The organism is Microcoleus sp. Z1_B2 (assembly GCF_036700325.1).
In the GTDB taxonomy this organism is placed as follows: domain Bacteria; phylum Cyanobacteriota; class Cyanobacteriia; order Cyanobacteriales; family Microcoleaceae; genus Microcoleus.
Genome location: NZ_JAUBOQ010000015.1, coordinates 49,977 through 107,647, shown reverse-complemented (window position 1 = coordinate 107,647; position 57,671 = coordinate 49,977). Strand labels below are relative to the sequence as shown.

Here is a 57,671-nt window from a genome sequence, read left to right as displayed (position 1 = left end):
GACTCTTTCGCTAAATCTTCCGCCTGCTGCACTAAACTCGCAAAAGATTGACTACCGTCCGAATCTAGGGTAAGGTAGCGCTCTTTTGTTTCAGCCAAACCTATTGATATACTTGCTGTTAAACTGATAATTGCTAGAATGACAGCCGACAATAAGCGTAGGTACAAATTCATTATGTTTGAAACTAAATACTAACACTTGTCAATAATAGTTAATAAAATTTAACATACTGTTAAGCTTAAATTAAAATAATATTTTGTGTTATCAGAATGCGCCAAAAATGCAGGCTTTAGGGGGAAAGTTTCGTAAAAATACAACTTGTATGGGCGGGTTAAACCCGAAATCTGTTTAGGAATCAAAGAATATTGATAAACCCGCGCCGCCTTAATCTTCTCTCTTCCTGACATCCGTTACATCCGTTACACAATCCGTTGCCGAACCTTCCTTATGAAACTAACAAAATGTGCGATCGCCCTCGGTAGCAACTTAGGCGACTCCCTAGCCACACTCTCTAGCGCGATCGTAACCCTAAACAACACCCCAGGAATAGCAGTAAAATCCCATTCAAGCTGGTATCAAACCGCCCCCGTCGGGCCGCCCCAACCCGATTACATCAATGCCTGTGCCATCCTAGAAGTTGCACTAGAACCCGAACAATTACTAGCAAAATTATTAGAAATTGAAATAAAATTTAATCGAATTCGCCGAGAAAAATGGGGGCCAAGAACCCTCGACCTAGATTTGCTGCTGTACGACAATTTAATCCTAGAAACTCCCACACTGACTCTACCTCATCCCCGGATGACCGAAAGAGCTTTTGTATTAGTACCTTTAGCAGAAATTGCCCCGGATTGGGTGCATCCGGTGACGAAAAGTGCGATCGTCCAACTCCTGCAAACCGCAGACTGTTCGGGAGTGCAAAAATTGTAACTGTAAAAAGTGAGTACAATTCACCGATCGTACCAGTTTCAAAAAAAATGCAACCGTAGCTAAGCTGCCAACTGTGATAGTCATCAGTCATTCCCAATCTAAAATCTAAAATCTAAAATCTAAAATCGTATTAGATCGCCTATGATGTCTTAAATCGGTGCACCCTAACATTATTCGCTTGTCGCTTATGTCGATCGGTCAAGAACTACCCCAACTCCTCAAACAACGCCTATTTTACCAAGGGCGCAAATTCAACTTTGACGTAGCCACCCTCCGTCTTCCCAACGGTTCCGAAGGCGAGTGGGAATGTATTCGCCACCCAGGCGGAGCACTTGCAGTTCCCGTCACACCCGAAGGTAAACTCGTCTTGGTACGCCAATATCGCTTTGCCACAAAAGGGCGAATTTTAGAATTTCCCGCAGGTACAGTAGAAATCAATGAAAATCCCGCCGAAACTATCAAACGAGAAATCGAAGAAGAAACCGGATATCGCGCCGGAAAATGGCAGAAATTAGGGCAATTTTTTCTCGCCCCCGGTTATTCCGACGAAATCATTTATGCTTTCTTAGCCCAAGATTTGGAAAAACTGGAACAGCCGCCAGCACAAGATGATGACGAAGACATTGAAACAGTTCTATTCACCCCTGAAGAATTAGAAAAAGCTATCTTAGCTGGGGAACCCATTGATGCAAAATCTATTTCTAGCTTTTTCTTGGCACGTCCCTTTTTGATGTAAATCTGACTGACGGAAAAACCCGGTTTCTTATAAAAATCGTGCGTCCAACCGATAAATATTAACTTAGAAACCGGGTTTTTGAACCCGCTTGTGTCCAGAACTGTAAAATCTAAAATCTAAAATCTAAAATCTAAAATCGAATGTCTGATATATCCAATCTAATTTTATTTTGGCACCGCCGCGACTTGCGTATTTCTGACAACATCGGACTGGCAGCAGCGCGCCAGCAAAGCCCGAAAGTAGTCGGAATTTTTTGTCTCGATCGCAATATCCTAAATCGCGATGACGTAGCCCCAGCCAGAGTCACCTACATGATCGGCTGCTTGCAAAAACTCTCCTCGCGTTACAGGGAAGCAGGCAGCCAATTGCTGATAATTCAAGATGACCCGATCCTAGGAATACCGAGATTAGCAACAGCTATAAATGCCCAAGCAGTATTTTGGAACTGGGATGTAGAACCCTACGCCAAACAGCGCGATCTGGCCGTCTCAAACGCCCTCCAACAAGCAGGAATTCAAGTTCAAAATTTCTGGGATCAACTCCTGCACGCCCCAGATGAAATTCGCAGCGCTACAGGGACTCCCTACACAGTTTATACACCATTTTGGAAAAAATGGAACAGTCAACGAAAAGCCCAACCAGTAGAGACACTGCCGATAACTTATCTGGAATTAATGACCGGATTAACCGCCGAAGAACAAGCAATCGCCAACCAAGCAGGTGCAAGGGAAACAGTGCCAACTGCCTCTAGTTTAGGATTTATTTGGGAAAACCCATTAGTAATAGAACCAGGAGAAGATGCAGCGCAAAAAAAATTAGAAGAATTTTGCGATCGGGCAATTTACAAATATCAAGGACAGCGCAATTTTCCCGCCATTAACGGCACATCCAAACTCAGCGCAGCCCTCAAATTTGGTGCAATTGGCATCCGCACTGTTTGGCAAGCTACCCAAATAGTAATGGACACTTGCAGCAGCGAAGAAGCGTCTACAAGCATCCGTACTTGGCAACAGGAAATAGCGTGGCGAGAATTTTACCAACACGCCATGTATAACTTCCCAGAATTAGCAGACGGCCCCTACCGTCAAGCATTCAAAGACTTTCCTTGGGAGAACAATGAAAAACTCTTTCAAGCTTGGTGTAAAGGCAAAACAGGCTATCCTATTATCGATGCAGCAATGCGGCAGTTAAATCAGACAGGTTGGATGCACAATCGCTGTCGCATGATAGTCGCCAGTTTCCTCACCAAAGATTTAATTATTAACTGGCAGTGGGGTGAAAAATACTTCATGCAAAAATTGATAGATGCCGACCTTTCTGCTAATAACGGCGGCTGGCAGTGGAGTGCATCTAGCGGCATGGACCCGAAACCTTTGCGAATATTTAATCCGGCGAGTCAAGCTCAGAAATTCGACCCGGAAGGGGAATATATTCGGCACTGGGTTCCCGAATTGCGTCGCGTTGATACTAAATTTTTGCTAACAGGAAATATTTCGTCTTTAGAACGCCGACTTCTTCATTATCCCTCTCCGATCGTAGATCACAACGAGCAGCAGCGCAAGTTTAAGGAACTGTACACGCAGCAAAAAATTTAAACATCACACCCAGAACCCCGACTTTTTGAAGAAGTCGGGTTTCTAGCTGCCCTTATTACACCTACCTAATTAATATGTGATATCATGTTCTGTTAATTCCCCTTAAAAAAATTGTTTGTAGTAAGGACTTGAGTCCTTGTTGACTCTATTCGAGGACTCAAGTCCTCACTACGAACTATTGATGGCTATATGAACGGAGAATTTTTCATGATTCAAACCATAATCAAATCTATAACATTTGAAGACTTTTTAGAATGGTATCCAGATGGAAAAGGACGTTTCGAGCTACGCAATGGAGTAATAGTTGAGATGAACCCAAATGGAGACCATGAGGAAGTTACAGGTTTTCTGCTTCGTAAAATTAACGTAGAAATTGACCGTTTAAATCTTCCTTATGTAACACCTTCAACTTATTTTGTCAGACCTCCCGAAACGACCACGGGCTACCAGCCGGATATTATAGTCTTAGACAAACCAGCCTTAATGTCAGAGCCACTCTGGAAAAAATCATCAGTTATTTCTCAAGGTAGCTCTGTTAAGCTTGTTGTCGAAGTAGTTAGCACTAACTGGCAAGATGATTACCTGGTAAAAGTGGCTGAGTATGAAAGATTGGGTATCCCGGAATACTGGGTTGTTGACTATGCTGCCTTGGGTGGTCGGCGGTTCATCGGCAATCCCAAACAACCTACTGTCTCGATTTACCAGTTGGTAGAGGGGGAATACCAGGTTAGCCAGTTCCGAGAGGGCGATACGATTATTTCGTCTGCCTTCGGGGAACTTAATCTGACTGTTGAGCAGGTTTTTAGCTCTATAATTTAAATAAATCGGAGGTTGAAATGGTAACGCTGCAATTAAGGCAAATCATTGTACCACCTGGACAGAGAGTGCTGTTAAATGATGTCAACTGGCAGGAATTTGAAGCAATTTTAGAAGAGTTGGGAGAACACCGTGGCTCTAGAATAGCTTACAGTCAAGGAACTTTGGAGATTAGGATGCCACTACCAGAACATGAATTCAATAAGGAAATCATTGGCGATATGGTGAAAATATTACTCGAAAAACTTGAAATCGATCGAGAATGTTTTGGTTCGACGACTTTTCAGCGAAAAAGTATGTTACAAGGAATTGAACCTGACAATTGCTTTTACATTCAGAATTATGCTCTAATGATTGGCAAAAAGCGGATAGACTTAACTATCGATCCGCCGCCTGACTTAGCTATTGAAGTGGATATAACTTCCAAAACTCAACTCGATGCTTACGAAGCTTTGGGAGTACCTGAAATATGGCGCTATGAAAATAAAAAGCTTCAGATTAATGTGCTTCAAGATGGGAAATATGTTGAATCGGAAATTAGTCCGACTTTTCCAAATCTGCCAATTATTGAAGCTATTTCTCAATATTGCGAACAAAGCCAAACAGTGGGCACGAGTCAAACTCTCAGATTGTTTCGCAAGTGGGTTAGAGACCAAATACAAAATTGATATGAAATCGGTCTTCCACGGACTTGCTGTAAGGAATCCGGCTTATTTACGATCGCCAAAAAGCAATTTTCTCACAGCAAGCGTCCTAATTCCGTTTTATTTTTAATTTCGCTTTTGGGAAATAGAGAGAGAGTAAGGGTGTTGACCTTGAGCTCGATCGCCCACAAAAATAACATAAGTCCCCTTGTCCCCATAACCGGAAAATTCTACATTCCCCGCAGCAGCATTCGCCGGCAGCACGCAGAAACGCCCCCTCGGCCCTTGAATCATCAAACTCGGAGCTCCAGCGGTTTGTACTGCAATCCGCCAGTAAGGCAAATCCTGCGTTACTTCAATGACGTGGTTCGGCCCTTGGGAGACAAAACCGCAGTCGCCACTATTGTTCGGGCCGCCGGAAACTCCAGAAACTCCCAGCGGTTCGGGAAATCCCGGAGCAATTTGTAGCGGTTGGCTCCGAAGGGCACCCGCATCCGCTAAAATCATTGCCAAGGCTACGGTCACGATCGAGCTAAACCACAGTTTGCCGCGATCGCCCGGATAATTTATCTTCATGTTTCCTCACACAATGGCATTTGGTTATAGTTCTTTGACGGTAGGGGATAATGGCAGTTCCAAACACATTAATCTAAAATAACTTCCGAATTTTTTTATGAATCCTCAAAATAACTTCAATTGGCAGCAAGCGTTCGGAGAACTAAAAGCTAAAGTAGAACGATCGCGACTCATCACACAAAATCCAGACAGCTATCAAGCCGTCGGAACCTTCTACAATCAATTACTGGACAAGTTTCAAAGACTCCCCAAACCTGGGCAGGTGGCAGCCTTTGCCGTCGGAGCGATAATTGTCCTGACAGTCTTCAATAGCGTCGTACAGCTAATTTCAGCGCTGATGACTCTTGCCGTTCTCGGAGTGCTAATCTACATAGCGTATAAATTGGCAATTTCCCCCCAGTCCTCAAATACTAACGACAAATAATAGGAATTTCTAAATATGGCTAACCCCACCGCGCCCAGCGGCATCAATCAACCCGATCCGTCTTGGCAAACACAATCCAAGCAAATGCCACTGCTGGTTCGCAGGTGCGGCGCTTGGGCTGTGGAAATTTCGTTAATTGCGGCCAGCGCCCTCGTTCCCTTCAGTATCGGGGCATTAGTCAACCAGGAATCTCAAACCGTACCGCTCAATTCCTCAGTAGCAGCAGCATCCGAAACCGTCGCCCGTACCTTGGGCATACCCGTGCGCGATCGCAGCCCCAGAGTAGCACCCCTAACTAATCTATTCTGGTCGGGGGCGCTGCTGGCACCGGCAGTTTTAGCGGGGTGGCAACTGTTTTTGCTCGCCAGAACCGGTCAAACTATCCCCAAACGCTGGTTCGGCGTCAAAGTTGTCACAGCGTCGGGTACTCCTCCGGGTTTTGGGCAAGTGCTAATTCGCGAAAGTTTGGGGCGCTGGGGAGTGCCTCTGGGCGTCGCTTACGGCATTTGGCGCTTGACGGGAGCGTTTCCTGATTTGCTGATTTTAGGGGGGCTCAGCGGCTTGGCAGTGCTCGCAGACGGGGCTTTTGCATGGCGCTACAAACGGCAAACGGGACACGATCGCCTCGCCAATACTTTGGTCGTCAACGCTCGATCCCATCAACTGTCTGCCAATCCTGTCAAGACTCAAGATTGGACTGAGGAAGACGCGCAGATTGCGGCTTTGGTTGTGACTCCACCAAGCGGCCTGAAAGTAAATGCCAGTTTGTGGAATTGGATGCGCCAACACCCAGGCACAACTTTAGTAATAGTTACCGTCGGCAGCGCGGGATTGATTTTAACTTTGTTTGTCGGCACTCTCATCTACACTCAAAGTCAAGCAAATATGCGGGATTCCCGGCAGCGGAACGACGAATTATTTGTGGCTTTAGTCAGCAAATTGTCTCCCACATCGGCTAGCGGGGCATCGGGCAGGCGATCGGCAATTTTGGCTTTGGGGGCGGTGGAAGACTCCCGCGCCCTACCCCTGCTATCGGATTTGCTAGCTCAAGAAGACAACCGGGCCATGCTGGACGCGATCCAGCAAGCTTTAGTCAGTAGCGGGCCGAAAGCTTTGCCTGACTTGCAGCGGTTGAACCAAGCCCTCAGCAACGACCTCGATTCCCTGCGGTTTGACGGCAAGGCCCCGGAACGCGAGTTAGCGGCCGCCCGCCAGCGAACAGTACAAAGGGCGATCGGCAAAATTCTCACAGTGTATAGCAGCCAACTCAACGGTGTCGATCTCAGCCGCACGGATTTAGCTCAAAGTCCTGCCGGCCCATCTCAGTTTACTTTAGTTTTAAACAAAGTTGACTTGTCGGGAATTAAGTTGAGAAATGCCAATTTAACCAATGCCAGCTTGCAGGGATCTCGCTTTTACGGCACCGGCGAAGACAGGCGTCCGGGTACATTTGACGATTGGATTTCTGACTTGAGCGGCGCTAATTTGGAAGGAGTAAATTTGACCGGGGCGTCTTTGAACAGTGCTGTAATGAACGGGACTAATTTTGTGCGCGCTGTCATGAACAAAGCTAATTTGTCAAACGGCAATTTGAATTCAGCTAATTTCAGCAGTGCTATTTTAATTGGAGCCAATTTACAGGAAGCAATGTTAAAAAATGCCCGTTTTACCGGAGCCGATATAGGAAGCGCGAATTTGTCGCGAGCGGATTTGTCCGGTGCACGTTTGGGCAAAGTTAAGGCTCAAGGCGCTCAGTTGTCCTTGACAAATTTGTCTAAATCGGAATGGCAAGGTGCTGATTTATCCGGTGCTGATTTGAGCGGCGCAAACTTACAAAATGCCAATTTGACTTCGACTAAACTCGCCAACGTGAATTTAAAAGATGCTCGGTTGCAAGATGCCAATTTTCGGAATGCAGAGGTGAGTTCGGTTGATTTTCGGGGCGCGAATTTAGCGGGAGCGGATTTTAAAGGCGCGGTGTTTCTGGGGAAAGCAGCTTCGGAGCAATTTATTCAAAATCCCACGACTGGTAGTAAATCAGGTAGATTCCTAGGAGTTGATTTTGCGGAGGCTAAGAATTTAGATAAAAGTCAAATTGCTTACATTTGTTTGCAGGGGGGGATTCATCCAAAGTGCCCGCAGAAGAAGTAAGGATTTGTTGTTAGCGAGTAGGCTAATACAGTTGAGCATTTAAATTGTATATTCACGGCGGGTGGGACACCCCAAAAAAGTTTGATTATTTTTTGACATACAATTTAAATGCCACAACAGCTTAGTCAACAATCAATAATCATGAGGAGTGCAACCGGGATTGAGATTATGCAATAGCATCCGAAGTGACAAGAGTCTCGAATTGCGCCAATAGCATTGCCTCACCACTATTGGGAGTTCCAAAAATTTTAGGTAACTGGCCTGTTTGGGCGAGAACTTGTCTCACTTCTTGGTTAGATACATCGGCTAGATTTTTGTTATTTAGAATGGCATTAACCGCAGCGATACCCACACCTTGACCAACTGCAGCGTTGAATTCAACTATTCTGCCGACAGAACAGGCTAACCCTTCAAATCCCGAACACGGACTGACTACTGCCAAGTTAGGAACGTTTTTAATTAATGCGTGGCGGATGCCAATATTAAAGATAGGCTGTTTAAAACTCAGACTTTTAAACCATCCTAGACTGTTTGCTTTCTCGCCAATACCCTGGATGCCTCCCCGTACATCAAAATGATAGCTAAATGTTGCCAGGGCTTCATTAGCAGGTACGCCACCTAACAGCATTTGTGCGCCAGTTAAAGGTTCTACAACTCCCGTCACATTGCCAGCGTGTCTGATATAAAGTTCTGAGGCATAAGTAACAGAAGTAGCCCCCAAACTCCTCAGCCAAGTTGTAATAAATAACATCTCTCTTTGCATATTAGCCGTGGGTTTGCTCCCGCTTCTAGCTAAGGCTTCGGCTTCGCTGGCTGTGACTGCAAATAAAAGCGCATTCCACGAAAGTCGGTCATTTGGAAGTATTGCTATATTTCCCTCATCTAAAATTATGCCAGTTTCAGAAAAAGATAGTTTTCTTCCTCTAAATGAGTGGTAAGCTACAGACAGAGCCGGCGCGCGAACATCGATGTAATCGTTACCCGCCCACAGAGTTTTGAGATTGCCTTGAGTGTCCCTCATTTCCCGCCGCAGCTCTTCTGCTAGTTTGGCATCCTTGCCTGCGGCGTACAGCAAAAATTTTTGACTCTCTGCATCGGCCAGGTTGGTAAAGCGTTTTAGATAAATATAATCGAATTCTTTCAGTGCTCTTGCACTGAGTCCTTGGGTTTCAAAAACGAGGGTGACTGGAAGTTCTGAATTAGGCAGACCAAATGTTTCAAATCCCTTCAGCTTTCTCACACCGGCAGCTTGAGCTAATTCGGCATTGACAGTGGCATCAATAAATTGCTTGCCGGCATAAACTACGCCTTGAGAGGTGGTTATACTGACAATTTTTTGACCTTCTTTACTGACTGATTTAATTTCTACTTTGCTCAGGAGATCGGCCCCAGCTTTTACCAGCATTTCTTTCAGGGCTGCACTGGCTTTGCGGGGGTCAAGTGCAATTGCGGTGACACCGGATTTTTGTAAGAATTCTTTATAGATTGTCGCTGGTGAACCAAAGGTATCTAACTTTAAAGATTTTTGAAGTTCTTCACTAATCTGACTTCTATCTAAATAAGCAAGACCGCCTCTTACCAAATGCCCGCCAATTCCTTCTTGCAAGCTTCCTTTAGACATCAGTAGAATTCGCGGATAACGCTTTGTTCGGCGAAGATATTCTCTGGAGGCAGAGATAACAGCTAGAACTCCTGGAACTTCATCACCAAAACAGATGATATCGTAAGAACGCAGATTCATGACCATTATTTAATAACCTCTGTTGATTTTCATGTTTTCGAGCTGCATCTCAATGTTTGCCGTCCAACTTTCTGTTTTTCCCAAATCTAGCTAGATACTTCCTGATTTTTGCGATAATATTCACACATTTCTGGAGGCAGAAACCGGGTTTTTTCCAGAAAATCCTCCTTTGAGGACGATCGATCGGGCGTTGCAAAACCCGGTTTGTGAGCGTCTAGAGTACAACACTGAGGTACTCTTGATTGCCATCAGCCCAGATTATCAGGATCTATCCCCAACTCCCGCAATCGCTGAGCCAGTCGATCGGCGCGCTGGGATTCCTGTTGGGCGCGCTGCGCTGATTCTTTCACCTGTTCTTCAGGTGTCAGATAACGTTTTCCATCGGCATCATACCAATACAACCACTCTCTTGTCACCCCAGAATAACTTCCCCTTTCACAACCAATCCCCAAACCAATTTCAGGCATCCAAACTGGATGTTCTGGCTGTAACTCGTACTTCCCATTGACTAACTTGTGTACTTCCAAATGAGGTTTACGGCGGCGGCGGGAAGAATAAATGACGTAATAAAGTACGCCTAAAGCTTGATAAGTGTCTAATTTTGTGCTGTATTCCTTGCGATAAGTTGGGGAAACAACTTCCAGCACAAAAGTAGGCAGAACATTTTCATCCCACAGCACGTAACTGGGGCGCAATTCTTCGTCGTAAAATCGTTCTACTCCTAAACTTAAGAAAGCATCGGGGACAATGGGCGGTTCGTCAGGGTGATGATAAATACCCATATCTATGCCAAAAAACCAGTCCATGCGTTCTGCCCAAAGTATGAGCAATATTGCTTTTAACAACCCTGGTATTAGTTCTTGCAGTTCGTTATCCACAGGAGTTTCATCTGAGTCTGGTAGTTCATCGGCTGAGGGCCAGTGCCTCGGAAATTTGTAATCTAACATGGCGGCTTTCCTCAAAACTCACTAATATTATACCGTTGATTTGTTGGGCAATAGTATTTATGGAACGAACCGCGAAGACGCGAAGGAAGAGAAGATGAGAGGTAATTTTGACTTAGGAACGCGAATTAAATAACTTACAATTTTAATTGTGATTGTGGGATGGGTGTCCCGCCCGTCCACTCATGACGGGCTATAAGAGCCCATCCCACTTTCAAGAGTGGAAGTTATTTAATTCTCATTCCTTAGTTAATCTGAAGTAATTTTTGTAAAAGATTTGCTGAGACTTACGCGATCGACTAAACTATGTGTAACCAGTCGGTTCTAATGGGGAGCAGCCGTTAGAGGAAACGGGGAAAGTTCGGTGCAAGTCCGGCGCTGTCCCGCAACTGTAATGAGAGTTTTGTCGCTTTCTGAGTCAGGATGCCCGCCGATGTGTTAGTTTACATAGTCTCATCTGCGAGGTTCAGCGTGAAGGCCAGAAATCGGAAATTGGTCAGCTTGGGATTGATGGCTGGCTTGAGTTGTTATATTGTCCTGGGTTCGGCAACGCCCGCCGCAGCTATGCACATTTCGGAAGGTTTTTTGCCGGTGCAATGGGCGGCGTTTTGGTGGATGGTGGCGTTGCCTTTTTTTGCAGTAGGTTTGCGATCGATTACTCGTATTACAAAAGAACACCCGGAACTTAAATTATTGCTTGCTTTGGCGGGTGCGTTTACTTTTGTGCTTTCTGCTTTAAAAATTCCCTCGGTAACGGGCAGTTGTTCTCACCCGACGGGTACCGGTTTGGGTGCAATTTTGTTCGGCCCTTCGGTGATGGCTGTACTGGGGGCTTTAGTTCTGCTGTTTCAAACGTTACTGTTAGCTCACGGCGGGCTGACAACGCTGGGAGCGAATATGTTTTCGATGGCGATCGTCGGCCCTTTCGCTGCCTATTTTATCTATCAATTGCTGATGCGAACTGGCAGGCAACGGGCGGCAATTTTTTGTGCGGCGGCTTTAGCAAATTTACTGGCTTATGTGACGACTTCGATTCAATTAGCGTTAGCTTTTCCGGCAGCAATTGGCGGTTTTATGGCTTCGTTTCTCAAGTTGGCTGGCATCTTTGCTATCACTCAAGTACCCCTGGCGATTAGTGAAGGATTGCTGACTCTATTGGTCTGGAATTGGCTGCATTCTTACGGGAAGCCGGAGTTGGAAACTTTGAAATTATTGAGACAGGAGTCATAAGCCGTGAGTCAAAAAAACACAAGAAATCAGCAAGCTACTTCACAACAAAATTGGATGTTGGTAATTGCTGTTATCGCGCTTGCCGTTATTCCCCTAGTTTTTGTCCGGGGTGAATACGGCGGATCGGATGGGGAAGCACAGAAAGCGATTGCGGAAATTCAACCTGACTATCAACCTTGGTTTAACCATTTTTTTGAGCCTGCTAGCGGAGAAATTGAAAGTTTGCTGTTTGCGACTCAAGCGGCGCTGGGGGCTGGCGTAATTGGATATGCGATCGGGCTGTACAAGGGGCGATCGCAGCGACAAAAATCTGATGATGAATAGCCGTCAGAATGAACCATCAGATTGATAGTCTGGCTTATACAAATCGCTTGCGGGGGTTGCCGCCATCTCACAAGTTATCCTTTGCGATCGCCCTTTTAATTCTGTCTCTCGTTTCTGGGGCGATCGTCCAATTGTCGATCAGCTTTTGGTTAACCGTCTGGATCGTCATCTATGCGGGTATTCCGGCGAAACTGTATTTGCGGTTGCTGTCGCTACCGTTGATGTTTTTGCTGACAAGTTTGCCTGCTTTGGCGCTGGGTGCGGTTGAGTTAAGTCAAATTCAGGAAATTCAGTGGGATATTTGGCAAGGTTGGGGCATTAGCATCGGCACTTTTTATCTGTATGTGAGCCGCACTGGAATATACCAAGTGAGCTTGCTGTTTGCCCGCGCCTTCGCATCGACAAGTTGTATGTATTTCATTCTCTTGACGGTTCCATTTACCGAAATCTTGCAGATTCTCAGACAATTACGCTGTCCAGAGTTAGTCACAGAACTGCTATTACTAATGTATCGGTTTATTTTTAGCTTATTGGCGATCGCCCATGAACTTTGGATAGCACAAAACTCGCGCTGTGGCTACCGCACTTGGAAGCGGGGAATGCAGAGTTTAAGCATTTTAATCGGGCAATTGCTTCAGCGAACTTTGGAAAACTACCGTCAAGTTTCGTTGAGTTTAGCGTCGCGCGGCTTTAATGGAGAATTGCGCGTTTGGAATTCTTACCCTTATAAACCTTCGCGAAGATATACATTTGAAGCCGTGTTTGGTTGCACGGTTTTAACTTTGTTAAGCGCGGTACTTCAACGCTAAATTTATTGTTATTCCTGGACGAATGGGGGTCAGAAACCGGGTTTTTTGACCTAATCTGCGATCTAACGCGTCTTTTCGTAAAAAACCCGGTTTCTTTGGTCGGAGTGGGTAAGTCCTGCATGATATTCACGATTAGTGCCGGTGACGGTGGCGGTGGTTAATATCAACGGGAGTTACGCATCACAATCAAAGAAACCGGGTTTTTACAGAATCTGCGGGTTGTAACTGAGATATTGCAGCATTCTCAATAATCTTTTTATGAACAGGCTTTCCGGCTTGTTCCACAAGAAAATTTATCTCTTGTGGAACAGGCCGGAAAGCCTGTTAAGCGAGAATGGTGCAAGATGTGAGTTGTAACCAAGTATTCTCGCAAAAAACCCGGTTTCTGAACACCCGCGCCTCCAGGAATATTGTTGATAATTCTCCTATTCTCGTTAGTTTAGCGGGCCGGATTTGAATAAGGGCGATCGCACTTCTTGCAACAGCTATTACAAATACAGCGGATTCCAGGTTTATAAAGTACACCCCAGAAACCGGGTTTCTTGTGGATTTCTCGCCAGAAACCGGTTTGATTCAAGAAACCCGGTTTCTCTGTACTTCACTTACCTGGAAAGTGCTGTATGACTTTTATGAACTTAATTAATGAATTATATGAATTGACGTGAACATTAGTTGAATGAATAATTACAGTATCAAAATAAATAGAAAAAATTCTGTATCAAGATACTAACAAAAACAACAGCCCGCCCCCCATTATTTTTATTATTGCCATCGGCTTAATTTGGTTGGGCGCCTACAAGTTCCTTCCCGGTTTATTGAATGCCAAAAATTAAAATAGACCTACATCTACATCTACATCGGCAACGATCGCACCCGGAGCGCCAGACGAGCTTTGCCAATAATCTATCAGGATTTGGCAGCTACATCTTTCGGACAGTACCCAATATTAGCTTAATGGCAGCTCCCTTAGCAGAATATGGAGTGAAAACAGCAGCCAAAACTAATATTGCGGTTTGTTATGATTCCCAAGCACCGGATAACATATCATTTAAAGATGAATTTGTGGCATCTCTTACTGCTGCTGGTGGCAAATTAGTTCCCACTGTTTGCGACTTTTATTTACCCTCTTTTAATCCCGAAAGTGCGATCGCCGATGCTGTCAGCAAAGGTGCACAAGGATTGATGGTAGCGCCCCACATCGATCGCATTGACCGTGCCATTTCTCTGGCTCGCATCAATCGAGGCAAATTGCCACTCTACGGCAGCACTACGCTCTACACCTTTCAAACTTTAAAAGACGGACAAAAAGACGTTGACGGGATTGTTTTGCCCGTTCCCTGGCATCCTGAAACTAATCCCGGTAGCCGTTTCCCAGAAAATGCCCGCCAGCGTTGGGGAGGCATTGTGAATTGGCGAACAGCAACGAGTTTTGACGCGACTCAAGCTGTCATCGCTGGCTTGCGGCAAAGCAATACGCGGGAAGGGTTGCAACAAGCACTCAGAAATCGGAGTTTTTCAACAGCAGGATCGAGCGAGGATGTGAAGTTTTTGCCCACGGGCGATCGGGCTGGGAAGCCGATTTTAGTGCAAGTTAAACAAGGAGGAAGCACTGGCTATAACTTTGTCCCGCTGCGGTAAGTTTGTTAAGTAATATCATGTCCAGTCGATTGACCATGATTCCTGTAGGGGCGGGTTCACCAACAATATTTGCCAAAAACCGACAATCTCAAAAACCCGCCCCAGCTTATGTATTATGCGCGATCGATCGGACATAATATAAGTTTCCTAAGTGCGATCGGACTCATATTTTGCATCATTTTTATTAATAAAGGGCTAGTTTGTGGGGTGGGGGCGGGTTTATTTAACCTGTCTGCACCATGAGAAAGCTTTTGGCGAACCCGCCCCTACAGGCTTTTTCTTTTTCTCAGACTATTCGTGGGAATGCGTAGCCGAAGCTGCGGTATCCAAATAATATCGAAATAAAGATAACAAATCATCCCTATAATTAAGGATTTTTAAGATAAACTGAAATGAGTAGATTAAAGGAGAGCGTTGTGTATGATCGCGCAAGTTGAAACCAAAACCTACACCGCTGAGGAATATCTAGAATTAGAAATCAATTCTCTGGATCGGCATGAATTTATCAATGGGGAGATTGTTCTGATGGCTGGCGGCACACCGGATCACAATGAAATTACCACTAATTTAGTTGTTGCGCTGAAACTGGCGTTAAAAGGGAAACCATATCGGACTTTTAGTTCGGATCAGCGGCTTTGGGTTCCGCAGCTTAATAATTATACTTACCCGGATGTGATGGTGGTAGCGCGCCCGATCGAGATGCAATCTGGACGGACGGATACAATTACTAATCCGCTGCTAATTGCTGAGGTGCTGTCTAAAGGTACCAAAGCTTATGATCGCGATGAAAAGTTTGCTGCTTATCGCAGTATTCCTAGTTTTCAGGAGTATTTATTAATCGACCAATATCGGCTACAGGTGGAGCAATATTCTAAAACTGATGCGAATAAGTGGATTTTTTCGGAATATAGCTGTATGGGCGATCGGCTGAGTTTAACATCTGTTGCTGTGGAGATTTCGCTGGCTGATTTGTATGAAAATATTGAGTTTGGTTAATAGGCACACGGCTTTTTTTGTCAAATATCCCAAATAGTGGTAATATCCCCGTATATCGATCGGCTCTGATGAAAAACACACATCAGACGTAAGGGGGAAAGTTCGGTGCGAATCCGGCGCTGTCCCGCAACTGTAATGAGAGCATTGCATCTCTGAGTCAGGATGCCCGCCGATTTGTTTACAATCATGTTTTTCATCTGCGAGGTATGGATGATGGTGAGTTCAATATTTTTACAAATAATCTGCTGTTGTGCTCCGTTTCCCGATCGACAATAACGAAATTTTAGGCAGCGGGAAACTAAAAAAATGCGAATCGAAGATAGTGTTTGGCAGGGTAGTTTTGGCTACTGGCAAAACTTGTTTATTCATCAGAATATTTTGTCGATCGGACATACCGCTTGGAATGGCTTTTTGCATCAAGGACGAGGCTTGGTTGCTTGCAAAATCAATACTCCCATTAACGGCTATGTGAATTGGAGCGTAGATACTATCAAGTACGATCTGGAATTTATTTCCGACTTGGAGGCAACCGTTTATTTGCAACAACTAGAAATCGAGCAAAATACTGTTTCAAATCTGCTCCAAATCATTGATAGCTACGAACCCAAGGAAGCAATTATATTTTTGTCGATCGCCCACGGTCACATTGATATCAATTTGTTGCAAAAGTTGGCAATTTCTCCGGTTGAGTGCTATGAACAGGTATGCAAGCGCTGGGAAGAATTTCAACTCAGCCCTAAATCCTAAAACTTACTAAATTTTCCCAATGTCGCAGCCAAAATCTATCGAAATTTCTAAAGTAACTCGCTACCAAAATGCAGCGCTTAATTACTATTTGGGCTTGACAGATTCGCCCTACCTTCACTACGGCTATTGGGAAACCCTACCTGTGCCCGCTGACGAACTCACGATCGCACGATTGCGCGTCGCTCAGCAAGCTTATACTGTAAAACTGTTAGATGCAATCCCCAAAGGCACTCATACGATACTCGATGTGGGCTGCGGGATTGGCGGAAATGCGGCTTATTTGCTCGATCGAGGTTTTGCAGTCGAAGGGGTCGCACCCGATCCTTTCCAACAACAGCGCTTTCTTAAGTGTACGCGCGATCGGGCAATCTTCCACCTCACGAGGTTTGAAGACTTCAAAGCAACCCATTTCTACGATCTTATTCTCTTTAGCGAAAGTAGCCAGTATATGTCGGCTGTTGATATTGCTAACGGTGCCGCCAAAATCCTCAATCCCGGCGGTTACGTTTTGCTGGCTGATATGCTGCGATCTGATGCTAATTATCAAGAGGGAATGTTCTCTAATTGTCATGTTGTTACGGAACTTCATGCAGCATTAAAGCAAGCTGGATTCACTTTAGTAAAAACTGAGGATATTTCCGCCCATATTTTGCCAACAATCGATTTGTATGTCGATACTTTCCGCCGATATGGACTAAATACAATGATTTATGTTGCAGATTTGATTGCGATTACAGTTCCCCCCGTCCACAAATTCCTGCGCTGGATATTTCGTCGCTGGTTCAAGAAGCTGGTGGTTGAAGGATTGGAGGCAAGTCAACTTTTTGAGCAACATCTCTGTTATGAAATGCAACTTTGGCAGTTGGCAAAATCTGATCGAGACTGACACAAATTTAGCAATTATAAATCATTTGTGAATTTCTTACTCTCTCCCCTTGATAAGGGGAGGGTTGGGGTGGGGTAAAAAGTTTACGACTCCTGCAAGGATTGCTATACAATTGAAATCGGTAATTGGTAATTGGTAATTGGAGGCATAGCCTCCGGGTATGTATTCCCAGGCAGAGCCTGGAAGGCTATAAAAAATAACAAATAACAAAAAATAAAAAATAACAAATATGTCTGAATGGATTCTCGAATTCGATCGCACTTCCTACTCCTATCCCTGCGGTTCGCGAGTGGCAATTCAGGGTTTAAATCTCAAAGTTCCCGCTGGGAAACGGTGCGGGCTGATCGGTCAAAATGGCTGTGGCAAAACCACATTTTTTCTGTTAGCAAATGGCTTATATCAACCGCAACAGGGAATGATTCGCTGGCACGGTGAACCCTTGCGCTACGATCGCAAATCTTTGATGCAACTGCGCCAACAAATCGGACTCGTCTTTCAAAATCCCGAACATCAATTAGTAGCTTCGACGGTAGAAGAAGATATTTCCTATGGATTGTACAATTTAGGCTTGAGAGAATCCGAAATTGCTCAACAGGTGCAGCAGGCGATCGAGCAATTCGATCTAAGCGAACTCGCCCGCGAACCAATTCACAATCTCAGTTTGGGCCAGAAAAAGCGGGTTTCCATCGCCGATATCATGATTCTCAAGCCCAAACTGCTGCTGTTAGATGAACCTACCGCCTATCTCGATCCGCGTCACACCCGACAACTGATCGGTTTACTTCAACAAATTCACAGCGCCGGAACCACTATCCTTTTAGCAAGTCACGACCTCGATTTCATCTACCGCTGGGCTGATTGGGTGTTTGTAATGGATCGAGGAAAATTGATTTTAGAAGGAACACCGGAAACCGTTTTTGCTCAGCGGGATGTCTTGGAACAATTGCAGCTTGGCGTACCGCTGGCGATCGAGCTAATCGAGCAAATAAGGGCGATGTTTCCAACAGACGATCGCTCAAAAATCCCCGTTTTCGAGCAATGGCAACAACAAATTTTACAAGCACGTCGGCTGCTTTAACGGGACTTAGACAATTGATAATTGGGGTTGCTGATTCACGGTATGAATCACCTTTGATCGGAATTTACAAAACTCACCCTCAAGCGGGCTTATAGCAATTGCGGAATCTTGAATTCATACCTGTATCCAGCAAATATTGTTAAATTCACGGCTCAAGAGTTCGCATTGTTCAAAAGAAGTAAAGGCGATCGCGTCAAGGCTTCTCCGAGCTTGAGCTTGCAGTTCAGAGTCGTTTGATGGCATGAGAACAAGAAGGCTGATTGCACAGAAATGATGTTCCCACAAATTCTCTGCAATCAGCGATAGTAATTAATGCGAGATAGAAATTCCGCCAGAAATAAAGGCAGCAGGGAAGCTGTCTGTTGGCTGATTACAAAGTTGCAAAGCTTGTTCTTTTGAAGTATCTAAAAAACGAATGCTGTCAGGACTTGAATCTCTGATTGCAATAAATACCCATCTTCCTTTCCCAGTTACTTGTGAAGACCCGCTAACAATAGGCCCTGCAATAGTAACGATCGGTGTTCTGTTACTCCCCAGAAGAAAGCTCTTTACGCACTGGGCTTGAATACCCATCTGAAGACCATCTTGTTCTCCCCTATATTGAGCTGTGCCAGAACCAGTTCCAGATGAGTCTCCAAGAACGTTAAGGTTAACCGAAAAAGTTAAATTCCCAGCTTTTGCTCGACCAGACCCCTGAATAGAAGTAGATTCAAAAAATGTTGGACGCAATGCCTGACTATTCGCTTGCTCTACCTGGGCAAACAAAGCAGTCATTGTGATGCCTGCAACTATGAGGCTCGAAAGCTTGTTCTTCACCGTTATCTCCTTTTGCGGTCTAACGTTCCTGGTCAGCGGCTGATAATAACCTTTGCAATACCACAAAATAATTGGGTCAGTCCGCTGCACCAGGGTTGTTAGGCGGTACGTTAACATCTTAACTCAATGTGCAGTGACATCTTAATAAGAATTTGGGCGTTGCTGGATACAGGTATGAATCAACTTTTAGCTTGATGTTACAAAACTAACCATACTTGGCTTATAGCAATTGCGAAATCTTGAATTCATACCTGTATCCAGCAACGCCCCCCCGTGGGGGGAAGTTCAGATTACACATTACCAATTATCAAAAATTGATTTAGGAAAAAGGCGATCGCCCCACTGCCGATCGGCACAGTCAGATTGTCAATTCCCAGCTTGGAAACCGACTCCAAAGTAGCAGCAGCCAAAGCTACAACAGCAGACACAGCCCAAGTTTGCCAAATATTGCCTTGAACCGCCAGCAAAATCAAACTACTAATAGCAAAACTCACCAAATACATAGTTGCAGAACCTTCCCAACTCTTTTGTATTCCCCCAACTCGATAAATATGTTTGCCGTATTTCTGGCCGATGACAGCAGCCAATCCGTCGCCCCAAGTCATCACTAAAATGCCCAAAGCAGCGTATTCCTGATGTTGCAGCGGCCAAAACCAAGCTACGAGAACGCTGATACTAACAGCATAGAAAAAAGTCCCCCAACTCTTCCGGTTGATACTGTTAAGACTGGGCAAAATCGGAACTTGGTAAGAAATTAGGGCGATCGCACCTGCTAAAACTCCCGCCGAAATCCCCACCCAACCGGGTATTTCCAGCCACCAAGCCAGCAAAATCACATTTCCAGTACCGATGTGAACCACCTTCCGCGATACTTCAGGATTGACAGAAGTAAAGCGATTTAACCCCTCAGCGACCAGTAAAATCAAACCCAGCCAGATACCCACGAGGGAAATTTGCAGCCATACAGTGGGAATTTCGGAAAATATAGACACGATATTTAGGAAAAACTTAGAGCGGGCAATGTTTATAACTTTAGTGGAAATAGGAAGGTGAAACGATCGATCGAGCCATAGAAATAGCAGGAAAAACGGGCACTCCTGCTAAACCACTACTATTTTGGCGAATTCGCGCCTTGTTACACAGGCGCTCCCAAGGGGATGCCTTTGTTGTCAACCACAGCGACGGCTTGTCGCAAGGCTGCGGTACGATCGCTCATGACATGCTCTGGCGCAATCAGATCCAACAATCCCAACTTCTGCAAGCGCTGCTGAATTTTCTCGCTGGCACCGACGATGTAAACCTGCAAACCCTTATCGCAGGCATCGCGAATCGCATTTTCGATCGCCAGCGAAGCCGTCACCCCCAGCATGGGCACAGCAGTCAGATCCATCACCAAAGCATCCGCATCCTTCATAGCATTGTGTTCGCGGGAAATCGCCTTCGACAACCCAAAAATCATCGGGCCGCTCAAGCAGAACAGCAACACGCGCCCCCTACCCCGATCCAAGAGTTGCTTCTCCTCCTGACTGAGGACCACATCATCATCCGTATCGGAAATCAGCTTCACTCCCGCAGACTGCAAACTACTCAACCGTTCGATAGTCAGGATATTGGCAATAAAGACGCCCACACCCACCGCCACAATCAGATCCACAAACACAGTCAAAAACAGCACCCCGTACATGATCAGGGAACCCTTAACAGATACTTTGTGCGATCGTTTCAGGAAACTCCAGTCAAGAATATCAATCCCCACCTTCAGCGCAATCCCCGCCAACACCGCCATCGGAATCGGTTCAGTTAACTTCGCCGCGCCCAAAACCACCACCAGCAGCACCAACGCCCGAGTTAAACCCGACAACGCCGAAGTCGCGCCTGTTTGGATATTGACCACAGTTCCCATCGTTGCCCCGGCCCCCGGTAAGCCACCGCAGATCCCCGACATGATATTGCCAATTCCTTGACCGATCAACTCCTTATCGGACTTGTGCTCAGTCCGCGTCAGACTGTCCGCCACCACCGCCGTCAGCAAGGTATCGATACAGCCCAGCATCCCCAGCATCACCGCATTCACAAACATCACCGTGAGTTGACCGGCGGAAAAAGTCGGCAATTGCAAGGGAGGCAGTCCCACCGGAATTTCTCCAATCCGGCGAATATCCGCGCCCTGAAACACAGTCAGGGAAATTACCGTGCCGACAATCAGCGCTATCAATTGCGGGGGTACGATTTTCTTCAGCTTTTTGGGCATCAGGAAAATAATTGCCACCGTCAAGATACCGAGAATTGCTTCCGGCGGATTTACGTTTGCCAGCAACTGCGGAATTGCCATAAAAGTGCCCAAAACACCTCCTTTGGGAGGGGCTTGACCCAGAAACGGTGCAATTTGCAGAATTATCAAAATCACGCCAATTCCCGACATAAAGCCCGAAATCACGCTGTATGGCATCAGGGTGACGTATTTCCCTAGCTTGAAAATACCAAAGATGATTTGAAACAACCCCGCCAGCATCACAACGGTAAACGCCATTGCTAGCCCTTGTTCGGGATTGCTGGCGGTGAGGGATGCGACGATCGCAGTCATCACCACAGTCATCGGCCCTGTGGGTTCCGAAATCAGTGTTGGGGTGCCGCCAAACAGCGCCGCAAAGAAGCCAACACAAATGGCACCGTACAGTCCCCCGATCGGCCCGATTCCCGAAGCGACCCCGAAGGCGAGGGCCAGGGGCAGCGAGACAATGGCAGCCGTGACACCGCCGAAGATGTCGCCCTGGAGATTATTGAAACTAATCCGATTAGTTATTGACATGAGTGGTGCATTAATAAAATAGACAGAATTTAACAATGCTGACTTTGATCCCTTCACCCACTCTCAGGGCAAAAGTTTTCCCTAATCGCCTGACAGATAGCACAAGCAGGGCAGACCCAAGGAAAGGTCTGTACTCGTCCCCGATCGATGTCAAAGTCGTAAATACTTAATTTTCAGTATTTCTTAATTTCTTAATTTAATCTAAAACGTGTCTGATCGAATTTTTATTTTTAGCCTACTCTCTCAAGGCTCCCCGAAAAGTTTTCTATCGAGCCAAATCTGAGCAAATCTCAATGCCAAACAAAACCCCCTACTCTAATAAATTAATATCTTATATCCTGCTGATAATTAATAACTCTTATTGATGGTTACGATCGCGAATTAAATAATTTACACTCTTGAAAGTGGGATGGGCGTCCCGCCCGCCGTTTCTGGACGGGCTATAAGATCCCATCCCACAAGAACCATCACGCATTCTAAGTTATTTAATTCTCATGCCTTATTTAATCAACTCTCGCACAAACTCAAACGCTTTTGGACGCAACTCGACCGGCAGCAGCGACAATCCCAAACCTGCCCACATTTTCGCCGCAGAAACAGACTTTCCCTCCCGCACCATCCGGCGTCCTTTTGCAGTTTCACCCACCTCAATCAGCCGCAAACCCAGCGCTAATTGAGTTTCTGCAATCCTTTTGAGCCTGACTGTTTCCAACTTCTCGGAATCAAATTCGTAGCCGGTCAAATAGCGCAATTTATCGCTTAAATACGGAATTGCCCGATCGACTCCTTGCTGTCCTGCATGAACTCGATACTCCATCAACAGCTCCGGCAAGTAATAGCACTTTTTGCCAGCAATCGCAAGTCTTACAAACAAATCGTTATCTTCGCAATTTTGCAAATTCGGCCGCAGAAATCCCACTTCTTCCAGGGCGCGGCGCCGAAACAAAGTCGCCCCTATTTGCAAACTTTGTCTGAGAAAAACAGCAGATAGCAAATCCTCAATAATTCCAGCCGACAACTCGGTGCGCCCCCACCGCTGCGAATTGAGTTTCGTCTGGTTTTCATCTATATAATTGTTAATGTCGATCACCCAGTGATCTGTACTGACAAAATCGATGCTGGGGTCTTTATCTAAAATAGCAGATGTCCGCTCTAGAAATTGCGGGCTGAGGCGATCGTCATCGTCAAACTTGATAAAATATTTGCCCCTTGCAGCAGCAAAGCCCGATCGCATATTATTACTCTTGCCGATATTCTGCGGGTGGCGAATGTAGCGAATCGGGCGATGGCGTCCCGCCCCGCAAGCTACGACAAATTCCGACATCAACAAAGGAGTGCTGTCAGTAGAACCATCATCACAGATAATTAATTCAAAATCTGTATAAGTTTGATCTAGCACGCTGGCGATCGCACAAGCCAGCAGATGCACTCGATTGTAAGTAGGAATGCAAACGCTAATTTTAGGCACTAACTTAGACAATTTTAGATTTTAGATTTTAGATTTTAGATTGCTAAAAAGTGACTAAGCTGTTGTACATCTAATTTGACAGTCATTTTTTATACAATTATTATTGTGGAACTGGCCCCAGAACCCGGATCTGGATTCAATTTAAATGCGTAGCAGCTTACAATTTGGTATTAACACTTTTGGGTCCAGGAAAATTAACTTTAACTCAAACGAGCCGTACATTCGAGAATTAACTTTTGATTCACCAAAGCAAACGGTTGAATTTCCAAAGCGCGACGAAAAGCTTGAATAGCATTTAGGTATTCTCCCAAGGCAGCGTAGCACAAACCCAGACCGTGCAACGCCCCAAAATGCACCGGGTTCAGTTTGAGGACAATTTCGCAGTCGTCGATCGACTTTTTATAATTTCCTTGAGTATAGTGAAGTACGGCGCGTCGGTTCCAAGCTTCCGCAAAATCCGGCGCTTCCGCAATCAATTTCGTCAGCAAATCCAAAGCGTGGTGAACATCGCCTGCATCCAGCGAAACTTGCGCTCGCCTGAGAATTTGCATCCCATAGTCACCTTTCTGGTTAAACCAAGTGTGCCAGAGTTCAGTAGTTGCCCGATCGCGAACACTTTCGTCGGACTTTTTCAAGTCTTCCAGCAGCGCCTTAAGAGATAATTCGTCCATAGGTGCGAAGATTGTAAAAAAAAAACGTTTTATCAATCAATTTTATCGCGCAAGCGGCAAATTTATTTATCCCACATCCCATGAAGATTTTAATGCTTTCCTCAACTTTTCCCTATCCGCCCAGCCGCGGAGGAACTCAGGTAAGGACGTTTAATTTATTACAATACTTGAGCCAGCGACATGAGGTAATTCTCGGCACTGTACGATCGCCCGATGTCACCGACGCACAAATCGACGCATTGCGCCAGCAAGTCACAGAATTAGCAGTTTTTCCCAACCCGCGATTACCCCCCCAACCCCCCCTTGCTAAGGGGGGGCTAAGACTCCACCAGGAGACTGAGGAAGGATTCTTACCTCCCCCCCTTGTTAAGGGGGGGACTGAGGGGGGGTTATTTCCTGCCCTTAACCAGGGGCTTGAGGAGGGCTTCTTGCCTCCCCCCCTTAACAAGGGGGGGACTGAGGGGGGTTTCTCTGAAATAATAGGAAAATTCCACAGATTCGGTCGATTTTTGTTGTCCGGGACACCTCCGAACGTCCTCTCAAGCTACTCCCAAGCAATGCAGAATTGGGCAGACGAATTAGTAACAGCAGGCAAATGCGATGTTGTCACCTGCGAGCACAGCGTTAACGAGATTTACGTGCGTCCAGAATGGCGACAAAAAGTGCTGACAGTGGCAAACATTCACAGTTCCGTTTGGGGAACTTGCAGGGAAATGTTAGCAACCGGCACCTCGGAAAAACCCCTGCGGGATCGACTAAATTTACCCCTACTCGCCCGCTACGAAAAACGCTACTGTTCCAAATTCTCCCGCATTGTGGCGACAACATCCACAGACAGAGAGCAACTCCTCGAATTACTGTTGCCTCCGGTTCGAGTGCCAGGAAAACAAGATTTTTTTGTACCTCCCATAGATGTAATTCCTAACGGCGTGGATTTAACTCAATTTCCGTACCGGTCGATCGATCCGGGAGGACACACCTTAATTTTTGCAGGCGCAATGAACAATTTGCCCAATATTGACGCGGCGCGGTTTCTCAGTTTGCAAATACTGCCGCCTTTGCAGCAGCGCTATCGGGATGCTACCCTCACCCTAGTCGGGGCTTCGCCAGTCCCGGAAGTGCTCGCCTTGGGAGAACTTCCCGGAATTCAAGTAGTAGGTCGGGTGCAAAGGGTGGCAGAATATTTGCATCAAGCTGCTGTTTGTGTGGTGCCGATGCGGATAGGTTTTGGGATTAAAAATAAAACTTTGGAGGCGATGGCTGCGGGAACTCCCGTGGTTGCTAGCGATCGAGGTTTGGAGGGTTTAGCCGTCGATGGCGGCCCACAACTGATAAGGGCCTTGCGGGCGAACAATGTTCAGGAGTATGTTGAGGCGATCGCCAGTTTGTTTGAAAATCAGCAGCTAAGACAGGAGCTCTCTGTCAACGCGCGATCGCTCGTTGACAGCCAATACACTTGGGATATCATAGGTCGGCAGTACGATCGGCTATTGCAATTTTAAACTCTAAATTCTAAAATCTAAATTCTAAAATGGCATGATGGAACACAAAATTAACCCCTCAAAAAATCGAGCCAAACCCCCAGAAAATCCCAAAGTTGCTCCTCCCCCGACAAGACGCCGTCGCCAAACCCGACGCCCCAAAAATCTTCAAGAGTCCCCGCTTCCAATACCTACTCCCCGAACTCGCGCCAGATATCCCTGGAAAAGACTGATAGCTAATTTGACAGCCCTCAGCATCTTGGGTGGCTGTGCAGCTTTAATGGGAGGCGGCGCTTGGCTGAGTTATCAGCTAATTGTCGATCCCAATGGCAACAAGTTGATCTCTCAATTTGTGCCGGAATGGTCGCGCCTGCCTACAGGTAGCAGAGATTCGATCCAAACTCTCGATCAAATCAAAGCCAGCATCCGCAAATTGGGATTCGTAACCGGAGAAGCCCTGCCGCTTCCCGTCGATCAATCCCGCGATAATTCTATTGCCGATTTGCTATTACCGGTGATGGTAGAAAGAACTGTTAAGGCTTCTACTGTTTGCAAAAATCCTTGTCGTCAAATTGTCGAACTTCGGGTGTACAAGCGAGTGCAATTTCCCGATCGCAGTTCCGATAAAGAGCAGTATTTCCAACTAGCAAGTTCTGTGAATGTAGAAGGCCCTGCAGAATCTTTTGTCATTGCTTCTTTAGCTGACTCTACATCTAACAATCAAGCCTCCAATCAGTCGCTACCCCTAACAGAACTGCGCCGCTTTGATGGCAAGCCCCCCGCATCGGGCATTTGGTTTAATGTCAGCGGTCAACTAAAGCAGGGCGACAAGAAAATTCCCTACGGACAAGTCGTTCGCTACAACCCCAGCCAAAATCATTTAATGCCGCTGTTGGAGTGGGCGAGTGCGGCTGGACAACCGCCGAATTGGCAGCAAATTGTTAAGGGCGAAAACCCGCAGTTGGCGATCGACCAAACAGTTGGTTTAGAGCCGCAATTTACCCTTTATCAAATTGGCCCGCGCAAATTTTTGCCCAACCCAGTTCAGTTAACGGCGATTTCTTTAGAAGAAATTGCCTTCAATGACGAGACTTACAAAAATGGGCTGCGACTGGCGAAAAGCGGCCTGTGGTCTCCAGCATTAAATGTCATGCGTGTGGCGAAGGGGAAAGCCGGCAAAAATTGGCCCGCAGTCGCGCAAGCTCAGCTAGAAACGATCGAATTTCACGCTAAAATCACTCGGGCTCAGGCGATCGCATCTTGGGCCAGTCCCGGTCAACAAGTTCTCGCAGAATTAATCGACGGCCGCTGGACTGAAGCTTTGCAAGTATTTGAAGCCGATCCGAGCAACTCTCACGAAATAGCCACAACCCTCAAAAATGACAGCGGGCGGATCTGGAACCGCATCGACGCCGCCTTGAGAGTGAATGCCGCTGACGCCGATGTCAAGGCTTGGGGCGCCCTGATTGTAGCTTCTCAAGACGGCACTCGCGAAGCGATGAATTGGCTCGACCAGCAATCAGATACTGACAGCGAAACAAGAACTCGAATTCGGAATTTGGTCAACAAACTTCAGGAAGCAGTTTCTCAGGCGGAAAGTTTAGAAGACCACAAAAGTCAAATTATGGGTTCTGCTACTTTAATTAACAGTGTCAATCCCGCTGAGTGGCTGGAACCAGAACCGAACAATGAGTTAAAATTGGCAGGAGAACAAGTTTGGTATCAGGTGCAGGTAGCAAGTTTTTACGACGGTAGCCGCTGGGTTAATTCACCATTTTCTGATGTACAAGTGAGTTCTTTTCCTGCTACTCAAGTCAAGTGGCTCTGGGGGCGGCTAGGATTACAGGCTGACCCCAAGATTAAGATTGAGGTAGCGATGGCTAACGGTCAACAAAGAGTTGCTGTGGGAACGGTGAAAGCAGTGCAGATTCAAGACGGAAGTCTGCGCTTGCTGGCGGCGGTTGACAAGCGATCGTAATCTGGCAGAAAGCCTTCGGCAGATAGAACAGTCCCGGAGACACTCTTGATATTACAGCGGATTCCAGGTTTATAAAGTACACCCCAGAAACCGGGTTTCTTCTGGATTTCTCGCCAGAAACCGGTTTTATTCAAGAAACCCGGTTTCTCTGTACTTCACTTACCTGGAAAGTGCTGTATGTCCGGTCGATTACCCATAATACGGTAGGGGATCCCCTCACGAAAAATATCTGCCAATAAATGACAATCTCAAAAACCCGCCCTTTTAATCGCGGTCACTCGATCGGACATGATATGACACAAAGAAACCGGGTTTTTTTACCATTTCTGCCGATCGCAACAGAAGTATTTTCGTAAAAAAACCCGGCTTCCTTCCACCTGTACGTCCAAAACTCGGAAAAAGGAAAATTCTTTCTCTTGCCTCTCCCGCAACTCGGACAACAATGCAGACAAAAATTTTGTTAATTTAATTAATTAACACAACCTGTGCACAAAAAACCCACAGATGTCAAATCGCGCCCTTTTTAGAGAGTGCTGCAATCATCTGCCGTTTCACTGCTTTAGCCCAAAGCTCAAACTCCAAACTGTTGATATTCTGAATTTTCACTTCCTCAACAGGCTGAGTTGGGGCTTCCTTCTGTGCTGTAGTCTCCATTGTTTTTTCCCTCGTCAAAAAATGTTAGTAGTCGCTCGCAAACGCTTAGCATCATACATCTATTTTAATAACTAATTCTGGCAAGAAATTACACTAAAGGCATAGAATTTAACCATAAAATGCAGTAAATACATCTAGATCATGCAATTTACGAATTTAATGTAATAAAACCCTACAAGCCATGTTATATATAGGCTTTTCTTGACATTAAAATTTTACAACTTACATTATATCGCACTATCAAACCACTGCTTATGTTAGTAAAGTTATTTTTAAATGAATGTATTGACATATACAGCAGAAAATAATTTTATTGAATTCACATAGTCCCGTAAAGTCGATCGCCCGCATCTCCCAGTCCGGGTACAATATAGCCATGCTCGTCCAAACACTCGTCAACAGCAGCCGTATAAATCTGCACGTCAGGGTGTTGTTCGTGAAAGTGCCCCACTCCCTCCGGTGCCGCCAGCAAGCACAAAAATTTAATAGACTTCGGATGAACTTCTTTCAGCCTATCCACTGCCGCCACTGCTGAATTACCAGTAGCCAGCATCGGATCGACAATTAAAACATCTCGCTGTTCGATATCCTGGGGAACTTTGAAATAATATTCAATCACCATCCGAGTTGTCGGATCGCGGTACAAACCAATATGTCCTACCCTCGCAGACGGAATCAGCTCTAAAATACTATCTAACAGTCCCTGACCAGCACGCATAATCGAAATAATCACAATTTTCTTTTCAGCAGCCAGCACCGGTGCATTCATTTTCGCGATCGGCGTTTCTATTTGTTCGTATTTTAGCGGCAAATCTCGCGTCACTTCATAGGCTAGCAGCATTCCAATCTCTTTGAGCAATTGGCGAAATTTCGCCGTACTCGTTTGAGTTTGCCGCATCAGAGTTAACTTGTGCTGTATCAAAGGATGGTCAATGACAGTAACTTTAGCACTCATTTTTTTGAATAATTAATTGGCTTTATTATAACTTATCAGCCATCGAGGCATTCTTGACGCAAAAAAAAACCGATTTCTGCGGCCCCTGCGTCCTGGACTACTTATATCAAACCCTATTGAAAACACGAATACCGCGCGAATAAAATTGCTCCGACAATTACCTTTCATCCCCCCAGAGCGACACTAAGGAATGAAAATTAAATAACTTCCACAAGATTGTGGGACGGGCGGGACGCCCATCCCACAATAACAATTAAAATTGTAAGTTATTTAATTCGCGATCCTAAGCCAGTTTTAAATCGGAATCTCAGGGGCCAAACTAACTACAATGTTCGAGATAGCTTAGCCACTATAGCGAATGTTTGGTCTCGCTGTGGTGATAGTGTAAATATGAGAGTAAATGCTGCAATGACAGCCCGCGGTGCCGGCATGGCCACCGTTGACTCCTTCGATTTGGCTCATCGCGGTTTAGTTTATCGCGTCAAATATCGCACTTGCCGCTAAGCAGCTTGTTGGGAGTGTAGTGTGAGGTATAGTTTTCAGGTTTGAATTTGGAATTTTTAATTTTAAGTTGGAAGAGGGAATAAATTTCCCTCTTCCTTCTTGCTTCTTCCCTCTTTCTTCTTCCCTCTTGCTTCTTCCCTCTTCTTGACATCCGTTACATCTGATATCTTGCACCATTGTCAGCAACAGGCTTTTCGGCCTGTTCCACAAGAAAATCTACTCTTTGTGGAACGGGCCGAAGAGCCCGTTCTTGAGAATGGTGCAAGATGTGAGTTACATCCGTTACATCCGTCGAGCGAATCCGTTGCCGAACTTCCCTTTTCCTTCTTCCTGACATCCGTTATATCCGTCGAGCGAATCCGTTGCCGAACTTCCTTCTTCCCTCTAAAACACAGTCCCGTCACTTTCAATCTGAATTGGCGGCACTCCACCAGGCCTCAATTCGCCCGCAATTTTCCGCCCCGCCGCCCAAGTTCCTCCTTGCAAAATCTTCACCAGCGGCAATTCTTCCGCACTCAAATGCAGCTTTTCTCGAATAGCAGCGGCAATTTTATCTAAAAGATTCACAGTCAGCGATCGCCACTCTACTATAACTTCCGAACCAGGCAAGTAACTCTGTGCAAAAATAGCCGAATCTTTGGGCTGCAGCAGCCCGATATCCAAACACAAACCGCCGTTGCGGTACTCCGGCAATCCCGTTAACTCATCCAATCCCGCGACTTCTAAACCAACTTCTTGCAGCGGTTCCAACAGCGAATAAGTCAACCACTGCGAGAGTTTGTGAAACGGCACCAATTCATCTCCCAGATTTTCTCCTGTTAAAGCCGGATGCCGCCAAACATCGCCTAAATTAACGCCACCAATTGCATATCTTCCCGGCCAAATTTCCCCAAAACCTGTCAAAACAGCGCTCAATACTTCAGTAGCATTCACAGTTTTGTCTCCCGAAACCCGACTGTCGAGCAAGTATTTTGCCAAATTGCCGGGACGCGGGTTTTCGCTACCAAATAATAATGGATGCTGGCAAATCGCCTTCCCCAAACGCTGCAATAATTCTAATCTGCCTGTTAAACCAACTAGCGGATTGTCTCGACTTACCTGAAATCCAGCAGCTAAGGCTTCTAGTTTTAATTGAGAAAGTCCGCGAAAATCAGCTTGCCAAGGAAAATCGGGATTGCTGGAAAAAACACCTTGACAAAACATCCGCAAGCTGGCTATTGCTAACCCTTCAGAACGGCGGTAAACCTGTCCGGTTTCGGATTCGCAATACTGCCAATCTGCACCAGCACCGGCATCAAGCAAAACGCTGACAATGGCTAAATCAAATTTGATCTTAGCTTGCTCTATGAGTGCAAATTCGGCTATTGCTGCATCCAATTCGGCGATTCGCGACAAGTTGCCGGCTTCAAAATGTCGCCAGCGACTGTGAAAGGGAATGTTAAAATCAGGATACTGTTGGCGCGTTGTGTCAATTACATAATTTGCTGCTTTGTCGAGTTGGGATAAATCGACGCGGAAGTAGCGAAGTTTGTCCTGGCTGGCTAAATCAAAAAGCCGATCGCACTTTTGACGAATAGCAGCCGGCGTTCTCAGATATTCTACAGTCTCAAGTTCACTATTGCCCAAGTTCATACTACCAAACAGCGGTAAACATCATTTTCTTGAAAAAAGTCAAACTGACTGTAATCTAAAAGATTATCTAAAATCGCATTTTTATCGATTTTGATCAGCTTATATTCCCACTTAGACCCGCTGACTTCGCGTTTTATTTGATCGGAAACTATGACCGAATTTCTTTCTCTACCCGGACATACTATTTTACTTAAATCTTCCAGCCTGTCGGCTATGTGAATATCTTTTCCGTAAGTGCAAGACCTAAATATATATAAATTTCCCTTAGCAACTCCCACCGACAAGCCGCAAGGTATTTGATTGGCGTCAATAAAAAGTTTCCAATTCTCGCACAGACTTTCCATTGCCGCTAAGGCTGAGTGAGCTTCCGGGAAAGTCAACAAATGCGAATCGCCAACAATACTCCGAATTGTGCCGCCGTATTCTTCGCAAATTGTTTTTTCAAAAGTATCAAAGTTGGTGAGCAAATATTCCACATCTTTGATCGAATTAGATTCTTGATAGGCTATAAAACCTCTCAAATCTGCTTTAATTATTGCTTGATTCTTGATAATTCGCGTTTTGTAACTTTGGTCAACTTTGTAAACTTTTTCAGGTTCGCTCATCCCTTTCAAAGAAAACTCGTTGACAAAAGACGTTTGCACTTCTGCTTTGTTGAGCGCTAGCCATGCTGCTTGGGACAAATATATTTCATCCGGCGGAGTTACTGATTCTATGCGCGCTGTTAAATTCACCGTATCGCCAAAGATATCTTTATCTTGATGCAAGACATCTCCTAATGTAATCGACACGCGAATAGCCAATCGTTCGTCGTTCGCCTTGCTAGATTGTTGCGCTCTCAATTCTTGCTGCATTTCTATGGCTGCTACCGCCGCTGCTGTGACGCTGGGAAAAATTATCCAAAATGAATCACCTTCCCCTTTAATCACGCTGCCTTCATTTCTGGCGCTAATATCTGAAACAAAAGTTTTATGCTCGTTTAACAAACTACTTAAGTCCGACTGAGATAATTTTTTGACTCTGGCGGTATATCCACAAATATCTGTTTTTACGATCACACTAGAACGCAAATTAGCCATAACCTACCCTGACTGATCAAAAACCAGCAATAATTTTATGTGGCCAAGACGCGATAGTTCGCGTCCGATCGCGTCTTAGCCCTCTCAATCTCCTAAATCGCGTCCGATCGCTTCTGCAAGAATTGTAGCATCTGGCACAGGGTCAGGCGTGTAGTAGCCGGCGGCTTTTTTGGCGACGATTTCGACTTGTGCGTCTGCAGGAATCCAATCTTCAGGAATGGGGATGCGATCGACCACCTGAATGCCAGAATTGATAATCGCATTGTATTTCATATCGCTCATAGAAACTAAACTGTCAATGCGAGAGATCCCCAACCAGTGCAGCACGTCTGGCATTAGTTCTTGAAACCGCATATCTTGAACTCCCGCAACACATTCAGTGCGCGTAAAATAGGCATCAGCTCGATCGCCGCCTTCCTGCCGTTTTCTGGCATTGTACACCAAAAACTTAGTCACTTCCCCCAAAGCTCTCCCTTCCTTGCGGAAGTAAACTATTACCCCAGAACCGCCGGATTGTGCAGTTTGGATGCAAATTTCCATCCCGTGTACCAAATAAGGGCGACAAGTGCAGATATCCGAACTGAAGACATCTGAACCGTTGCATTCATCGTGTACCCGTACCGCCAACTGCTTATCGGTGTCAGAAATATTCCCGACATCGCCAATAATATAAACCGTAGTTCCGCCAATTGGTGGCAAGAAAACGTGTAAATCTGGCCGCGTCACTAAATCCGAGAACATTCCGCCTGTTTGCTCGAACAGGACACGGCGGAGAACGCTTTCTTGGGCGCCGATTCGCCTCGCAATTCCCGGCAAATACCACACCGGATCGATCGCAATTTTAGTTACTGCTAAATTGCCACCTGCTTTGACTATTTTGCCATCAATTTGCACTCGCCCCTTAGCGATGGCATCTTGCAATTCCGGCATATTAATGTGAGCTTTAGTGACAGCAATTGTCGGTCGAATATCGTATCCCTGCTGGAGAAATGAAGTATAAACTTCGCTAACCAAACCCCCAAAGGGATCGAGAGAAACAATCAAATTGCGATCGCCCCAACTCGGATGCGGCCCGATGTGTGCCGCCGGAGAGGTGTTGGTAAAATCGGGGCGGTGATCGGCTTGGAGTGCGCCGGAAGCAACTGCTAGCGCGCGATAAACAGAGTAGGAACCCGAATGAGTGCCGATCGCATTCCGGTGAGACGATTTGGTAAGGCTACCAATAACAGGCCCCCGTTTCAGGGGATCGATTTCTCCCCAGTAAATGGGATGAGGTTTTGTGCCGGATCTGTCGGGATGGGATGTTAAAACTATATGCTTGGGTTTAGACACAGTTTTTTTGGGATCTTGCTATGGATGCTGCTGTTGGTTGTAAGCCGAATCGCAATCTGAAACAGTGATTCATCATACCAACCGTACACACCTCCCTGGTTGAAACAATCGCGCTACACACACACAAACCTTTCTCGGCTTGGGTTGCACGATAACAAGAGGTTTTCGTCGGATTTGATATAAGGATCGCGAATTAAATAACTTACAATTTTAATTGTTATTGTGGGATGGGCGTCCCGCCCGTCCACTCATGACGGGCTATAAGAGCCCATCCCACTTTCAAGAGTGGAAGTTATTTAATTCTCATTCCTAAGTCCAGAGTTCGATCTTGGACAGTATAGCCAACACCAAAGACAGCACAACTGCCAAATGGCAAGTGTGAAGTTTTAAGAGATGCGCGAAAAAAAAAGATTTGAGATTCTGAGCCGCCGACGTGCACTCAATCTCAAATCTCAAATCTCAAATCAAATACTTTTGGTAAAAACGTCTTAATCCAGGCTTTGAGGGTGACAGAATTCCATTAAAATTGCCTCACCTTCGCCGCGCGAGTCCAATTCCTTCGCCATGCACTCAACACGTTCTTCCGAAAGGAAGAAGCGGGTAACTTTGTGCGGTACAAACCACCGATAGCGCTGCCACAAACAGATAGAGTAACGAAGGGCATCCGGCAAAGAGTATGTGTAATTTCGCTGAATTGCCAAACCAGCCTTTTCCCCGGCTAGAGCCAAAGTTTTTGGAGTGTAACCGATCAGATTGTAGGGATAATCGGTGCTGTGCCAGCGCCAGCCCAGCTTGCGCGCGTATTCGCTATCAGCGTTCGGTACAGCCACCCAAATGTAACCGTTTGGAGCCAGCAACTGCCTCATGCAGTCGAGTGTTTCAACGGGAAAAGGCGTTGCTCCCAAAACGTGTGAACAGAGTATGACATCAAACTTTTCGTCAGTACCTTTTTCTGCAACGTATTCTTCTACAGTGCCGGTGAAAACATCGACACCGCATTCGCGGGCTGCTGCTGCTGCTGAGGAGCTAGGCTCAATTCCTGCTACCTCAACTCCGAGTTTTTTGAAGACTTGGATAATGGAACCTCCCCCGCATCCTACGTCTAACAGCCGCTTGCCTACAGGGATAGGAATGTGTCGGTATTCATTGAGTTTTTTAGCTTGTTTTACTACGTCTTCTTCCTCTGGTACGTAAGTATTGTAGCACTGCCAGCCCTCGGGGTAATAATCGCTCAGTTCATCCCATGTCGGGCGGGGATTTACGAATACTAAGCCACAATCTTCGCATCCGTAAACTGACCATTTAGGAGCCTCTTTTGGTTGGCGGGCTGTCCCGGCTGTGTACTGGAAGCTGATTTTTTGGGAGCTGCAAACTGGGCAATTTGTAAATTTTTGCATGGTTCAGTTTCACGATTTGTACAGTTGCTAAGGGCAGTGGAACGACCACAATTTATTACCATTAGCTGAGCTGGTAGAGTGCACCACTGCAAACAGATCGAAAACTAGGTTTATTTGCAAATCAGTATTTGTAGATGCTTGGGTTGTTGGCGCTCGCCCCCCGATTAAGCGGCGCTGTACAATTTTATGTCTAAATGGTTAGACTGAGAAGGTAGCATTTGTTACCTATAAGACAACCGACGCTCAACAGACAATGATTGTCGGTAGCGTTTTTGCGGTTGGGCTAAATTCTTACAAAAATACTAACTCACAAAATTAATGTTGCCAAGTACATCTAATTATTTGCTCAAAAATGGTCGCGTACCCACGTCTCTTCTAGAGATGAAATCGATCGCCCCGTCAGCTTCTACTGTCGCCACAACGGGGAGTGAGAACAATTTTTGTTTGGTGGATTTGGAAATTGCAGCAGGGACGATCGCCCAAATTATCCCAGTAGGTAGAAAACCTGTATCCTCCTCTGGAGATATCCCAGTTGTAGATTTGCACCGCGGCTTAGTTTGGCCTTGTTTTGTGGATATGCACACCCATTTAGACAAAGGCCACATTTGGGAACGATCGCCCAATCCCGATGGAACTTTTGCCAGCGCGATCGAAGCGGTAGGCGCTGACGCTCAAAAAAACTGGAATGCAGACGATGTTTACCGGCGAATGGAGTTCGGCCTCAAATGCAGCTACGCCCACGGAACCAAGGCTATCCGCACTCACATTGACAGCGCGGGCAAACAGGGAACCGTTAGTTGGGGAGTATTTGAAGCGCTGCAAGCCGAATGGGGCGATCGGCTGATCTTGCAAGCAGTTTCCCTGGTTTCCCTCGACTATTTCCTGACACCAGCCGGCGAAAAATTAGCCGATCGCATGGCCCAAACCGGCGGCATTCTCGGCGGAGTCGCCTATATCAACCCCGACTTAGACAAACAACTCGATCGAGTTTTTGCCTTAGCCAAAGAACGAAATTTAAACCTCGACTTCCACACCGACGAAAACGACGATCCAGATTCAGTAACACTGCGGGAAGTCGCAAAAACCGCCATCCGCCATCAATTTTCCGGTCAAATCATCTGCGGACACTGCTGTAGTTTAGCTGTACAACCGCCAGATTTAGTAACAGAAACTATCGCATTAGTCAAGGAAGCAAATATTGGCATTGTCAGCTTGCCGATGTGCAACCTTTACCTGCAAGACCGAGAATCTCAGCGTACACCTCGCTGGCGAGGAGTGACACTGCTGCACGAACTCAAAGCAGCCGGAATTCCCGTTGCAGTTGCTAGCGACAATTGTCGCGATCCGTTTTACGGATTTGGCGATCATGATGTTTTGGAAGTCTTTAATATGGCAGTCCGCATCGCTCATTTAGATAGGCCCTATGGAGACTGGCCCTGTACAGTGACAAAGACTCCTGCAGATTTAATGGGATTGCCGAAGTTAGGACGAATTGCAGTTGGTTTACCAGCAGATTTGATTTTGTTTAAGGCGCGGAATTTCAGCGAATTGTTATCTAGAGCGCAGGGCGATCGTACAGTCTTGCGGCAGGGTAAAGAAATTGATACAACTTTGCCCGATTACCGGGAACTCGATGATTTATTAGCAACTGAAATCTGACATTTTGTACGAATATCAAGAACAGGCTCTCCGGCCTGTTCCACAAAAGATGAATTTTCTTTCTACTCGTTACTAGGCAGAGCCGGGAAAGCAGTTAATTGAGTTTTGTGGAACGGGCCGGAGAGCCCGTTCTTGACAATCGTGTAATATGTAGGTTTCAAAAATCATTTAGCCTTGGTATATTGTCAATTTGCAACTATTTTGATATAAATATAAAAGCGAATTCAAGTGAGGATGTTTTAAGTGAAAGCAGTTATTTTATTGTCGGGAGGGCTGGATTCCTCAACAGTTTTGTATCAAGCCAAAGCCGACGGCTGCGAGTGTTACGCTATTTCCTTTGACTACAATCAAAGACACCGGCGGGAGTTGGAATCAGCAAGGGCGATCGCACTTTCGGCAGCGGTTAAGGCACATCAGATAGTAAACTTTGACTTAACACTGTGGGGCGGTTCCGCTTTGACGGATAATGAGATGGAATTGCCTCGCGATCGCACTCTTGGAGAAATGTCTCAAAACATCCCCACTACCTACGTTCCAGCTAGAAATACGATCTTTCTCAGTTTTGCCCTCGCCTACGCAGAAACTCTACAAGCCGATCGTATTTACATCGGCGTCAACGCTTTAGATTATTCCGGCTATCCCGACTGCCGCCTCGATTACATTCAAGCCATGCAGGAAGTATTTCGGTTAGGAACAAAGCAGGGAAGAGAAGGAGAAGCTATTAATATTGTAACACCTTTGATCGAACTTAAAAAAACCGAAATTATTCAATTAGGCAACAAATTAGGAGTACCTTGGGAGCAAACTTGGTCTTGCTATGCAGGCGGGGAAAATGCCTGTGGCGTTTGCGATTCTTGTCGGTTGCGGCTGGCTGCTTTTGAGGAATTGGGATTGAAAGATCCGGTGCCTTACGCTTAAAGATGACTTACGCACGACGGCCCAGAAACCGGGTTTTTTCGAGTCTCTTCGCTTCCGCCCGCCGAAACGGTAAAAAACCCGGTTTCTAAGCATCGCAGCGGGTGGTCAATCGATTTGAGATTTTAGATTTTAGATTTTAGATTGACCCCACGGATAAATGCGGGGGCTTGAGGATTTTAGATTTTCGATTTTGGATTGATTCCACGGATAAATCCGGGGGCTTGTACCATCAAGAAATTCCTGGTCAGAAACCGGGTTTTTTCGCAAGAATATGTTACAGATGGCAGAAACTGCCAAAGACCCGGTTTCTTGGGTTTTGATGGGTAAGTCCTGCATGACTAAAATTTTTAAAATTGATTCTTAGTTAGTTTTGAATCATCCGAGTGCTTATTTACCTTCCGGCTCATCCTCAACTTCCAGTTGACTCTCGTCTTCCTGTCCGAACGTAATTTCATTTTGCAGCGAATTCAATGGGACTAAAAGCATATCAGCTATTTGCGATTGTCCTCTAGCCCTGTAGATATCTATCGCTTTCTGAAAATCTTCTACTCCCCCCTGTTTTTCTCCAATTACAGCTCGCATACGAGCACGGATAATATAAGCTTCTACAAAATCCGGATTAAGATTAATTGCTTTAGTAAAAGCTTCAGCAGCTTCCTTATACTGTCCTTTGCGACCGAGGTCAAATCCTTGTTCATAAAGTTCTTTAGCTTCCATCGCATTCCTTAATTTATTTTGAATCAGTAGGCTGCTTATTTGTCTTCCGGCTCATCCTCAACTTCCGGTTGACCCTGGTCTTCCTGTTCATCCTTAATTTCATTTTGCAGCGTATTCAATGGGACTAAAAGCTGATCAGCTATGTCTGATCGTCCTCTAGCCCTGTAGATATCCATAGCTTTCTGAAAATCTTTAACTCCCCCATGTTGGTCTCCAGTTCCAGTCCGAGCATAAGCACGGTAAATATAAGCTTCTACAAAATCAGGATTGAGATTAATTGCTTGAGTAAAAGCTTCAACTGCTTCCTTATACTGTCCTTTGCGACCGAGGTCAAATCCTTGTTGATAAAGTTCTTGAGCTTTCATGGCATTCTTTAATTTCTGCTGTTCATCTCGCTTGCATAAAGGATCGAGTCTATTTACTTGACCTGATGAATCAATTATAAAGCACCCTGGTTGTTCCTGAGCATTCGCTAGAGTCTGAAAAAGAGGTAGACTAATTATTGATTGTTTTTTACAAGCTAAAAATTATGTCTATTGAAGAGCGCCGAGGTATTGAAACAATTGACAGAAACCAAAATCTACTTCTCGTTCGCGCTCCTATTGAGTCAGTGGCGCAAAAGCTTAGTAGGGCGAGACGCGCGGATGTCTGGGAACGGGATATCTACGATCGCGAAATCGAAATTACCGCCGAAAGCTATATTGTATTTCAGTTCCGAGGACACCCTTGGACAATCTTTGAGCAACTGAATCATCATCCCGGTTCCCTTGTATTTGGAGAAGGAGATGCTATCACCCTTTCCTGGTTCCTATCCACTCGCGCCATCTACTACAAATGCAGCGACACTTGCGGTTATATTGGTTATAACTGCTACGACAGAGGTGCATTTGCAGAGATGCTGTACTTTGAGGAAGAAATGGATCTCCTGTTCCTCTCTGACTTTCGTGAGGTTAAAGCTGAGGACATTGACAGTGCCTTTCGCTTTACTTACGCTTTTATGGAGGAGCAAGATATCTACATTCCCTTCGTATATTACGAAAATGTGAAGGTTGGCGATCGCATTAATTTACGCCCCAAAGGCCCGACGTTAGATGATTTAGTACGCAGCGACTTCGAGCGAGTAGATTATCTAGGTATTCGCTAAAATATTCTCAACTAGAAAATTTCGCCACACTACTCACCCCGCTATTCTTTCGCCCTTTCCCCACAACTTCCTCATCCGCTGCTGCAATTCCATCTAAAGTTCGATCGCCCGCAGCCCCTTCCAACAAGTGAATTTGAAGTTGATCCAACCGCGGCCCGCACACAGAAACAACCGTAAGTTCTACGTTGTCGCCGCGCCAAACTTCCCCCACAGCCGGCATTCTTTGCAACTGATAGCTCAGAAAACCTCCGATTGTCTGATATTCGTCAGTTACTGGCAAATCCAAATTCAATATTTGATTCACATCATCTAAATTTAACTGCGCTTGCACTAAATAAGTGCGATCGTCCAATACTTGCAAAGCAATTTCTTTACTGTCGGGTGACTCGTAGCTGCGGCCGATAATTTCGGCTATCAAATCGCGCAGTGTCACTAACCCGGAAATGCCGCCAAATTCATCGACTACGATCGCAATTTCTTCCGACGAACTCTGCATCAAAGGCAGCAGTTCCCCCAGCAGCATCATCTCCGGTACAAACCTCACCGAACCCATCCAATTTAAAATTGGCGTGTCGGGAGATAGCAAACCTTCAGCTAGGGGTTTCGCAAGTTGTTTGAAGCCAATAATGCCGATAATGTCGTCTAAAGAATCTCCCGTCACGGGATAGCGGGAATGGTTAGAAATCGCCATTTCGTCGAGCAAATTTTGAAATGTGGCCGTCTTGGGAAGTGCGACAATGCTAGGCCTCGGCACCATTACTTCTTCTACCCAAACTTCGCCAAATTCAAACACGTTGTTGAGCAATTCTCGCTTTTCTGCTTCCAAGCCGCTGGATTCGCTGGAAGTAGCGATAATTAATTGCAGTTCTTCGGGAGTAACCGGTCGATGCCTTAGATCGTATTCGATGCCCGCAAACCGCAAGAGCGATCGAGTAGATTGATTGAGAAACGACACAAAGGGCTTGAACAAACGGGCAATCAATAAACTCGGAGGCCCTAAACTTCTGGCTAGCTGTTCGGAATACAGCAACGCTACAGATTTGGGAAAGAGTTCGCCCAGTACGATTTGCACGTAAGCTAGCAACAAAAAAGTTACTATTGATATGCTAAAAGAATGGGCGATCGCCGATTTGATGTAAATTGGCAGCGGCAAATAGCCGATCGACATTCTCACTAGCACGGCGATCGTGCTTTCTCCAATCCAGCCGAGAGCTAAACTAGAAAGAGTGATTCCCAACTGCATTGTTGAGAGCAATCGCTCAATACTTTGCTGCAAAGATTGCACAGTTAAAGCTGCAACGTCGCCAGCGTCCACTAACTGATTGATGCGCGATCGGCGTACCGTCACCATCGAAAACTCAGCCGCCACAAAAAAAGCATTAATCGCAATCAGCAACAGCACTGACAGCAACCGCGACAGCACCTCTGTCAAACTCATCGCGGGTAAATCAGATATCTCCTGCACTCTCGCCCCTAAAAGTGACACAATGCTCCCTAAAAAAACTTTCTCGATCAAACCTGAGAATCCCTCTGCAGGTTTGGTCTTCTTTTATTTTACTTCGCCACTGGAATGCCAGATATTTGCAACTGAAGTTTTTGACCTGGATAATCTGTCAGCGTCAACGAAACTTCCTTAGCATTTTCTAGCAAAGCTGTGGGAATACTCACCGTACCGTAAAACACCTGCCCGTTGGGGGGGAGTTCCGACGGCAAATCCTCGGCAGTCGCGCTCAGGGCCCGGCCACGATCGTCAGTGACGTTCAAGAAACTGTAGAGAAACCTCACAGCTTGGGAGCCTTCATTTTTCATGCTCACGTCTAGCAGCATGGAATTGTTGCGCTGACTGGACGCGCTTACCTCCAAGGTTATTCCCCCGTCGCGACTGTTCAGGGGAAACTTGGCGCTGGCATTTTGTGCCGCCGGTTTTTTGGCCGCGGCTGCTTTAGAGCTTGCCTTCTCTGTTTTAGTATTTGCCCCGGCCGTTTTTTCGGGATCGCGACCTTCTACCCGTGCTTTGACGGTTGTGAGAATGTCTTTTTCTTTCAAAATGCTCACTTGGTCTTTGCTAGCGGTCTTTCCAGGCTTGCCGCTGCCAGCATTGTTGCTGGGACGAACATCGGGTTGAGTCGTTCCTTGCAAGGCTTCGCGACCTATAGTAAATCCCCAAACAGAACTCGTCACGCCTGCTCCAAACATGAGAGCGAGCAGAATTAGAGTCAGCACTACCGTCGAATTCACTGCCATTGCCTATAAGTTTATGCCGAGTCCTAGAAACTGCTTTGTCCGGTCGATCGGCTTGCCTAAGATTGGCTAACAGGCGATCGGGACTCAGCCGCTCTAAAGATTTTGATTTTTGTTCTCTAGTTCTAGCACGGACTGAGAAATTATGTTATAATTCATTTTGAGTTAGGTCGAAGAAATCGATTTAACGGCAGTTGGCCGAGCGGTTTAGGCAGCGAACTCATAATTCGCCCCAGGCAGGTTCAACTCCTGCACTGCCGATTTTTAATAACTTAGGACGCTCAGCGCCCGAAAAACCCCGTTTCTTCCTAGAGGATTGCTTACCCAAAAGCCCCTATTCTGGTAGAAACCGGGTTTTTTACGTTGTCAGCGGGCGGAAACGAAGTATTTTGCTCGGTGATGGACGCAAAAAGTGGCTTGACGCGCTAGTTACAGCGCACCCTAAGTAGTTTATTTAGCTGGACATTGTTTAACAGTCATTTGTGCCCAATCTAAAATCTAAAATCTAAAATCTAAAATCGTATTATCCCTTAATTAACTCCACTCCGTCGCGCCCGTCGATATCTTGAACGTAAACCTTAACTTGTTCTTCCTTTGCAGTCGGCAACTTTTTACCCGTAAAATCCGGCTGAATCGGTACTTCTCGGTGGCCGCGATCGACTAATACCGCTAACCAAATTTTCTCCGGCCGCCCGTAATCGTTTACCGCATTCAAAGCCGCTCGACTCGTTCTGCCTTTATATATAACGTCATCTACCAACACCACGGTTTTGCCCGTCAAATCGAAAGGAATTTCTGTTTTAGCCGGTGTCCGCATCGCAACTCGATCCAAGTCATCTCGATAAAAGGTAATATCCAAAGCGCCCACGGATACTTTGACTTGTTCGAGGACTTCAATTTGATCTGCCAAAATTTGAGCTAAAGGCACTCCTCTACTATGAATGCCCAACAGCACTAACTCCGAGGGATTCCCTGATTTTTCGACAATCTGGGAAGCGACGCGGGTGAGAGTGCGCCTCACTTCATCAGGGGATAAAATTTGGATAATTTTAGTCATGGGTTGCTGCGAGCTAATTGTTGGCTGTTGGCATATCGAACAATTTGAGATTTGAGATTTGAGATTTGAGATTGACTTGACAGATGAATCTGGGGGTTTGAACTAAGGTCAATCGATTTTAGATTTTAGATTTTAGATTTTAGATTTTAGCATTGACTTGCGCGAGATAAATTCGGGGGCTTGTTGATCCGATACAGGTTTTTTATTTCTGGACGGATGAATCACGTGGCGGGTATCCTCGATGCTTTCGGTCAAAACTTTTTTTGCTTCTGTCGGTGGCTTATATCTGTCTTCTGCTGGGCTTACCCAGAACGGATGAAAAGCAGATGCTGCGATTGCAATGCTTGGAGCGCGAACAATGACAGAAATACGTTATTTATGTCTCCTGGACTGTGCGGGTGAGGTCATCAGTTAGCGACTCAAACATAATAAGGTATAAAAAAGCAATGATAGTCCCAACCAAATCAGAAAGCAATACCGAGTTAATTGCAATGCTTGGCAAATTAGCGGCGCTGCGATCGGGTGAACCGGCTCGCCTAACAGCGCTTTGTGTTTGAGAACTCCGCGATAGGAATTAGTACCTCCTAGTTGCACTCCCAAGATGGCGGCGTAAACGCACTCGCTCCAACCGGAATTCGGGCTGGCATCTTTAACAGCATCTCTCTGACAAATTTGCCAAATGTAAATCGGTTTGCCCGATATAACGGCTAAAGTAATCACTGTTAGCCGGCAAGGAATCCACGTCAGCACGTCTTCTAGTTTGGCGCTAAACCATCCTAAATCAGTGTATGGCGCTTCTTTGTAGCCGATCGTAGAATCTAATGTGCTGGCTGCTTTGTAAGCGATCGCCAAGGGGACTATAGCACTCGCCCACATCGAGTTAGGATCGATCGGCGCACCGGTAACACTTAATAATAGATGTGGCAGAGCGAACCCAAGTAAGGCATAAAATAGCGGTGCTGTCACGCCATCGACTGCATTCTCTGTTACAGTTTCTAACAATGCTCGCAGAATTTCTGGCTCGGATAAGTTTTCGGTATCCCGGCCGACGTAAAGGCTCAACCTTTCTCGCGCCTTGACTAAATCTCCAACATTTAAAGGTGCTAGCACATCCTCTGCTGCCGCCCTCAAACTGCGACCTGCAAAACAGCTTGCCAGCAAAATGGTCTGTATGGCAATACCTAAAAGAGGATGCACCCAACTAGCAGCTTGGACGATCGACCAACTGACAGTATAACTGCCTACAATCAGCCCGATCGCTAGTATTGTACCAGCACCTCGCAGCAGCAGTTTGTGCTGATCGCCAGCGGGACTATCCCCGGCTTCAGGCATTTTGCCTGCGGGATTATTCCATATATTAAAGACAAGTCGAGTATAACGGTCGATCGCCCAACCCATCGCCTGCACGGGATGCGGCCAACCCCAAGGATCGCCGATCGAATAATCCAACACCGCAGCTAAAATTAAAACAGGAAATTCATCCGGCATCATTATATATTGTGTCAAACTTGATAGTCCGTCAATCCATTTTAGATTTTAGATTTTAGATTTTAGATTTTAGAATTGAAGAAAGCGACTCCACCGATCGATCCGGGGACTGGCGATGGGGAGCGAGGATCTTTTTTCTCGCTCCACGGATGAATCCGGGGGGCCGAACCATCTTCCTTCATTGTCACAGCAGGAGTTATCGCCCCAGAGAGCAGATTTTAACTCCTGCTACCCTTGCGGACTTTGATTTTTTGAGGGGCGATTTTATAGTAGAAGAAAGAAGGAAGAAGCAATAAAGGCAAGGGTTTGAGCAATTCAAAACCTCATCATCATCAGGCGTGGTTGCTCTAACTGCTGAGATTACTGTAGTCGCCCAGCAAGTGTACGTTCTCCTCCCAATTAACACCGTCAAACGGTAGAATCTCAAAGTGTTTGATGGCATCGTCGTCAAGACAGCGGACGTTGACATCGAAATGATCGGGATGCGATCGGGGGCGATAGAACGAGTGAATGCCGCAAATTCGGCAGAAAGTATGTTGAGCAGTTCCTGTATTAAATGTATAGGTTGTCAAAACATCTTCGCCACTGAGCAAGGTAAAACGTTCCGGCGGCACAATGAGATGCAAAAATCCCTTCTTTTGACAGATAGAGCAGTTGCAATCAGATGCTTCGTGTTTGTCAACGGCGACACGGAAGCGGACAGCACCGCAGTGACAGCCGCCAAAATAGGTAACAAGTGTTGCGTCCATGTGTGCAAGCTTGCGATCGAATGAATGAACTTACCATTTAAATGATAAAGCTAGTTTCTTCCCCAAGAGCCGCTTGCCAACTGCGGACATCATAGTATAAGTCTTCGAGGGAAATACTGTACAGCGCTTCGGCAAGTTTTTTGTGCAATCGGTTCCACAAACTGAATGTTACCCAGTCCTCTGCTTGCGTCGCGTCGGGAAAATGTCGAGGTAAAGGTTCAATAGTTTCACCTACAGCCTCTAAGATTTGTCCTAAAGAGATTTGAGCGGGCATACGGGCTAATTGATATCCACCTTGGGCACCCCGAACAGATTGGACTAAACCGGCTCGTCGCATTTCAATCAGCAATTTTTCTAGATAAGGAGCCGGTAACTCCTGTCGCTTCGCTATCGATTTCACCGATGTCGGGCCGAAGCGAGGTTGCAAACTTAGATCCAGTAATGCTTTGACACTGTAGTGTCCGCGTGTGGTTAACTTCATGGGATTTTAAGAGCGGGGCAAATATTCAGCTAGCTGATAGGTGATAGCTTATGCTACCGAGTTTAGAGATTGCTCGCACCTGCTGCTGCTACTCCTCAAGAAAGACTGCAGGTTGTTAAAAATATTTAGATAATAGTGGTTAACAATTGAGCCGATCGGTGTAATATAGTTTTACGACCAGCTATAAAGCTAAAGTTTCTTGGTCAAACCAAAAACCTACCGAGAAAAAATCCGTACACCAGTTGAATATTTCAGGACTCAGTAAATGGCTAAAAAGAAAAATATCGAACCCCTTGAAGGCGAAGATCTGATCAAAAAGGTCAAAGACCTAGAGAACCTTACCAAGGAAGAAAAAGCTAGAGCCTGTGGCTACTACACCGTTACTAAGAACGGCGTAGAACGGGTCAACATGATGAAATTCCTGAATGCGCTGATTGATGCAGAAGGCATTCAGCTAGACGGGAAGCAAAACGGCAATGGACGCGGCGGACGCTCTGCCAGCTATCGGATTAGCGTTCAATCTAACGGCAACTTACTGATTGGAGCTGCCTACACCAAACAGATGGAACTCCAGCCAGGAGATGAATTTGAAATCTCTCTGGGACGCAAGCACATTCACCTGCGCCAAATCGATCGCGAAGAAGAAGAATCCTAGGCTTTTACGACTTGCTTTGACTTCTTGCTTGAACAGGTTGGTTTGACTTCAAGCATTGACTGCGAGCAGAGAATTGGCTCTGAAATCTTTCTGCGAGCCTAAAACACTATGGCTTCTATAGATGGCAATGGCTCGACAAAAGCCACTGCCACCACTTTATATTTTGCGAGAATACCTATTCTCGCCCCTCGCTATATCCGTTTGGACAAGCGGGGGATTTTCCGCGTAGCTGTTGAAGAGAAGTTCGGCAACGGATTGTGTAGCGGATGTAACGGATGTAACGGATGGATGTTCGGCAACGGATTGTGTACGGGATTTAACGGATGTAATTGATGAACCGAAGAGGTTTGAAGGAAGAATTAGGTTTGGTTGAGCTCGGAAACTCACCAAAGCAAGAAAATGGCGGAGGTATTCTCAGCTAACAGTGCATCATAACCAGTGGAAAAAAAGAGTGCAACTGTAGCGAAGCTCGAAAGCACGAGCTCCCTCATCCATCCCTAATTATTTAATCTAAAATCTAAAATCTAAAATCTAAAATTGTATAAGTCTCGTGCTTGCTCCTGAGTTGTGTCTGTGTGGGAGGGGTTTTGAGGGGAAGGAAACACCTCGATCGCCCGTAAGTGAAATTACAGGCTGGAACAGTTAAAGTGTTAGGGAGCAATTAGTCACCAGCCTATGCCGTTGCCCCGATTCGCGAGCAAAACTTCTCAACACCAAATAAAAATCCCCCTGCGTCACCTTCTAGTGGCCTCTTTTGTGCTGCAAATCGTCGCAGCCGTTGGGATTGTCGGGTATCTGTCCTTTCGCAACGGAGACAAAGCAGTCGAAGAGCTCGCCGAGAAATTGATCGCGGAGACGGGAAAGAGAGTTGAAGAAAAGCTGATTTCTTTTCTCGAACCTACCCAGTGGGTAAATCAACTTAACGCCTCGGCGATCGAGCGCGGTGAATTAAACTTACAGTTAGAAAAGCCCCAGCCTCGGGGAGAGAAGTTCCTCTGGCAGCAAATGCGATCTTTTAAAAGCATTCAATGGATTTCCTTCGGTGCTGAAAAATCAGGAGAATATCTCGGCATTTGGCGCAACCCCACTGATCGCAGCTTGCAAATTGTCGCGGCGAACAAGTCTACCAACTTTCAGAACATATACTACGCTACAGACGGCAACGGCACTCGCACCGCTAAATTAAAGGCAGAACCCGGAACCTACGATGCCCGTCTCCGCCCCTGGTACAAAGAAGCTGTCGCAGCTAATAAACCGATTTGGACGAGTATTTATCGAGGTTTTACTCCTGGGACTGTTTTTATTGCTGCCAGCCAACCAATTCGCGATCGAAATGGTAAATTGCTGGGAGTTTGTGCCGTAGACTTTTCGCTCTCGGAGCTTCAGCAATATCTCCATCGCATCAAGCTTAGCAAAACGGGACAAATTTTCGCGATCGAACGATCGGGCTTGCTGATTGCCAGTTCAAGTCAAGAATCACCCTTTAGAAAGATGTCGGGAAACCCGCAACTGCAGCGGCTGAATGTTTTAGACAGCCAAACTCCTATCATTCGCACCGCAGCTAAATATTTGTACGAACACTTCGGGGGCTTTGGCGACATTAAGCAGCGGCAGCAATTGCAATTTAGCCGAGACGGGCAGGAATATTTTGTGGAAGTGCTGCCGTTTTCTGATGTTTACGGTTTGAACTGGCTGATTGCGATCGCAGTGCCCGAATCCGATTTCATGGGGCAAATTAACAAAAATACGCGCACTACAATTTTACTTTGTTGGGCGGCGCTACTGCTATCGACAATTGCTGGAGTGCTGACAGCTAGGTGGGTAACGCTGCCGCTGTTGCGGCTCAATGAAGCAGCTAAAGATATTGCCGCCAGAGAGTTCGATCGCGCTGTGGCTGTCAGTAGGCTTGAGGAAGTCGGCGAATTAGCCCAGTCTTTCAACGAGATGGCTGCTCAACTGAAAAAGTCTTTTCAAGCTTTGGCAGAAAGTGAAGAAAAATTTGCCCAACTGGTAGAAAATTTGCCTGTTGGAGTCTCGGCGATGACTCCGGGTGGCGCAGTTATTTTCATGAATTCGGCGGGTGAGCAGATATTGGGTAGGGGAGAAATGCCCGATGCTACCGCAACAGAGCTAGCAGAAGCTTATCAAACTTATATAACAGGAACCGATCAACTTTACCCGGCAGATCAAATGCCGTTTGCACGGGCGTTGAGTGGCTTCGAGGTGATTGCTGAAGATATGGATATTCGCCTGGATGGGAAAAATATTCGTTTGGAAGTGCGAGCGCTGCCGGTGTTTGACGGTGGGGGGAATATCCTTTATGTTCTTAATGTTTTTAAAGATATTACGGCTCGCAAACACGCAGAGCAAATATTGGCTGACTACAACCGTACCCTGGAAATTGAAGTAGTCGATCGCACGATCGAGCTAGCCTCGATCAATGCCCGCTTGCAGCTCGAAATTGAGGAGCGCCAGCAAGCTGAAAAAATTATCCGTCAAGAGCGCGACTTTAACTTAAAGATTATCGAAAATTCTCCGATTTTTTTTGTGGCGATCGACTCTGAGGGTAAAATCCTGCTGGCGAATAACTGTATGCTGGAAGCGGTGGGCTATACTGCCACAGAAGTTGCAGGCAAAGATTACTTAGCGACATTTGTACCCCCAAGCGATCGAGCCGGATTGCATTCGATTTTTACGGGCGTAACAGCGCGGGAGCAAACGGTTAACGAACATCGCATTCTCACTTCGGACGATCGGACTTTGTTAGTGGAGTGGCACGGCACACCGGTGCTCGACGAAGGTGGCAACCTGGATTTCTTGTTTGGATTTGGGATTGATATTGGCGATCGCAAACAAGCACAATTAGCCCTGCAAAAAAGCGAAGCTCTGTTTCACAAATTAGCGAACACTGTTCCGGGAGAACTTTACATATTCGTGCAGCATCCCGACGGATCAGTCAAGATGGAATATATCAGTCCTCGATGCCGAGAGATTCAAGAATTAGAGCCGGAGGAAATCCAGAACAACTCTGCTTTACTCTACGAACAAATGCACCCGGACGATCGATCCAGTCACTTCGAGGCAATTGTCAAAAGTGCCACTGATCTAGAACTATTTTCCCACGAGTGGCGGATTGTGACAGCATCGGGAAAACTCAAATGGCTGCAAGGTTATTCTCGACCAGAATTGCGCGAAAATGGAGATATTGTCTGGCACGGCATAATTATTGATACGAGCGATCGCAAACAAGCAGAACAAGAACTTCAACAAGCCAAAGAAGCCGCAGAAGCTGCCAACAAAACTAAAAGCCTCTTTCTCGCCAACATGAGCCACGAATTGCGAACCCCCCTCAACGCCATTCTCGGCTTCGCTCAATTAATGGAACCCAGCACTAATTTAACTTTGCCGGAAAAAGAAAATATCAAAATTATTCGCCGCAGCGGAGAACACCTGCTCCAAGTGATCAATCAAGTCTTAGACTTATCTAAAATAGAAGCTGGCCGCATGACACTCAACGCCAAAACTTTTGACTTGTACCGCTTGCTGGGGGACGTGAAAAATATGTTTCAAATTCCGGCAAAAAATAAAGGATTGCAATTAATTATTGACTGCTCTTCCGATGTTCCCCAATACGTGCAAACTGATGATGTTAAGTTGCGACAAGTGCTAATTAACTTATTAGATAATGCGGTTAAATTTACCCCTTCCGGTTCAGTTTCAGTTACTGTGGAGCCGAATAAAAAACAAATAATTAAGCCTATATTGAACGAAGCTTTTGATTTTGTGGAAACTCAAAAGACAGTCATTATTTCCTTTGCCATAGCAGATACAGGAGTTGGTATTTTCCCGGACAAATTAGAAAGCATATTTGAATTATTGGTGCAAACTGCATCTGAAAAAAAAGTTCAAACAGGTACGGGTTTAGGATTAAATATCAGCCGCGAGTTCATAAGATTAATGGGGGGCGACATTACCGTCGAGAGCGAAGTGGGACAAGGGACTGTCTTCAAGTTTGATATTCAAGTTGTTACCGCAACGGGTGCTGGTGAAGTCATCAATAAATATGTTGAAGTCAAGGATTTATCGCCGAGTTCAAGTATGGTACAAGAAAAAATATCTGATAGTGCTGCAATATTTACGCTGGACTCCAAGCCGAAAGTTTCCCCAGAATGGGCGAGAACTCTAAAACAGGCAGTCCGTGAGGCTGACTTCGATTTGATTGCCACAACTATTGAGGAAATCGGCAGCGATAATGATGTTTTTGCGGAAGTTCTGAGGAATCATCTATATAATTTTGATTATCAAAAAATACTAGATTTGATGGCTGAAATTGAGCGATAGGGGGCTGAGCTTTCGAGTGCGCCGAAGCCCACCTTATCTATAAAGTAGCTGTTCTGCATAGATGCTCCCCGAACAGTTATTTTAGCTGCTGCCACAAGAGTCATGAGATGGCATAAGGTGTTCGTTCAGACTCTCAATACACTATGATAATCATGTTTGATTTACTGCTAATAATTGAGTGGTTGACTTGACTTTTTTGAAGCTAAAGTTAACCCCCCCGATCGCCCTTTTGGTAAGGGTAAATCGAGGGGGTTAACTCTTATTTGTCAAGTATCTGAGGATATCAAGCAGGGTTCGCTTCGGCTCGTCTTTGTAACAGGCGGGCAATTTCAGCTTTTTCTACAAGTCCTACTAGGACACCGTTTTCGCGAATGACGGGGAGTTCTTGTACTTTGAGTTGTTCCAGAAGGGTGACGACTTCAAGGAGGGATAATTCTGGTTTGACTGTGGTGGAAAATTCGATCGGCTTCAGGAGTTCTTTGACTAAAACTTCGGGCCAGCGTCCGGTAGGAATGGTTTTGAGGTCATCAAGGTCGATCGCCCCTACCAATTGTCCGGCATCATCTGTTGCCAGGAACCTGCGCCAGGTTTGAGCGCTACCGATAACGTAGTTGTTGGCAAATTCTCTGAGGGACAAGTCTTGGGAGACGATCGGACTTTCGGGGGTAACAGCATCTGCGGCTGTCAGGCCTGCCAGTTGATTTTGGACTGTGGCATATTGGGCCGATTGACCGGCATTTTGCAGTAAGAACCAACCGATTACTAAATTCCAAATATTGCCGAACACGCCTGTAGCAATGGCAATCCAACCAATTATTTGACCGACGCGGCTAGCAAAAATTACACCTTTGTAAGGGTTGCCAGTAATTTTCCAGACAATTGCTTTGAGGATGTTGCCACCGTCGAGGGGCAAACCGGGAATTAAGTTAAATAAGGCTAGAACTAAGTTGATGGAAGCTAAAAGTCCCACGATGGCTGCTGCGGGGCCTGTGAGTCCAGCACCGATGCCTATGGCTGTTAACAAACCGGATAAAAATAAGCTAACCAACGGGCCTGCAATGGCTACCCAAAATGCTTCGGCTGGGGTTTTGGATTCTCTTTCTAAATTAGCCAGTCCGCCAAACAGAAATAGCGAAATCGATTTCACGCCAATTCCCTGTTTAATGGCTACCCAACTGTGTCCTAATTCGTGGGCTAAGACGGAAGCAAATAACAGTAACGCTGTGAATAATCCCAGCATCCAGGGCGCTACGGGGCCCAATGTGGGAAACAGGGCAGCTAATGCGCCGCCGTACTGCCAGGTTACTAAACCCAGAACTAAAAACCAAGATGCGTTGACAAAGAAGGGAATCCCAAACAGGTTGCCGACGCGAAATGTACCGTTCATAATGGCTACCTCTGATTTTACGAAGGAGAGGTTTTTCTCTCTGTCTCCTTATCGTAACGAAACGTAACGGCGATGTTAATGCTTCCATTAGGGTGTTATCCGTCTGTGGAGGTTCGGTTTGCGGAATCATCATTGGCAAATGCGGTTGAGTCCGCCTGGGGTTAAAAATCCCTGTCTGAAAGCGGAAGTCCTCGCTATGAGGGCTGATGAGGATATTTTCTTTTATTTTCTGTTTGAGTTTTGAGTCGGTTTTAACTCAATAAGCTGTGGAGCATTTAAACCACTAACGAGTTTGTATGGTGCGTCAGGAGTGAACACTTACGCTTACAAGGGAAACACTTCTGTACGCTGGGCACCCTACTATCGTCTTTTAAATGCCGAACAGCTTACGCTTGGGTTAAAACTGTTTATTCCGGGCGAGATCCTCCTCGCATCCCCCTTGCTAATCAGGGTGAATTAATTTTCGGAAAAATCAACTAAGCTGATTGGAGTAATTGCTGACGTTACCTGAAGGATTGAACTGGTTTATCTCGGCACTGAAAACCGAAAAGCAACTCACTGATATTTTCAAGTTGGTTAGCCATCAATCTTAAAGCGCAGGGGTTGAGTATTCGTACTACTCATCCGATCTTTCGGGAGCATCTTAATATTTGTAAAAACACTTCTTCTGGCTCCTTCCTTCTGACTTTTTCCTCCTGCCCCGCAGCAAGATGGCCTCAAAACTCTAATTTATAGCTAGTCTGCTTTCATTGAGATGCTCCCTTGTCACCCTCCGCGATCGCAGAGCGTTATTATAACTTGATGAGGGAAAAGATCCCAAATGGCTTCTATAAATTGTACTTGACCACGAATTTCTTCATGTGGTACCCGCCACGTGATTTATCCGTGGAATCAATCCAAAATCGAAAATCCTCAAGCCCCCGCATTTATCTGGCGCAAGTCAATTCTTTAATCTAAAATCTAAAATCTAAAATCTAAAATCGATTGACTTTAGGGGCAAGATATAAAGGAGCATCCTGTCAATAGCGGTTCTTGTGAACCCATTTGAGATATTTATGGCGATCGACAGACAACGGGCGATCGACTCGCACCCTCCAAGATGTCAAATGGGTTCTATACCAAATTAGATGAGCTTACCGGGCTTATTGTACCATATTCATTTGTTTAGATGGATGTGTTACTTTACTTGGAAATGGAAAAAGCCGTCGTAAAAGGACGGGGTTTTAAACCCAATCTTCTGATAAAAAACCCTCGCCTCACCCGTAAAAAATGTTGCAAAATTTATTGATTAAAGTACGAATTTATACTTGTTGCCTAACAGTCTTGGTGTTGGGTGGCTGCCAGCAACAGCTACAGCCAACCTTGCAGCAGCAGCGCAGCAAACAGGGGATGGCAGTTTCCGCTCACCCTCTGGCGAGCGCTGCGGGGCTGGCCCTGCTGCAACAGGGCGGTAATGCAGTGGATGCGGCGGCTGCTACTGCTTTGGCGATTTCGGTGGTGGAGCCTTTTTCGGCGGGTATCGGGGGCGGGGGTTTTTTGCTCCTGCGGCGGGCCGAAACGGGGACTGTGCAAGCGCTGGATTTCCGGGAACGAGCTCCGCAACGGGCAGCGCGGGATATGTACCTCGACAAGCAAGGGAAGGTGCGCCAAAGGGCAAGTCTGGACGGGCATTTGGCGGCGGGTATTCCGGGCACTGTTGCTGGACTTTATACGGTGCACCGCGAGTATGGTAAGTTGCCTTGGGCACAGGTGGTGGCGCCGGCGATCGCCCTGGCTGAAAAAGGCTTTCCGGTAAGTTCGCGGTTTACCACGGCTACCGGGCGACGACAGGAGGTGCTCAAAAAAAACCGGGCGGCGCGGGAGATTTTTACTCGTGGTGGCATTTTATACCAGCCGGGTGAGCTTTTGGTGCAGCGGGATTTGGCGCGGACTTTGCGGCAGATTGCACAAAATCCCCAGAGTTTTTATACCGGGGACATTGCGCGGGCGATCGCCGCCGACATGGCTAAAAATGGCGGCATTATCACTCTCGAAGATTTGAAAAACTATACGCCGATTTGGCGAAATCCGGTTTGTGGCAACTTTCGCAGTTACGAAATTTGCGCGATGTCGCCTCCTTCTTCCGGCGGCGTTCATTTGTTGCAAATCTTAAATATTCTGGGAGATACGGATCTCAAGAGGTTGGGAAGGCAAAGTCCAGATACTTTGCACTTGCTGGCGGAGAGTATGAGGATTGCTTATGCCGATCGGGCTGAGTATTTGGGCGACCCGGATTTTGTGAGTGTACCAGTCAAAGCTCTAACTAGCACCAATTATGCCAAATTGAGACGATCGCAAATCCAAATGTCAAAAGCCAGACCCTCCAGCGAGGTAAAAGCTGTTGACGCTGAAACTTTGAACCGTCTCCTGTGGGAGTCTCCCGAAACTACCCACCTCACGGTAGTTGACAAAGAGCGCAATGTGGTATCTTTGACGTTTACAGTGAATGGCGGTTTTGGGGCTGGAGTCGTGGCTGCAGGTACGGGAATTTTGCTCAACAACGAGATGGATGATTTTGCAGCGGCGCCAGGAGTGCCGAATTTGTTTGGTTTGGTGGGCGGGGAGGCAAATTCGATCGCCCCTGGGAAAACTCCTTTATCCAGCATGACGCCGGTCATCGTGACAGAAAATGGCAAATTTCGCCTCGCTGCGGGGGCTCCCGGAGGCAGCACGATTATTACTACGGTGTTGCAAATTGTGCTGAATGTGTTGGTTTACGACATGAATGTTGGTGAGGCTGTATCCGCACCGAGGATTCACCATCAGTGGCTGCCCGATCGCCTGATGGTGGAACGGGGAGGTTTTGAGGCTGCGACGCTTTCGGAGTTGCGGCGGCGGGGACACCAGATTGTCGAAGGTGATGGCTGGGGCAATGCCAATGCGATCGTCCTGACTGCGGATGGTTGGTTGGAAGGGGCTGCCGATCGGCGCGGCGAAGGAGAAGCAAGGGGATTTTAGTCAACAGTCAGTCGATTAGAGATTTTAGACTTCGACGCGCCGTCGAGTCGCACTCAGTCGAAGGATTTTAGATTTACTCCAGAGATCAATCTGGGATATTGAACTAGGGTCAAAAATTTTGATCTCTCTACGACAGGAATCGGGGGCTTGTATGGTTTTTTTGGGCGAGGTCATCTTTCATGAGTCATGAGTCCTTAGCTATTAGTCATCTTTCATGAGTCATGAGTCCTTAGCTATTAGTCATGAGTCATTTTGGAGAGTCCCAACGGTATCAAAACCAGGTTTTTTGGGTTGCCAGTGCGTAAGGGATAAAATTATTAGTCTGTGTACTTGTATTTTTGCCTCCGTATTTTTGCGCTGAGGTTTATAGGCTGACAAACTGCCAATAACTACAAAAAAAAATAACCACACAAAGCGTAAATCTACTTATATGTAAAGTTATTGTAAAGCTACTAGACATTAATAGTTATATAATGTAAAAATTAAGGTGTGCAGAGAATCAGGTTTGTATCTTTTAGGAAAAATTTATGATAATTACTCACAAAAATGCTGCCTTAACAGCTACATTAACTACTGCTCTGAGTTTGTTGGCAGCGCCAGCCATGGCATTTTCGGTAGGGGCAACGAATAACACTGAGACTTTGAAAAATAATTTATTGGGAGCTAATACAGTCGGCTTGAGTAATTTTTCTGTTTCAATTACGGGTAATTCTGCTGCTTTTGGTACTTTCACTAATGACCCCTTCGGTTTGACATCAGGTGTTGTTCTGAGCACTGGTAGAGTCACCGATATACCGGGTCAGAATCGGAAAGATAACTTCACGACAGAGGACAGCGATTTAAGCACGGATTTTGGTGCTAAGGGTGAACAAGGGGATACGACTCAGCTAAACCTCAGCTTTTTTGCTAATAGCACTGTTCAAAAGTTATTCTTTCAATATGTATTTGCTTCTGAGGAGTTTCCTGAGTTCGGCGGTTCTAATAAATATAATGACAATTTTGAACTGCTGCTGAACGGCACTAATTTGGCAAAATTGAGCGACGGAAAAACTGTTACGATTAATAATCTTGTTCCCGATCCATATAATCGCTCTAAAGATCACCCCGACTATATTGACAACCCAAGTTGGACAGGTATTGCTGCTAACATCGTTAAGCTCGACGGTTTTACTAAAGTTTTAGGTTTTGAGGGTTTGCTCAAGCAAAATCAGACGAATGTTCTCAGCATCCGCATTAAAGATGTGGGCGATGGCTATTTAGATTCTGCTGTATTTATTAAAGGCGGTTCTCTGGAGACGGTTCAACCTGAGCCGGTTCCCGAACCGATGACTGTGGGGGGTTTGATGGCGGGAGGCGCTATGCTGGCTGCTGGACGAAAGTTACGCAATCGCCGTGGTGGAAGTAATTAATAAGGGAAGGAAGTTCGGCAACGGATTATGTAACGGATGTAACGGATATAACGGATGTAAAGGATAGAAGGAAGAAGGAAGAAGGGAGAAGGAAGAAGGAAGAAGGAAGAAGGAAGAAGGAAAAAACAGAACAGGAACCATGTTGGCGGTTGCTGTAATATGAATCTCGATTAGCCGTGTTGGAGACAGAAAGGGGGTTTGATGAACGAACAAACCTCGTTGCAGTTGTTGAACCGGGTAAAAAAACTCGGTTTGTGCGATCGCGATCGCGTAATATCATGTCAAGTAATTTAAGCATTATGGGTACGCAGCGAGGAATGCAAGTCCTCATAGAATTCTGACGACGAACCGCCTCACTACGAACCAATTTTCTTGCGGTTGTTCTAGCGGACAGTATATAAGTTTTTATCCCAAATTCGCAAAGGGCGGATTTTTTTGTATTTGGAGTTGCAGCAAATATTGCGGGTAAAACCCGCGTCTACCACCACTGACTAAAAACTAAATATATTTAGCTATGAACAGTACCGTCGGGTAAGATTGTACCTGTTAATGTAGTCCGGGTAAGTTTGACCATAACTCGATCGCCGTAACCAATTTTCGCTCCTGTCAAGTCAGCACCGCTCAAGTCAGCACCGCTCAAATCGGCTCCGATTAAGTTGGTTTCTCTCAAGTTGGCATTGATCAAACAAGCTCCTAACAAATTAGCCCTGAACAAGTTAGCTTGGTGCAAATTCGCGCCTGTGAGATTGACGTTGTGTAGAAAAGCATCACTTAAGTCGGCTTCACTCAGGTTTGCATTGCTCAAGTTTCTCCCTGAAAAATCCTTTTCTTTTAAGGAAGCTCCTTTGAAGTTGGAACCGCTCAAATCGGGAGCTTGGGGCCCCGCTTGGCGGTAAGACTGAGATGGCGGGGGCTGCGATTGGTAGCGGGAGGCCTCTGAATAGGGCCCTGCAGGGTTTCCCCCATAGTTTCCCGCATAATTTCCAGGATATTTCCCTGAAGAGGGTTCAGAAGAGTAGCGGGGTTCTTTTGGGGTGGCTGGTGGTGGCTGAGTGTTTTGCTGCTGGGTGTTTGGATACTGAGTATTTCTGTACTGAGTGTTTTGGTACTGAGTATTGGGTTGCTGAGCGTTTTGGTACTGAGTGTTTTGTTGCTGAGTGTTTCTGTACTGAGTATTTTGTTGCTGGGTAGTTTGTTGCTGAGTATTTCTGTACTGAGTATTTTGTTGCTGGGTAGTTTGTTGCTGAGTGTTTCTGTACTGAGCGTTTTGTTGCTGGGTAGTTTGTTGCTGAGTATTTCTGTACTGAGCGTTTTGTTGCTGGGTAGTTTGTTGCTGAGTGTTTCTGTACTGAGCGTTTTGTTGCTGGGTAGTTTGTTGCTGAGTATT

General features: G+C 46.0%; 54 protein-coding genes, 1 tRNA gene and 2 riboswitches (1 of these 57 only partly in view). Of the genes, 28 read left to right on the top strand and 27 right to left on the bottom strand.

Annotated elements, in window-relative coordinates; all coding sequences use genetic code 11:
• Positions 1 to 173: the beginning of a hypothetical protein gene (locus tag QT984_RS11320; protein WP_333054992.1), read on the bottom strand. 295 nt of this gene lie to the left of the window's left edge; the window shows 173 of its 468 coding nt (coding positions 1-173); the start codon lies at positions 171 to 173; its stop codon lies beyond the left edge, outside the window.
• A 274-nt stretch (positions 174 to 447) separates the two neighbouring features.
• Here QT984_RS11320 and folK point away from each other — a divergent pair, with 274 nt between their 5' ends.
• The 5 genes from folK (at position 448) to QT984_RS11295 (ending at position 4,745) form a co-directional block, all read left to right on the top strand.
• Positions 448 to 930: a 2-amino-4-hydroxy-6-hydroxymethyldihydropteridine diphosphokinase gene (gene folK / locus QT984_RS11315; RefSeq protein WP_333054993.1), complete on the top strand. Its 483-nt coding sequence runs from the start codon at positions 448 to 450 to the stop codon at positions 928 to 930.
• A 187-nt stretch (positions 931 to 1,117) separates the two neighbouring features.
• Positions 1,118 to 1,666, top strand: coding sequence for an NUDIX hydrolase (locus QT984_RS11310; RefSeq protein WP_333055091.1), 549 nt, complete (start codon positions 1,118 to 1,120; stop codon positions 1,664 to 1,666).
• Between the two features lie 149 nt (positions 1,667 to 1,815).
• On the top strand, positions 1,816 to 3,261 hold the full coding sequence (locus tag QT984_RS11305) for an FAD-binding domain-containing protein (RefSeq protein WP_333055093.1): 1,446 nt from the start codon (positions 1,816 to 1,818) through the stop codon (positions 3,259 to 3,261).
• Positions 3,262 to 3,468: 207 nt separating this feature from the next.
• A complete protein-coding gene (locus QT984_RS11300; RefSeq protein WP_333054994.1) occupies positions 3,469 to 4,080 on the top strand; it encodes a Uma2 family endonuclease in 612 nt (203 codons plus the stop codon).
• A gap of 17 nt (positions 4,081 to 4,097) precedes the next feature.
• Positions 4,098 to 4,745, top strand: coding sequence for a Uma2 family endonuclease (locus QT984_RS11295; RefSeq protein WP_333208764.1), 648 nt, complete (start codon positions 4,098 to 4,100; stop codon positions 4,743 to 4,745).
• A 102-nt stretch (positions 4,746 to 4,847) separates the two neighbouring features.
• On the opposite strand, the gene QT984_RS11290 is transcribed toward QT984_RS11295, so the two are convergent.
• A complete protein-coding gene (locus QT984_RS11290) occupies positions 4,848 to 5,297 on the bottom strand; it encodes a hypothetical protein (protein ID WP_333054996.1) in 450 nt (149 codons plus the stop codon).
• A gap of 97 nt (positions 5,298 to 5,394) precedes the next feature.
• Here QT984_RS11290 and QT984_RS11285 point away from each other — a divergent pair, with 97 nt between their 5' ends.
• Entirely contained in the window at positions 5,395 to 5,721 is a 327-nt protein-coding gene (locus QT984_RS11285; RefSeq protein WP_333054997.1) for a hypothetical protein, read from the top strand.
• A gap of 15 nt (positions 5,722 to 5,736) precedes the next feature.
• Positions 5,737 to 7,872 carry a pentapeptide repeat-containing protein gene (locus QT984_RS11280; protein WP_333054998.1) on the top strand — a complete coding sequence of 712 codons (2,136 nt, stop codon included), beginning with the start codon at positions 5,737 to 5,739 and terminating at the stop codon, positions 7,870 to 7,872.
• A 166-nt stretch (positions 7,873 to 8,038) separates the two neighbouring features.
• Here the strand turns inward: QT984_RS11280 and QT984_RS11275 are convergent, their stop codons facing one another.
• On the bottom strand, positions 8,039 to 9,613 hold the full coding sequence (locus tag QT984_RS11275; protein WP_333231893.1) for an FAD-dependent oxidoreductase: 1,575 nt from the start codon (positions 9,611 to 9,613) through the stop codon (positions 8,039 to 8,041).
• A gap of 248 nt (positions 9,614 to 9,861) precedes the next feature.
• On the bottom strand, positions 9,862 to 10,560 hold the full coding sequence (locus tag QT984_RS11270; RefSeq protein ID WP_333055000.1) for a Uma2 family endonuclease: 699 nt from the start codon (positions 10,558 to 10,560) through the stop codon (positions 9,862 to 9,864).
• Between the two features lie 299 nt (positions 10,561 to 10,859).
• Positions 10,860 to 11,006, top strand: a riboswitch (cobalamin riboswitch).
• A 61-nt stretch (positions 11,007 to 11,067) separates the two neighbouring features.
• On the opposite strand from QT984_RS11270, the gene QT984_RS11265 reads away from it, so the two are divergent.
• The 8 genes from QT984_RS11265 to QT984_RS11230 all read left to right on the top strand — a co-directional run bounded on the left by QT984_RS11265 (position 11,068) and on the right by QT984_RS11230 (position 18,265).
• Positions 11,068 to 11,787, top strand: a complete 720-nt coding sequence (locus QT984_RS11265) for an energy-coupling factor ABC transporter permease (protein WP_333055094.1) — start codon at positions 11,068 to 11,070, stop codon at positions 11,785 to 11,787.
• 3 nt (positions 11,788 to 11,790) lie between these two features.
• The gene (locus QT984_RS11260) at positions 11,791 to 12,111 is read left to right on the top strand and encodes an energy-coupling factor ABC transporter substrate-binding protein (RefSeq protein ID WP_333055001.1); all 321 of its coding nucleotides are present in this window, start codon (positions 11,791 to 11,793) and stop codon (positions 12,109 to 12,111) included.
• 8 nt (positions 12,112 to 12,119) lie between these two features.
• Positions 12,120 to 12,920, top strand: coding sequence for a cobalt ECF transporter T component CbiQ (gene cbiQ, locus QT984_RS11255; RefSeq protein ID WP_333374013.1), 801 nt, complete (start codon positions 12,120 to 12,122; stop codon positions 12,918 to 12,920).
• 819 nt (positions 12,921 to 13,739) lie between these two features.
• Positions 13,740 to 14,558 (top strand): ABC transporter substrate-binding protein, encoded by an 819-nt coding sequence (locus tag QT984_RS11250; protein WP_333055003.1) that lies wholly within the window; start codon positions 13,740 to 13,742, stop codon positions 14,556 to 14,558.
• 420 nt (positions 14,559 to 14,978) lie between these two features.
• The gene (locus tag QT984_RS11245; protein ID WP_333055004.1) at positions 14,979 to 15,554 is read left to right on the top strand and encodes a Uma2 family endonuclease; all 576 of its coding nucleotides are present in this window, start codon (positions 14,979 to 14,981) and stop codon (positions 15,552 to 15,554) included.
• 43 nt (positions 15,555 to 15,597) lie between these two features.
• Positions 15,598 to 15,742: riboswitch (cobalamin riboswitch) on the top strand.
• Positions 15,743 to 15,860: 118 nt separating this feature from the next.
• On the top strand, positions 15,861 to 16,301 hold the full coding sequence (locus tag QT984_RS11240) for a hypothetical protein (RefSeq protein WP_333055005.1): 441 nt from the start codon (positions 15,861 to 15,863) through the stop codon (positions 16,299 to 16,301).
• A gap of 19 nt (positions 16,302 to 16,320) precedes the next feature.
• Positions 16,321 to 17,187, top strand: a complete 867-nt coding sequence (locus QT984_RS11235) for a methyltransferase domain-containing protein (RefSeq protein ID WP_333055006.1) — start codon at positions 16,321 to 16,323, stop codon at positions 17,185 to 17,187.
• A gap of 229 nt (positions 17,188 to 17,416) precedes the next feature.
• The gene (locus tag QT984_RS11230) at positions 17,417 to 18,265 is read left to right on the top strand and encodes an ABC transporter ATP-binding protein (RefSeq protein ID WP_333055008.1); all 849 of its coding nucleotides are present in this window, start codon (positions 17,417 to 17,419) and stop codon (positions 18,263 to 18,265) included.
• A gap of 114 nt (positions 18,266 to 18,379) precedes the next feature.
• Here QT984_RS11230 and QT984_RS11225 read toward each other — a convergent pair whose 3' ends face one another.
• The 6 genes from QT984_RS11225 to QT984_RS11200 form a co-directional block, all read right to left on the bottom strand.
• Entirely contained in the window at positions 18,380 to 18,508 is a 129-nt protein-coding gene (locus tag QT984_RS11225; protein WP_333374010.1) for a hypothetical protein, read from the bottom strand.
• Between the two features lie 66 nt (positions 18,509 to 18,574).
• Positions 18,575 to 19,039, bottom strand: coding sequence for a hypothetical protein (locus QT984_RS11220; RefSeq protein WP_333374008.1), 465 nt, complete (start codon positions 19,037 to 19,039; stop codon positions 18,575 to 18,577).
• A 332-nt stretch (positions 19,040 to 19,371) separates the two neighbouring features.
• On the bottom strand, positions 19,372 to 20,073 hold the full coding sequence (locus QT984_RS11215; RefSeq protein WP_445242995.1) for a diacylglycerol/polyprenol kinase family protein: 702 nt from the start codon (positions 20,071 to 20,073) through the stop codon (positions 19,372 to 19,374).
• A gap of 143 nt (positions 20,074 to 20,216) precedes the next feature.
• Positions 20,217 to 21,890: a bicarbonate transporter BicA gene (gene bicA, locus QT984_RS11210; protein WP_333055009.1), complete on the bottom strand. Its 1,674-nt coding sequence runs from the start codon at positions 21,888 to 21,890 to the stop codon at positions 20,217 to 20,219.
• 499 nt (positions 21,891 to 22,389) lie between these two features.
• Positions 22,390 to 23,358 (bottom strand): glycosyltransferase, encoded by a 969-nt coding sequence (locus tag QT984_RS11205; RefSeq protein WP_333055096.1) that lies wholly within the window; start codon positions 23,356 to 23,358, stop codon positions 22,390 to 22,392.
• Between the two features lie 200 nt (positions 23,359 to 23,558).
• Positions 23,559 to 24,029, bottom strand: coding sequence for a tetratricopeptide repeat protein (locus QT984_RS11200; RefSeq protein ID WP_333055010.1), 471 nt, complete (start codon positions 24,027 to 24,029; stop codon positions 23,559 to 23,561).
• A gap of 80 nt (positions 24,030 to 24,109) precedes the next feature.
• On the opposite strand from QT984_RS11200, the gene QT984_RS11195 reads away from it, so the two are divergent.
• The gene (locus tag QT984_RS11195) at positions 24,110 to 25,531 is read left to right on the top strand and encodes a glycosyltransferase family 4 protein (RefSeq protein WP_333270024.1); all 1,422 of its coding nucleotides are present in this window, start codon (positions 24,110 to 24,112) and stop codon (positions 25,529 to 25,531) included.
• A 34-nt stretch (positions 25,532 to 25,565) separates the two neighbouring features.
• Positions 25,566 to 27,488: a hypothetical protein gene (locus tag QT984_RS11190; protein ID WP_333208777.1), complete on the top strand. Its 1,923-nt coding sequence runs from the start codon at positions 25,566 to 25,568 to the stop codon at positions 27,486 to 27,488.
• A 507-nt stretch (positions 27,489 to 27,995) separates the two neighbouring features.
• On the opposite strand, the gene QT984_RS11185 is transcribed toward QT984_RS11190, so the two are convergent.
• Positions 27,996 to 28,142 carry a hypothetical protein gene (locus QT984_RS11185; RefSeq protein ID WP_332946242.1) on the bottom strand — a complete coding sequence of 49 codons (147 nt, stop codon included), beginning with the start codon at positions 28,140 to 28,142 and terminating at the stop codon, positions 27,996 to 27,998.
• A 319-nt stretch (positions 28,143 to 28,461) separates the two neighbouring features.
• A complete protein-coding gene (gene upp, locus QT984_RS11180; protein ID WP_333208779.1) occupies positions 28,462 to 29,097 on the bottom strand; it encodes a uracil phosphoribosyltransferase in 636 nt (211 codons plus the stop codon).
• A gap of 216 nt (positions 29,098 to 29,313) precedes the next feature.
• On the opposite strand from upp, the gene QT984_RS11175 reads away from it, so the two are divergent.
• On the top strand, positions 29,314 to 29,601 hold the full coding sequence (locus tag QT984_RS11175; protein WP_333208781.1) for a DUF4360 domain-containing protein: 288 nt from the start codon (positions 29,314 to 29,316) through the stop codon (positions 29,599 to 29,601).
• Between the two features lie 154 nt (positions 29,602 to 29,755).
• On the opposite strand, the gene QT984_RS11170 is transcribed toward QT984_RS11175, so the two are convergent.
• From QT984_RS11170 to QT984_RS11150, 5 genes are all read right to left on the bottom strand, one after another.
• Positions 29,756 to 29,938 carry a hypothetical protein gene (locus QT984_RS11170; RefSeq protein ID WP_333208783.1) on the bottom strand — a complete coding sequence of 61 codons (183 nt, stop codon included), beginning with the start codon at positions 29,936 to 29,938 and terminating at the stop codon, positions 29,756 to 29,758.
• Between the two features lie 47 nt (positions 29,939 to 29,985).
• Positions 29,986 to 31,233 carry a URC4/urg3 family protein gene (locus QT984_RS11165; RefSeq protein WP_333208785.1) on the bottom strand — a complete coding sequence of 416 codons (1,248 nt, stop codon included), beginning with the start codon at positions 31,231 to 31,233 and terminating at the stop codon, positions 29,986 to 29,988.
• The gene (locus QT984_RS11160) at positions 31,230 to 32,312 is read right to left on the bottom strand and encodes an adenylate/guanylate cyclase domain-containing protein (protein WP_333055017.1); all 1,083 of its coding nucleotides are present in this window, start codon (positions 32,310 to 32,312) and stop codon (positions 31,230 to 31,232) included. Before QT984_RS11160 ends, QT984_RS11165 begins: the two co-directional genes overlap by 4 nt.
• A gap of 84 nt (positions 32,313 to 32,396) precedes the next feature.
• The gene (locus QT984_RS11155; RefSeq protein WP_333208789.1) at positions 32,397 to 33,644 is read right to left on the bottom strand and encodes a GTP cyclohydrolase II; all 1,248 of its coding nucleotides are present in this window, start codon (positions 33,642 to 33,644) and stop codon (positions 32,397 to 32,399) included.
• Between the two features lie 488 nt (positions 33,645 to 34,132).
• The gene (locus tag QT984_RS11150; protein ID WP_333270018.1) at positions 34,133 to 35,041 is read right to left on the bottom strand and encodes a class I SAM-dependent methyltransferase; all 909 of its coding nucleotides are present in this window, start codon (positions 35,039 to 35,041) and stop codon (positions 34,133 to 34,135) included.
• A 318-nt stretch (positions 35,042 to 35,359) separates the two neighbouring features.
• On the opposite strand from QT984_RS11150, the gene QT984_RS11145 reads away from it, so the two are divergent.
• Both QT984_RS11145 and queC read left to right on the top strand, forming a co-directional pair.
• A complete protein-coding gene (locus tag QT984_RS11145) occupies positions 35,360 to 36,700 on the top strand; it encodes a cytosine deaminase (protein WP_333270015.1) in 1,341 nt (446 codons plus the stop codon).
• 243 nt (positions 36,701 to 36,943) lie between these two features.
• Positions 36,944 to 37,618: a 7-cyano-7-deazaguanine synthase QueC gene (gene queC / locus QT984_RS11140; protein ID WP_333208792.1), complete on the top strand. Its 675-nt coding sequence runs from the start codon at positions 36,944 to 36,946 to the stop codon at positions 37,616 to 37,618.
• Between the two features lie 387 nt (positions 37,619 to 38,005).
• Here queC and QT984_RS11135 read toward each other — a convergent pair whose 3' ends face one another.
• A complete protein-coding gene (locus QT984_RS11135; RefSeq protein WP_333208794.1) occupies positions 38,006 to 38,335 on the bottom strand; it encodes a tetratricopeptide repeat protein in 330 nt (109 codons plus the stop codon).
• Positions 38,336 to 38,370: 35 nt separating this feature from the next.
• Positions 38,371 to 38,700 (bottom strand): tetratricopeptide repeat protein, encoded by a 330-nt coding sequence (locus QT984_RS11130; protein ID WP_333147054.1) that lies wholly within the window; start codon positions 38,698 to 38,700, stop codon positions 38,371 to 38,373.
• Between the two features lie 164 nt (positions 38,701 to 38,864).
• Between QT984_RS11130 and QT984_RS11125 the strand changes: the two genes are divergently transcribed.
• Positions 38,865 to 39,479, top strand: a complete 615-nt coding sequence (locus QT984_RS11125; RefSeq protein WP_333374005.1) for a hypothetical protein — start codon at positions 38,865 to 38,867, stop codon at positions 39,477 to 39,479.
• Positions 39,480 to 39,486: 7 nt separating this feature from the next.
• On the opposite strand, the gene QT984_RS11120 is transcribed toward QT984_RS11125, so the two are convergent.
• Together QT984_RS11120 and QT984_RS11115 are read right to left on the bottom strand one after the other, a co-directional pair.
• Complete coding sequence (locus QT984_RS11120; RefSeq protein WP_333374003.1) at positions 39,487 to 40,965, bottom strand: hemolysin family protein; 1,479 nt, start codon at positions 40,963 to 40,965, stop codon at positions 39,487 to 39,489.
• Positions 40,966 to 41,033: 68 nt separating this feature from the next.
• Positions 41,034 to 41,723 (bottom strand): hypothetical protein, encoded by a 690-nt coding sequence (locus tag QT984_RS11115; protein ID WP_333055025.1) that lies wholly within the window; start codon positions 41,721 to 41,723, stop codon positions 41,034 to 41,036.
• 185 nt (positions 41,724 to 41,908) lie between these two features.
• On the opposite strand from QT984_RS11115, the gene QT984_RS11110 reads away from it, so the two are divergent.
• Positions 41,909 to 41,981, top strand: a tRNA-Ile gene (locus QT984_RS11110).
• A gap of 262 nt (positions 41,982 to 42,243) precedes the next feature.
• On the opposite strand, the gene pyrR is transcribed toward QT984_RS11110, so the two are convergent.
• The 4 genes from pyrR to QT984_RS11090 all read right to left on the bottom strand — a co-directional run bounded on the left by pyrR (position 42,244) and on the right by QT984_RS11090 (position 45,495).
• Positions 42,244 to 42,777, bottom strand: coding sequence for a bifunctional pyr operon transcriptional regulator/uracil phosphoribosyltransferase PyrR (gene pyrR / locus QT984_RS11105; protein WP_333055026.1), 534 nt, complete (start codon positions 42,775 to 42,777; stop codon positions 42,244 to 42,246).
• A 411-nt stretch (positions 42,778 to 43,188) separates the two neighbouring features.
• On the bottom strand, positions 43,189 to 44,268 hold the full coding sequence (gene cbiB, locus QT984_RS11100) for an adenosylcobinamide-phosphate synthase CbiB (RefSeq protein ID WP_333339952.1): 1,080 nt from the start codon (positions 44,266 to 44,268) through the stop codon (positions 43,189 to 43,191).
• A 344-nt stretch (positions 44,269 to 44,612) separates the two neighbouring features.
• Positions 44,613 to 45,014 (bottom strand): GFA family protein, encoded by a 402-nt coding sequence (locus QT984_RS11095; protein WP_333055028.1) that lies wholly within the window; start codon positions 45,012 to 45,014, stop codon positions 44,613 to 44,615.
• 37 nt (positions 45,015 to 45,051) lie between these two features.
• Positions 45,052 to 45,495, bottom strand: coding sequence for an RrF2 family transcriptional regulator (locus tag QT984_RS11090; RefSeq protein ID WP_333055030.1), 444 nt, complete (start codon positions 45,493 to 45,495; stop codon positions 45,052 to 45,054).
• Positions 45,496 to 45,760: 265 nt separating this feature from the next.
• Between QT984_RS11090 and QT984_RS11085 the strand changes: the two genes are divergently transcribed.
• The 3 genes from QT984_RS11085 (at position 45,761) to QT984_RS11075 (ending at position 50,491) form a co-directional block, all read left to right on the top strand.
• The gene (locus tag QT984_RS11085) at positions 45,761 to 46,150 is read left to right on the top strand and encodes an AbrB family transcriptional regulator (RefSeq protein ID WP_015179394.1); all 390 of its coding nucleotides are present in this window, start codon (positions 45,761 to 45,763) and stop codon (positions 46,148 to 46,150) included.
• A 108-nt stretch (positions 46,151 to 46,258) separates the two neighbouring features.
• Positions 46,259 to 46,483 carry a hypothetical protein gene (locus tag QT984_RS11080; protein ID WP_333055032.1) on the top strand — a complete coding sequence of 75 codons (225 nt, stop codon included), beginning with the start codon at positions 46,259 to 46,261 and terminating at the stop codon, positions 46,481 to 46,483.
• 423 nt (positions 46,484 to 46,906) lie between these two features.
• Entirely contained in the window at positions 46,907 to 50,491 is a 3,585-nt protein-coding gene (locus QT984_RS11075) for a PAS domain S-box protein (RefSeq protein WP_333208805.1), read from the top strand.
• 283 nt (positions 50,492 to 50,774) lie between these two features.
• Here QT984_RS11075 and QT984_RS11070 read toward each other — a convergent pair whose 3' ends face one another.
• Complete coding sequence (locus tag QT984_RS11070) at positions 50,775 to 51,878, bottom strand: site-2 protease family protein (RefSeq protein WP_333208807.1); 1,104 nt, start codon at positions 51,876 to 51,878, stop codon at positions 50,775 to 50,777.
• Between the two features lie 1,269 nt (positions 51,879 to 53,147).
• Between QT984_RS11070 and ggt the strand changes: the two genes are divergently transcribed.
• The 3 genes from ggt (at position 53,148) to QT984_RS11055 (ending at position 56,625) form a co-directional block, all read left to right on the top strand.
• The gene (gene ggt, locus QT984_RS11065) at positions 53,148 to 54,875 is read left to right on the top strand and encodes a gamma-glutamyltransferase (protein ID WP_333055038.1); all 1,728 of its coding nucleotides are present in this window, start codon (positions 53,148 to 53,150) and stop codon (positions 54,873 to 54,875) included.
• Positions 54,876 to 55,402: 527 nt separating this feature from the next.
• Positions 55,403 to 56,284: a choice-of-anchor L family PEP-CTERM protein gene (locus tag QT984_RS11060; RefSeq protein ID WP_333055039.1), complete on the top strand. Its 882-nt coding sequence runs from the start codon at positions 55,403 to 55,405 to the stop codon at positions 56,282 to 56,284.
• Positions 56,285 to 56,460: 176 nt separating this feature from the next.
• The gene (locus tag QT984_RS11055; RefSeq protein ID WP_333374001.1) at positions 56,461 to 56,625 is read left to right on the top strand and encodes a hypothetical protein; all 165 of its coding nucleotides are present in this window, start codon (positions 56,461 to 56,463) and stop codon (positions 56,623 to 56,625) included.
• A gap of 167 nt (positions 56,626 to 56,792) precedes the next feature.
• Here QT984_RS11055 and QT984_RS11050 read toward each other — a convergent pair.
• Positions 56,793 to 57,671 (bottom strand): pentapeptide repeat-containing protein (locus tag QT984_RS11050; protein WP_333373999.1); only part of this gene is annotated, 879 nt, incomplete at its 5' end.

Bases quoted from the DNA above. Each gene is read 5' to 3' on its own strand.
- folK (WP_333054993.1), top strand. From the start codon at position 448: ATGAAACTAACAAAATGTGCGATCGCCCTCGGTAGCAACTTAGGCGAC.
- QT984_RS11310 (WP_333055091.1), top strand. From the start codon at position 1,118: ATGTCGATCGGTCAAGAACTACCCCAACTCCTCAAACAACGCCTATTT.
- QT984_RS11300 (WP_333054994.1), top strand. From the start codon at position 3,469: ATGATTCAAACCATAATCAAATCTATAACATTTGAAGACTTTTTAGAA.
- QT984_RS11295 (WP_333208764.1), top strand. From the start codon at position 4,098: ATGGTAACGCTGCAATTAAGGCAAATCATTGTACCACCTGGACAGAGA.
- QT984_RS11290 (WP_333054996.1), bottom strand. From the start codon at position 5,297: ATGAAGATAAATTATCCGGGCGATCGCGGCAAACTGTGGTTTAGCTCG.
- QT984_RS11285 (WP_333054997.1), top strand. From the start codon at position 5,395: ATGAATCCTCAAAATAACTTCAATTGGCAGCAAGCGTTCGGAGAACTA.
- QT984_RS11280 (WP_333054998.1), top strand. From the start codon at position 5,737: ATGGCTAACCCCACCGCGCCCAGCGGCATCAATCAACCCGATCCGTCT.
- QT984_RS11275 (WP_333231893.1), bottom strand. From the start codon at position 9,613: ATGAATCTGCGTTCTTACGATATCATCTGTTTTGGTGATGAAGTTCCA.
- QT984_RS11270 (WP_333055000.1), bottom strand. From the start codon at position 10,560: ATGTTAGATTACAAATTTCCGAGGCACTGGCCCTCAGCCGATGAACTA.
- QT984_RS11265 (WP_333055094.1), top strand. From the start codon at position 11,068: ATGGCTGGCTTGAGTTGTTATATTGTCCTGGGTTCGGCAACGCCCGCC.
- cbiQ (WP_333374013.1), top strand. From the start codon at position 12,120: ATGAACCATCAGATTGATAGTCTGGCTTATACAAATCGCTTGCGGGGG.
- QT984_RS11250 (WP_333055003.1), top strand. From the start codon at position 13,740: ATGCCAAAAATTAAAATAGACCTACATCTACATCTACATCGGCAACGA.
- QT984_RS11245 (WP_333055004.1), top strand. From the start codon at position 14,979: ATGATCGCGCAAGTTGAAACCAAAACCTACACCGCTGAGGAATATCTA.
- QT984_RS11240 (WP_333055005.1), top strand. From the start codon at position 15,861: ATGCGAATCGAAGATAGTGTTTGGCAGGGTAGTTTTGGCTACTGGCAA.
- QT984_RS11235 (WP_333055006.1), top strand. From the start codon at position 16,321: ATGTCGCAGCCAAAATCTATCGAAATTTCTAAAGTAACTCGCTACCAA.
- QT984_RS11230 (WP_333055008.1), top strand. From the start codon at position 17,417: ATGTCTGAATGGATTCTCGAATTCGATCGCACTTCCTACTCCTATCCC.
- QT984_RS11225 (WP_333374010.1), bottom strand. From the start codon at position 18,508: ATGCCATCAAACGACTCTGAACTGCAAGCTCAAGCTCGGAGAAGCCTT.
- QT984_RS11220 (WP_333374008.1), bottom strand. From the start codon at position 19,039: ATGACTGCTTTGTTTGCCCAGGTAGAGCAAGCGAATAGTCAGGCATTG.
- bicA (WP_333055009.1), bottom strand. From the start codon at position 21,890: ATGTCAATAACTAATCGGATTAGTTTCAATAATCTCCAGGGCGACATC.
- QT984_RS11200 (WP_333055010.1), bottom strand. From the start codon at position 24,029: ATGGACGAATTATCTCTTAAGGCGCTGCTGGAAGACTTGAAAAAGTCC.
- QT984_RS11195 (WP_333270024.1), top strand. From the start codon at position 24,110: ATGAAGATTTTAATGCTTTCCTCAACTTTTCCCTATCCGCCCAGCCGC.
- QT984_RS11190 (WP_333208777.1), top strand. From the start codon at position 25,566: ATGATGGAACACAAAATTAACCCCTCAAAAAATCGAGCCAAACCCCCA.
- QT984_RS11185 (WP_332946242.1), bottom strand. From the start codon at position 28,142: ATGGAGACTACAGCACAGAAGGAAGCCCCAACTCAGCCTGTTGAGGAA.
- upp (WP_333208779.1), bottom strand. From the start codon at position 29,097: ATGAGTGCTAAAGTTACTGTCATTGACCATCCTTTGATACAGCACAAG.
- QT984_RS11170 (WP_333208783.1), bottom strand. From the start codon at position 29,938: ATGTCAGGAAGAAGGAAAAGGGAAGTTCGGCAACGGATTCGCTCGACG.
- QT984_RS11165 (WP_333208785.1), bottom strand. From the start codon at position 31,233: ATGAACTTGGGCAATAGTGAACTTGAGACTGTAGAATATCTGAGAACG.
- QT984_RS11160 (WP_333055017.1), bottom strand. From the start codon at position 32,312: ATGGCTAATTTGCGTTCTAGTGTGATCGTAAAAACAGATATTTGTGGA.
- QT984_RS11150 (WP_333270018.1), bottom strand. From the start codon at position 35,041: ATGCAAAAATTTACAAATTGCCCAGTTTGCAGCTCCCAAAAAATCAGC.
- QT984_RS11145 (WP_333270015.1), top strand. From the start codon at position 35,360: ATGTTGCCAAGTACATCTAATTATTTGCTCAAAAATGGTCGCGTACCC.
- QT984_RS11135 (WP_333208794.1), bottom strand. From the start codon at position 38,335: ATGGAAGCTAAAGAACTTTATGAACAAGGATTTGACCTCGGTCGCAAA.
- QT984_RS11130 (WP_333147054.1), bottom strand. From the start codon at position 38,700: ATGAAAGCTCAAGAACTTTATCAACAAGGATTTGACCTCGGTCGCAAA.
- QT984_RS11125 (WP_333374005.1), top strand. From the start codon at position 38,865: ATGTCTATTGAAGAGCGCCGAGGTATTGAAACAATTGACAGAAACCAA.
- QT984_RS11115 (WP_333055025.1), bottom strand. From the start codon at position 41,723: ATGGCAGTGAATTCGACGGTAGTGCTGACTCTAATTCTGCTCGCTCTC.
- pyrR (WP_333055026.1), bottom strand. From the start codon at position 42,777: ATGACTAAAATTATCCAAATTTTATCCCCTGATGAAGTGAGGCGCACT.
- cbiB (WP_333339952.1), bottom strand. From the start codon at position 44,268: ATGATGCCGGATGAATTTCCTGTTTTAATTTTAGCTGCGGTGTTGGAT.
- QT984_RS11095 (WP_333055028.1), bottom strand. From the start codon at position 45,014: ATGGACGCAACACTTGTTACCTATTTTGGCGGCTGTCACTGCGGTGCT.
- QT984_RS11090 (WP_333055030.1), bottom strand. From the start codon at position 45,495: ATGAAGTTAACCACACGCGGACACTACAGTGTCAAAGCATTACTGGAT.
- QT984_RS11085 (WP_015179394.1), top strand. From the start codon at position 45,761: ATGGCTAAAAAGAAAAATATCGAACCCCTTGAAGGCGAAGATCTGATC.
- QT984_RS11080 (WP_333055032.1), top strand. From the start codon at position 46,259: ATGGCTTCTATAGATGGCAATGGCTCGACAAAAGCCACTGCCACCACT.
- QT984_RS11070 (WP_333208807.1), bottom strand. From the start codon at position 51,878: ATGAACGGTACATTTCGCGTCGGCAACCTGTTTGGGATTCCCTTCTTT.
- ggt (WP_333055038.1), top strand. From the start codon at position 53,148: ATGTTGCAAAATTTATTGATTAAAGTACGAATTTATACTTGTTGCCTA.
- QT984_RS11060 (WP_333055039.1), top strand. From the start codon at position 55,403: ATGATAATTACTCACAAAAATGCTGCCTTAACAGCTACATTAACTACT.